The sequence below is a fragment of the Nereida sp. genome, assembly GCF_965655635.1.
Taxonomy (GTDB): domain Bacteria; phylum Pseudomonadota; class Alphaproteobacteria; order Rhodobacterales; family Rhodobacteraceae; genus Nereida.
This window is the reverse complement of the sequence record NZ_CBFHHE010000006.1, coordinates 56,444-100,891: the sequence shown is the minus strand read 5'-3', so window position 1 is coordinate 100,891 and position 44,448 is coordinate 56,444. Positions and strand designations below refer to the sequence as shown.

At 52.8% G+C, this 44,448-nt stretch carries 45 protein-coding genes (1 of these 45 running past the window's edge); 22 read left to right on the top strand and 23 right to left on the bottom strand.

All coding sequences use genetic code 11. The annotated features are described in order from the left end of the window. Window positions 1-108 precede the first annotated feature (108 nt). The 6 genes from trkA to dusB all read right to left on the bottom strand — a co-directional run bounded on the left by trkA (window position 109) and on the right by dusB (window position 8,763). A complete protein-coding gene (gene trkA, locus ACTF5M_RS03560; RefSeq protein WP_438959709.1) occupies window positions 109-1,485 on the bottom strand; it encodes a Trk system potassium transporter TrkA in 1,377 nt (458 codons plus the stop codon). Window positions 1,486-1,542: 57 nt separating this feature from the next. Then, window positions 1,543-2,958 (bottom strand): nitrogen assimilation response regulator NtrX, encoded by a 1,416-nt coding sequence (gene ntrX / locus ACTF5M_RS03555; protein ID WP_438959708.1) that lies wholly within the window; start codon window positions 2,956-2,958, stop codon window positions 1,543-1,545. Window positions 2,959-2,989: 31 nt separating this feature from the next. Next, complete coding sequence (locus ACTF5M_RS03550; RefSeq protein WP_438959707.1) at window positions 2,990-5,212, bottom strand: ATP-binding protein; 2,223 nt, start codon at window positions 5,210-5,212, stop codon at window positions 2,990-2,992. Window positions 5,213-5,284: 72 nt separating this feature from the next. Further along, window positions 5,285-6,649, bottom strand: a complete 1,365-nt coding sequence (locus ACTF5M_RS03545) for a response regulator (RefSeq protein WP_438959706.1) — start codon at window positions 6,647-6,649, stop codon at window positions 5,285-5,287. A 36-nt stretch (window positions 6,650-6,685) separates the two neighbouring features. Next, on the bottom strand, window positions 6,686-7,759 hold the full coding sequence (locus tag ACTF5M_RS03540) for a two-component system sensor histidine kinase NtrB (RefSeq protein WP_438959705.1): 1,074 nt from the start codon (window positions 7,757-7,759) through the stop codon (window positions 6,686-6,688). 2 nt (window positions 7,760-7,761) lie between these two features. Then, window positions 7,762-8,763 (bottom strand): tRNA dihydrouridine synthase DusB, encoded by a 1,002-nt coding sequence (gene dusB / locus ACTF5M_RS03535; protein ID WP_438959704.1) that lies wholly within the window; start codon window positions 8,761-8,763, stop codon window positions 7,762-7,764. A gap of 155 nt (window positions 8,764-8,918) precedes the next feature. On the opposite strand from dusB, the gene ACTF5M_RS03530 reads away from it, so the two are divergent. The 4 genes from ACTF5M_RS03530 (at window position 8,919) to ACTF5M_RS03515 (ending at window position 12,396) form a co-directional block, all read left to right on the top strand. After that, window positions 8,919-10,088, top strand: a complete 1,170-nt coding sequence (locus tag ACTF5M_RS03530) for a bifunctional 2-C-methyl-D-erythritol 4-phosphate cytidylyltransferase/2-C-methyl-D-erythritol 2,4-cyclodiphosphate synthase (RefSeq protein ID WP_438959703.1) — start codon at window positions 8,919-8,921, stop codon at window positions 10,086-10,088. Beyond that, window positions 10,085-10,576, top strand: a complete 492-nt coding sequence (locus ACTF5M_RS03525; RefSeq protein WP_438959702.1) for a phosphatidylglycerophosphatase A family protein — start codon at window positions 10,085-10,087, stop codon at window positions 10,574-10,576. The genes ACTF5M_RS03530 and ACTF5M_RS03525 overlap by 4 nt, the downstream gene beginning before the upstream one ends. After that, window positions 10,566-11,051 carry a CinA family protein gene (locus ACTF5M_RS03520; RefSeq protein ID WP_438959701.1) on the top strand — a complete coding sequence of 162 codons (486 nt, stop codon included), beginning with the start codon at window positions 10,566-10,568 and terminating at the stop codon, window positions 11,049-11,051. Before ACTF5M_RS03525 ends, ACTF5M_RS03520 begins: the two co-directional genes overlap by 11 nt. A gap of 163 nt (window positions 11,052-11,214) precedes the next feature. After that, a complete protein-coding gene (locus tag ACTF5M_RS03515; protein WP_438959700.1) occupies window positions 11,215-12,396 on the top strand; it encodes an ammonium transporter in 1,182 nt (393 codons plus the stop codon). Between the two features lie 59 nt (window positions 12,397-12,455). Here the strand turns inward: ACTF5M_RS03515 and ACTF5M_RS03510 are convergent, their stop codons facing one another. Further along, window positions 12,456-12,908, bottom strand: a complete 453-nt coding sequence (locus ACTF5M_RS03510; protein ID WP_438959699.1) for a type II toxin-antitoxin system RatA family toxin — start codon at window positions 12,906-12,908, stop codon at window positions 12,456-12,458. A 73-nt stretch (window positions 12,909-12,981) separates the two neighbouring features. On the opposite strand from ACTF5M_RS03510, the gene hpt reads away from it, so the two are divergent. After that, the gene (gene hpt / locus ACTF5M_RS03505) at window positions 12,982-13,518 is read left to right on the top strand and encodes a hypoxanthine phosphoribosyltransferase (RefSeq protein WP_438959698.1); all 537 of its coding nucleotides are present in this window, start codon (window positions 12,982-12,984) and stop codon (window positions 13,516-13,518) included. Between the two features lie 15 nt (window positions 13,519-13,533). Here the strand turns inward: hpt and lipA are convergent, their stop codons facing one another. Together lipA and ACTF5M_RS03495 are read right to left on the bottom strand one after the other, a co-directional pair. Continuing rightward, window positions 13,534-14,496 carry a lipoyl synthase gene (gene lipA, locus ACTF5M_RS03500; protein WP_438959697.1) on the bottom strand — a complete coding sequence of 321 codons (963 nt, stop codon included), beginning with the start codon at window positions 14,494-14,496 and terminating at the stop codon, window positions 13,534-13,536. Between the two features lie 102 nt (window positions 14,497-14,598). After that, window positions 14,599-15,678 (bottom strand): DUF6456 domain-containing protein, encoded by a 1,080-nt coding sequence (locus tag ACTF5M_RS03495; RefSeq protein ID WP_438959696.1) that lies wholly within the window; start codon window positions 15,676-15,678, stop codon window positions 14,599-14,601. Window positions 15,679-15,911: 233 nt separating this feature from the next. On the opposite strand from ACTF5M_RS03495, the gene ACTF5M_RS03490 reads away from it, so the two are divergent. Next, the gene (locus tag ACTF5M_RS03490; RefSeq protein ID WP_438959695.1) at window positions 15,912-16,280 is read left to right on the top strand and encodes a DUF6477 family protein; all 369 of its coding nucleotides are present in this window, start codon (window positions 15,912-15,914) and stop codon (window positions 16,278-16,280) included. Here the strand turns inward: ACTF5M_RS03490 and ACTF5M_RS03485 are convergent. Continuing rightward, window positions 16,235-17,782: a trimethylamine methyltransferase family protein gene (locus tag ACTF5M_RS03485; protein WP_438959694.1), complete on the bottom strand. Its 1,548-nt coding sequence runs from the start codon at window positions 17,780-17,782 to the stop codon at window positions 16,235-16,237. The genes ACTF5M_RS03490 and ACTF5M_RS03485 overlap by 46 nt on opposite strands. Before the next feature lie 136 nt (window positions 17,783-17,918). Between ACTF5M_RS03485 and guaA the strand changes: the two genes are divergently transcribed. The 10 genes from guaA (at window position 17,919) to ppk2 (ending at window position 25,422) form a co-directional block, all read left to right on the top strand. Further along, window positions 17,919-19,484, top strand: coding sequence for a glutamine-hydrolyzing GMP synthase (guaA, locus tag ACTF5M_RS03480; protein WP_438959693.1), 1,566 nt, complete (start codon window positions 17,919-17,921; stop codon window positions 19,482-19,484). Continuing rightward, window positions 19,481-19,759: a DUF6552 family protein gene (locus ACTF5M_RS03475; RefSeq protein ID WP_438959692.1), complete on the top strand. Its 279-nt coding sequence runs from the start codon at window positions 19,481-19,483 to the stop codon at window positions 19,757-19,759. The genes guaA and ACTF5M_RS03475 overlap by 4 nt, the downstream gene beginning before the upstream one ends. 78 nt (window positions 19,760-19,837) lie before the next feature. Beyond that, entirely contained in the window at window positions 19,838-20,062 is a 225-nt protein-coding gene (locus ACTF5M_RS03470; RefSeq protein ID WP_048597573.1) for a hypothetical protein, read from the top strand. 22 nt (window positions 20,063-20,084) lie between these two features. Continuing rightward, the gene (locus ACTF5M_RS03465; RefSeq protein ID WP_438959691.1) at window positions 20,085-20,951 is read left to right on the top strand and encodes a DMT family transporter; all 867 of its coding nucleotides are present in this window, start codon (window positions 20,085-20,087) and stop codon (window positions 20,949-20,951) included. 131 nt (window positions 20,952-21,082) lie between these two features. After that, a complete protein-coding gene (locus tag ACTF5M_RS03460; protein WP_438959690.1) occupies window positions 21,083-21,217 on the top strand; it encodes a hypothetical protein in 135 nt (44 codons plus the stop codon). A gap of 241 nt (window positions 21,218-21,458) precedes the next feature. Then, entirely contained in the window at window positions 21,459-21,605 is a 147-nt protein-coding gene (locus ACTF5M_RS03455) for a hypothetical protein (RefSeq protein WP_438959689.1), read from the top strand. Window positions 21,606-21,751: 146 nt separating this feature from the next. Continuing rightward, window positions 21,752-22,603 (top strand): ATPase, encoded by an 852-nt coding sequence (locus ACTF5M_RS03450; RefSeq protein WP_438959688.1) that lies wholly within the window; start codon window positions 21,752-21,754, stop codon window positions 22,601-22,603. A gap of 16 nt (window positions 22,604-22,619) precedes the next feature. Further along, window positions 22,620-23,534, top strand: coding sequence for a homoserine O-acetyltransferase MetA (metA, locus tag ACTF5M_RS03445; protein ID WP_438959687.1), 915 nt, complete (start codon window positions 22,620-22,622; stop codon window positions 23,532-23,534). Continuing rightward, on the top strand, window positions 23,485-24,489 hold the full coding sequence (locus tag ACTF5M_RS03440) for an alpha/beta fold hydrolase (protein WP_438959686.1): 1,005 nt from the start codon (window positions 23,485-23,487) through the stop codon (window positions 24,487-24,489). The genes metA and ACTF5M_RS03440 overlap by 50 nt, the downstream gene beginning before the upstream one ends. Before the next feature lie 57 nt (window positions 24,490-24,546). Next, window positions 24,547-25,422 (top strand): polyphosphate kinase 2, encoded by an 876-nt coding sequence (ppk2, locus tag ACTF5M_RS03435; RefSeq protein WP_438959685.1) that lies wholly within the window; start codon window positions 24,547-24,549, stop codon window positions 25,420-25,422. A gap of 3 nt (window positions 25,423-25,425) precedes the next feature. Here ppk2 and ACTF5M_RS03430 read toward each other — a convergent pair whose 3' ends face one another. The 7 genes from ACTF5M_RS03430 to ACTF5M_RS03400 form a co-directional block, all read right to left on the bottom strand. Continuing rightward, window positions 25,426-26,469 carry an ABC transporter ATP-binding protein gene (locus tag ACTF5M_RS03430; protein ID WP_438959712.1) on the bottom strand — a complete coding sequence of 348 codons (1,044 nt, stop codon included), beginning with the start codon at window positions 26,467-26,469 and terminating at the stop codon, window positions 25,426-25,428. A gap of 2 nt (window positions 26,470-26,471) precedes the next feature. Next, window positions 26,472-27,263, bottom strand: a complete 792-nt coding sequence (locus ACTF5M_RS03425) for an ABC transporter permease (RefSeq protein ID WP_438959684.1) — start codon at window positions 27,261-27,263, stop codon at window positions 26,472-26,474. Further along, entirely contained in the window at window positions 27,260-28,129 is an 870-nt protein-coding gene (locus tag ACTF5M_RS03420) for an ABC transporter permease (RefSeq protein WP_438959683.1), read from the bottom strand. Before ACTF5M_RS03420 ends, ACTF5M_RS03425 begins: the two co-directional genes overlap by 4 nt. A 415-nt stretch (window positions 28,130-28,544) precedes the next feature. Continuing rightward, entirely contained in the window at window positions 28,545-28,955 is a 411-nt protein-coding gene (locus tag ACTF5M_RS03415) for a hypothetical protein (protein ID WP_438959682.1), read from the bottom strand. 153 nt (window positions 28,956-29,108) lie between these two features. After that, window positions 29,109-29,600, bottom strand: a complete 492-nt coding sequence (gene rpsI, locus ACTF5M_RS03410) for a 30S ribosomal protein S9 (RefSeq protein ID WP_438959681.1) — start codon at window positions 29,598-29,600, stop codon at window positions 29,109-29,111. A gap of 3 nt (window positions 29,601-29,603) precedes the next feature. After that, window positions 29,604-30,062, bottom strand: a complete 459-nt coding sequence (gene rplM, locus ACTF5M_RS03405; protein WP_048597585.1) for a 50S ribosomal protein L13 — start codon at window positions 30,060-30,062, stop codon at window positions 29,604-29,606. A 152-nt stretch (window positions 30,063-30,214) separates the two neighbouring features. Then, the gene (locus ACTF5M_RS03400; protein WP_438959680.1) at window positions 30,215-30,640 is read right to left on the bottom strand and encodes a PaaI family thioesterase; all 426 of its coding nucleotides are present in this window, start codon (window positions 30,638-30,640) and stop codon (window positions 30,215-30,217) included. 54 nt (window positions 30,641-30,694) lie between these two features. On the opposite strand from ACTF5M_RS03400, the gene ACTF5M_RS03395 reads away from it, so the two are divergent. The 4 genes from ACTF5M_RS03395 to gluQRS all read left to right on the top strand — a co-directional run bounded on the left by ACTF5M_RS03395 (window position 30,695) and on the right by gluQRS (window position 36,857). Further along, the gene (locus ACTF5M_RS03395) at window positions 30,695-31,504 is read left to right on the top strand and encodes an enoyl-CoA hydratase (protein WP_438959679.1); all 810 of its coding nucleotides are present in this window, start codon (window positions 30,695-30,697) and stop codon (window positions 31,502-31,504) included. Window positions 31,505-31,622: 118 nt separating this feature from the next. After that, the gene (gyrA, locus tag ACTF5M_RS03390) at window positions 31,623-34,400 is read left to right on the top strand and encodes a DNA gyrase subunit A (RefSeq protein WP_438959678.1); all 2,778 of its coding nucleotides are present in this window, start codon (window positions 31,623-31,625) and stop codon (window positions 34,398-34,400) included. Between the two features lie 244 nt (window positions 34,401-34,644). Continuing rightward, the gene (gene trmFO, locus ACTF5M_RS03385) at window positions 34,645-36,000 is read left to right on the top strand and encodes a methylenetetrahydrofolate--tRNA-(uracil(54)-C(5))-methyltransferase (FADH(2)-oxidizing) TrmFO (protein WP_438959677.1); all 1,356 of its coding nucleotides are present in this window, start codon (window positions 34,645-34,647) and stop codon (window positions 35,998-36,000) included. Beyond that, complete coding sequence (gene gluQRS / locus ACTF5M_RS03380) at window positions 36,000-36,857, top strand: tRNA glutamyl-Q(34) synthetase GluQRS (RefSeq protein WP_438959676.1); 858 nt, start codon at window positions 36,000-36,002, stop codon at window positions 36,855-36,857. Before trmFO ends, gluQRS begins: the two co-directional genes overlap by 1 nt. Here the strand turns inward: gluQRS and hisI are convergent. Then, on the bottom strand, window positions 36,854-37,198 hold the full coding sequence (gene hisI / locus ACTF5M_RS03375; RefSeq protein ID WP_438959675.1) for a phosphoribosyl-AMP cyclohydrolase: 345 nt from the start codon (window positions 37,196-37,198) through the stop codon (window positions 36,854-36,856). The genes gluQRS and hisI overlap by 4 nt on opposite strands. A gap of 69 nt (window positions 37,199-37,267) precedes the next feature. On the opposite strand from hisI, the gene ACTF5M_RS03370 reads away from it, so the two are divergent. Next, on the top strand, window positions 37,268-37,720 hold the full coding sequence (locus ACTF5M_RS03370; protein WP_438959711.1) for an iron-sulfur cluster assembly scaffold protein: 453 nt from the start codon (window positions 37,268-37,270) through the stop codon (window positions 37,718-37,720). A 172-nt stretch (window positions 37,721-37,892) separates the two neighbouring features. Here the strand turns inward: ACTF5M_RS03370 and ACTF5M_RS03365 are convergent, their stop codons facing one another. From ACTF5M_RS03365 to sciP, 5 genes are all read right to left on the bottom strand, one after another. Continuing rightward, window positions 37,893-38,015, bottom strand: coding sequence for a hypothetical protein (locus tag ACTF5M_RS03365; protein ID WP_267884451.1), 123 nt, complete (start codon window positions 38,013-38,015; stop codon window positions 37,893-37,895). Between the two features lie 108 nt (window positions 38,016-38,123). Next, complete coding sequence (gene recG, locus ACTF5M_RS03360) at window positions 38,124-40,214, bottom strand: ATP-dependent DNA helicase RecG (RefSeq protein WP_438959674.1); 2,091 nt, start codon at window positions 40,212-40,214, stop codon at window positions 38,124-38,126. A gap of 4 nt (window positions 40,215-40,218) precedes the next feature. After that, window positions 40,219-42,354 (bottom strand): NAD-dependent DNA ligase LigA, encoded by a 2,136-nt coding sequence (gene ligA, locus ACTF5M_RS03355; RefSeq protein ID WP_438959673.1) that lies wholly within the window; start codon window positions 42,352-42,354, stop codon window positions 40,219-40,221. Between the two features lie 167 nt (window positions 42,355-42,521). Next, the gene (gene ctrA / locus ACTF5M_RS03350) at window positions 42,522-43,238 is read right to left on the bottom strand and encodes a response regulator transcription factor CtrA (RefSeq protein ID WP_438959672.1); all 717 of its coding nucleotides are present in this window, start codon (window positions 43,236-43,238) and stop codon (window positions 42,522-42,524) included. Between the two features lie 117 nt (window positions 43,239-43,355). After that, a complete protein-coding gene (gene sciP, locus ACTF5M_RS03345) occupies window positions 43,356-43,628 on the bottom strand; it encodes a CtrA inhibitor SciP (protein ID WP_438959671.1) in 273 nt (90 codons plus the stop codon). Between the two features lie 152 nt (window positions 43,629-43,780). Here sciP and mnmA point away from each other — a divergent pair, with 152 nt between their 5' ends. Then, a protein-coding gene (gene mnmA, locus ACTF5M_RS03340; RefSeq protein ID WP_438959670.1) for a tRNA 2-thiouridine(34) synthase MnmA crosses the window boundary here: on the top strand, window positions 43,781-44,448 show its 5' portion. It continues 478 nt past the right edge of the window; the window shows 668 of its 1,146 coding nt (coding positions 1-668); the start codon lies at window positions 43,781-43,783; the stop codon falls past the right edge of the window.

Here is a 44,448-nt window from a genome sequence, read left to right as displayed (position 1 = left end):
CATATAAATCGCGGCTTAGATAACCTGCGACGGCCGGAACGATCATAGCCATCCCACTGATCGCCAGCAAAACGACAAACAGTGGATATTGTTCAATCTGTGCGCGCATCAGAAAAAGTCGATGGAAACCTGCAAGAGCCGCTCCACCTCGGCCACATCAGCAGACATGGCAAACAGCGCAACGACATCGCCCTCATCGATCCGCGTCGCACCTACCGGTTTGATCAGCTTCCCGCCTTTCAACAGCCCCGCAACCATCACACCTTCGGGCAGGTCAATCTCGCTAATCTTGCGACCAGCAAGCTGACTGGTTGAAAGTACCTGTGCCTCGATCACTTCCGCCTCAGCATCGCCAACCGAGTAAACGTGACGCACGCGACCTTGCCGCACGTGCCGTAAAATAGAGCTGACCGTAGTGGCGCGCGGGTTGATATAGGCATCAATCTGCAGAGGGGCCAAAAGTGGGACCAGCGTGGGATCATTGATCAGACAGATCGCCATCGGACAGCCGTTATTTTTGGCGCGCACGGCCGCCAAGATATTGGTCTTATCATCGTCGGTCACGGCCAAAACGGCATCGGCGCTGTCGATATTGGCCTCCCGCAGCAAATTGCGATCCAAACCATCACCGTGTAGCACAATGGTTTTTTCCAGCGCATCCGCAGCCCGTTCGGCGCAGGCACGGTTTTTCTCAATTACTTTTGCACGGATACGGTGGCGTTGCTCTTCAAGGGCTTTGGCAACCGCCAACCCAACATTACCACCACCAATCAGAACAACCCGCTCTTGTTTACGGGCCTTTTTGCCAAAAATCTCAAGGGTCCGAGACACGTCAGCGACGTCCGCGAAAATATAGCACTCGTCACCCGCGAAAATCTGATCACCAGCTTCGGGCTTAAACAACACACCCTCGCGGCGAATGCCCACAACAAGGGCGCGCAGCGTTGAAAACAGGTCCGTCAACTGACGCAGTGGCGTGTTGATAACAGGACAATCGTCACCAATCGTTAACCCCAAAAGCTGTCCTTTATTGTCGAGGAAAAACTCTGTGTCAAAAGCAGTCGGGCTTGAAAGGCGCAGCAAGGCGGCTTGTGCAACTTCGCGCTCGGGACTGATTACCACGTCAATCGGCAGGTGATCACGGCGGTAGAGGTCAGAGTAAATTGCATCAAGATAAGACTGCGCCCGCAGGCGCGCGATTTTGCGTGGGACCTCAAACACCGAATGCGCCACCTGACACGTCACCATATTGACCTCATCCGAATGGGTCGCGGCGATCACCATATCAGCGTCCCGCGCACCCGCACGTTCAAGCACATCTGGGTAGCTTGCAAAGCCAGCAACGCCTTGAACATCAAGGGTTTCTGTCGCCCGGCGAACGAGTTCGGCATTGTTGTCGACAACTGTCACATCGTTGTTTTCAGATGCCAAATGGCGCGCAATCTGCCAGCCAACCTGTCCTGCGCCGCAAATAATGACCTTCATGGGGCTTCCCTAACAATCATCGTAGTTCTGTGTGGGTGACACGCGGCGCGCTTTACGTCAATTGTTCTGCGCGTCGGCAGTATCATCAAACACTTCAGCAACGCGCGCGCCCCCCTTTGAGCTTGTCACCACACCCAGCGTCTTCAGTTTGCGGTGCAAAGCGGACCTTTCCATACCCACAAACGTGGCTGTACGGCTAATGTTGCCACCAAAGCGGTTAATTTGTGCCAGCAAATACTCGCGCTCAAAGAGTTCACGAGCCTCACGGAGCGGCAAAGCAGCCAACGCACTTGGCACAACAACCGTATCATCGCCCCCCGCGCCTGCATCATCGTTTGGTAAATCCGCCACATCTATGGGACCGGTGTCGTCGCCCAAAATCAAAACCCGCTCAATCACGTTTTTCAACTGACGGACATTGCCACGCCAATTCATGGTTTGAAGGCGCGTCTCTACCTCTTCAGTTAACTCGCGCAGCGGCAACCCTTGGCTCTGATGCAATTGTTCGATGAAATGTGCTGCCAGCACAGGGATGTCTTCGCGGCGTTCATCAAGGCCAGGCACCGTTACGGGTACAACATTCAGACGGTGATACAGCTCTTCGCGGAACGCACCATCTGCAATTGCTTTCTCTAAATCGCGGTTTGAACTGGAAATCACACGAAGATCGACTTTCACTTTCTCCGCGCCGCCAACCCGTACGAATTGTTGATCAACCAAAACCCGCAAAATTTTAGACTGCGTGCCAAGAGGCATATCAACGACTTCGTCAAAATAAATGACGCCGCTGCTTGCTTGCTCCAAAAGTCCGGGCTCGGGACCTTTACTGGTTTCACGGCCAAACAAGATTTCTTCCATATGCTCGGGATCAACCCCCGCCGAATTAACTGTCACAAAAGGAGCATCTGACCTCGGCGATTGTGCGTGAATATAGCGTGCCGCGACGTCTTTCCCCGCGCCGGCGGGACCAGTCAGCATCACGCGACCGTTAGAATTAGTCACTTTATCTAACTGGCTTCGAAGTGTCTTGAACGCCGCAGAATGACCAATCATTGGCGCCGATTGACTTCCCGTCCGCTTCAAAGCCACATTCTCGCGACGAAGCCGCGACGTTTCCATGGCGCGCGTGATCACGACCATCAATTGATCAATGTTGAACGGTTTTTCAATGAAATCATAAGCGCCTTGCTTAATGGCCGCGACTGCAATCTCAATGTTTCCGTGCCCGGAAATGATGACAACGGGCACTTCGGGGTGCTCTCGCTTGACAGTTTTCAGAATATCAATTCCGTCCATGTCACTGTCTTTAAGCCAAATATCGAGGATCATCAGCGCGGGCACTTCGTCTTTGATAGAGGCAATGCACTCGGTTGAGGTGCCTGCGAGCTTTACGTCAAATCCCTCGTCTTTCAAAATATCCCCAACCAATTCGCGGATATCTCGCTCGTCATCTGTGATCAAAATATGGCTCATGCCAACCTAGCTCCGTGCTGTCTTTTGTGCATCATTTTATCTGGTTTTTCATTGGTAATACAGGCAGGGTCACAATTGCAGAGGCCCCGCTGTGGGTATTGCCGCCCATCGGCTCTGCGTCTTCTAATGATAGAGAGCCGCCGTGTTCTTCGATGATCTTTTTGACGATCGGTAGCCCCAAGCCAGTACCTTTGTCTCGGGTCGTCACATAGGGCTCAAACAGCTTGCTGCGATCTACTGGCAACCCAATACCATTATCCGAAATCATAATTTGCACCGCATGGTCAACGGTTGTTAGGCTGACCGATACTTCTGGATTTCGCGGCCGCACGCCATATTTTCCCTCATAGCTTTCAATAGCCTCTGAGGCGTTCTTAATAAGATTTGTGAGCGCCTGACCTACCATTGTCGCATCGATATCAGCCCAAATCGGACCTTGCGCAATATCCGCAGTGATCTTCAAACCACCCGCAGATTGAAGCGTCACCGCATCGCGTAGAATTTGTGACAAATCCTCCTCGCGGCGCTGTGGTTCTGGCATACGGGCAAATTTCGAGAACTCATCAACGATCCGCCTCAAGTCGCCAGTCTGCCTCACAATAACACCGGTCATTTGCTCCAACGCTTCTGCGTCTTCAACTTCGCGGCCAAACTTACGCTTAATCCGTTCAGCACTTAGCTGAATCGGGGTCAGCGGGTTCTTGATTTCATGCGCAATCCTGCGCGCGACGTCCCCCCAAGCAGCCATCCGTTGTGCGCTGACCAAATCGGTCACATCGTCGAACGATATTACATATCCTTCGGTGCCATCGCTTCCGATGCGTGGGGCAATTCGCACAAGAAGGTTTTCCATCACACCATTACGTGTAACCTTAACTTCTGCCTGTACTACTTTGTTATTGTTCAATCTTACATCTTCAAAAAGTTGCTCAAACTCAGGCACAGCTTCTGAAATGACCCGTGCCTCCAGATCAGGATCAAGCCTAAGCAATCGTTCTGCCGATCTATTCACAAATGAAACGTGGCCAGCAGCATCAAGCCCAACCACACCAGACGTAACAGACGATAGTACACTATCAAACAAACGACGGCGGCGCTCAATCTGGCGGGTACTGTCGAGGAGCGTGTCTCGTTGTTGCTTTAGCTGCCGCGTCATCTGGTTGAAATACCGGCTCAGCATAGAAATCTCATCGTCACCGCGTTCTTCGCGCACAACAACATCAAGATCCCCCATCCCTACTCGACGCGCCGCACCGGCCAGCCTACCAACGGGTCGTGCTAGGCGCTCTGCAAACCAAAGGCCCAACCAGATCGCTGCAAGGATCAAGATGACAGCAAACCCAAGATAGAGAAGGCCAAATTCAAACAAAAGACGCCCACGGTCTTGTTCTAATTGTTGGTACAATTTGGCACTTTGCTGGGTGTCATCCAGCAACTGCAAAATAGCGCCGTCAACTTCGCGGCTGATATAAACAAACCGATCCAGTGAATTTGCAAGAGGGACAAGCGCACGAAACTCGTCACGCCCCCAATCCTCAATCACTGCAACGCCGTTATCACGTGCTTCACTGAAATACCGTTCAGCAGGTTCTTCATAATTGAACAAATAACTGCCCGCACCGCGCGCGCGGATTTCAGCGTTGCCATCGATAATAAACGCCTCGGCCAGCGGGTTTTGGATTGTTGGCTGCACTTGACCCAACACAAGCCGCAGTTCTGCATCACTCAATACCCCGTCCCGCTGTGACACATTCAAAAAGCGCGCGAGTATCTGTGCGTCCCGAATTAGGTCTTCGCGCTGTTCGGTTTCATAGGCTTGCGCTGCCGTTAAAGAGGCGCCAACCACACCGCGCACCCGGTCCGAGAACCAGCCCTCAAGCCCCACGTTCACTGTAAGACCCGCAAAAATCGCAACTAGAATGGTTGGAAGGAGGGCAACAAGGGCGAAAACACCCGTTAACCTTAAATGCAGCCGTGATCCTGCAGATTTCGCACGTCGTGCTGCAATCATTTGCGCAACACGACTGGCAACCATGGTCGCCACAACAAGCGCGTAGACGAGGTCCGCCAACAGCACGAGCCGAAGACTGTTCCCAACTGCTTGATCTTGCAGCGGACCAAGAACGGTAAACGTTGCAATTGCGAGTATGGGACCGAGTGCTACGACAAAAACAGAAAACGCGCTGCGGGTACTACGGCGCCGGTAAAATCGGCTCAGCCGATCCCAAAACCTGCGGTCCGCACGTAGCCTCATCTCGCCTCATCCTAGCCTTGCGCACCCTTAGCAGGCGCTATGCGACCATTTGGCCACGCTTATGTGATGTATTTACATCAATTTGCGGCGGCGTGTCACCTCAATATCGAGACCAGTAATCTTTTTTCGCAAGGTATTGCGATTGATGCCAAGAAGTTCGGCACATTTAGCTTGGTTACCACCAGTCGCATCGAGCGCAATCTCAATCATCGGCATTTCAATTTCGCGTAGAATTCGACCATAAAGCCCATCGGGCGGCAGCTCTCCGCCGTGCAGATCAAAGTATCGTCTTAAATGTTTAAAGACCGATGCTGACAGTTTTTCCCCCTCACGCGCGCGCAGTGTTGTGCTAGCGGCTGGCTGGTTGCGAAGCATGATTTCCACTTGTGCTTCGGTGATTTGCGCTTCTGCGACAGTGACGACCAAACGCTTGATCGCGTGTTCAAATTGGCGCACGTTTCCGGGCCAGCTATAGTTGCGAAGCAGGTCCATCGCTTCATCAGAGAAAAACTTTGCAGGCCCCCCGCTTCGATCAGAACGGCTCAAAAAATGACCGGCAAGAAGTTCAATATCTTCCACGCGTTCACGCAAAGGCGGTACAGAAAGTGTGACGCCAGACAGCCGGTAGAATAAATCTTCGCGGAACAAACCCTGCTCTGTACGCTCAGACAGCCCTGACTGATTAGCGGCCATAACCCGCGGCGCAGGTTCCGGCATGCTATCCAACATCCGCACCACCCGCGCTTGCGCTTCAAGACTGAGATCAGCAATTTCGTCAAAAACAAGCGATCCACCACGTACCCGCGACAACACATTCGCCGGACCATCAACACCTTCTAAATCGCGCTCGCCAACAACAACAAAAGGAAGGCTTCGGCGGTCAGAAAAGTCATGAATTGCCCGTGCTACAAGCGATTTTCCCGTCCCACTTTCGCCCAGAATAAGCACTGATAGATCCGTGTTCATCACCCGCGCAATTAACCTATAAAGCGCTTGCATTGCGACAGTCCGCCCCACCAGAGGCAACTCATCCTCGTCCTTCACAGGCGGCGGTGAAACCGCAGGGCTTTTCCGCTTTGTCTCAAGCGCCTTGGCACAGCGCTTCATCAGATCGGGCAAATCAAACGGCTTGGGGAGATAATCGTAGGCGTCTTTCTCAGTGGCCTGAATTGCAGTCATAATTGTATTTTGCGCCGAGATAATGATCACCGGCAAATTAGGCCGCACTTTGGTAATATGCGGTAGCGCATCAAGGCCGTTACCGTCGGGCATAACCACGTCCGAAACGACCAAATCCCCCTTCCCTTCTTCGACCCATCGAAGCAACGTCACCATGCTTGCGGTCGCGTGCACTTTACATCCTGCGCGGGTCAGTGCTTGGGTCAAAACAGTTCGAATTGTGCGATCGTCATCAGCAACAAGAACAGTGCCATCCATATTAATAGGTCCTCAAAACAATAAGTTGGCGGTCATTCATTCCGTATGTTCTTTCATATGTTTTGGCGCACGCGGCAGACTAATCCGGAACATCGTCTTGCCGGGTTCACTCTCAACCCGCAGCCAGCCATGGTGGTCAGCCACGATCTTCGCAACCAGCGCCAGCCCAAGTCCCGTCCCATTTTCTTTACCCGATACAAAGGGTTCAAAAATGTCATTTTCCAACTCGGGCGGAAGGCCAGGCCCGTCGTCGATAATCTCAATCTGAAGCGGCAACGGGGCATGTTCACCGTCGGCGCGCCGCACTCTCAGCGAATGCTCATAATAAGTCCGAACTTCGATATGCCCCCCACGGCGGTCCGCCGCCTCCGAGGCATTCTTCAACAAATTTTGAACGACCTGCAGCAATTGATCCGCGTCACCAAGTGTCGATGGCAGCGATGGGTCATAGTGCTCTGCGATGGTCATATGCGCACCAAAACCGACCAGCGCCGACCGCCGAGCACGGTTCAGAACGTCGTGAATATTAACCACTTTCTGCTCTGGTGGTTGGAGGTTCCCAAACATCTCAACTTGATCAAGCAACTTCACAATCCGGCGGGTTTCCTCAACAATGAGGTCCGTCATTTCCCTGTCCCCGCTTGACAGGTTCATAGATAAAAGTTGCGCAGCACCCGTTATGCCAGCGAGCGGGTTCTTAATCTCATGGGCAAGCATTTCGGACATGCCAATCGCAGATCGCGCCGCAGAATGGGACGTCCGCGATGTATCGATGCGCGTGGTCAATTCACGCGGCGACATTAGTATAATCATGCCGCCTTCCGTACCTTGAAGCGGCGCCACCTGAATATTGTACGCCGTGCCACCTTTTCCAGCGTCCCCCACAATGACGTCGTTGATATAAAGGGTTGAATGGCTACTGCGCGCTTTTTGCATCGCGCCTTCCATCGATGCCGCGCGTAGAACCGTATCCCAAAGCGACTTCCCGATCAGCGACTTGCACGATACATTCAGAAAGCTTTCGCCTGCCGGATTCATATCAATAACGCAATCATCAGCCCCGATAAGAACGACAGGCGACGGCAGTGAAATCCAAAGTGAGCGGTCCATTGTTACGCAGCCTCCTGATAGTGTTGCAAGGCGAGCGGCAAAAGGCTCAATACGACACTTGGATCCGCAGTCAGAACTTCGCGCCGAAGTGCTGCTGGCGTTTGTGCAAAATCCATGTACCAGCCTAAATGCTTACGTGCCACGCGCCCCCCAAGAGAGCTTCCGTAGAACGCCAGCATGTCTTCAAAATGGCCTGAAACCAGATCACATAGATCAGCCCCGCGCGGAACATCCGGCGCACAAATGGCAGATTGATCGCCGTAAACCGCATGGGCAACTTCGGTCAGAACCCACGGACGGCCCTGCGCACCACGGCCTATCATCACCCCGTCGGCCCCTGATTGATCAAGTGCGCTGCGTGCTGTTTGTGCATCCGTAATATCACCGTTCGCAATGACGGGAATAGTCACCGCATCTTTAACCAGCCCGATCGCCACCCAATCCGCGGCACCTTTGTAAAACTGACAGCGGGTGCGACCATGAATGACGATCTGTTGCACGCCCGCTTGCTCAGAACGCACCGCCAACTCGGGCGCGTTAAGCAAATTATCATCCCAACCAAGGCGCGTTTTTAGGGTCACCGGTAACTTCACGGCCTCAACCACTGCATCAATTAGTTTAAGCGCATGGTCTAAATCACGCATCAAGGCACTGCCTGAATACCCGCTGGTGACCTTTTTTGCGGGACATCCCATGTTGATATCGATAATCCTTGCGCCCATATCGGCAACCTGACGCGCGGCCTCAGCCATCCATTCAGGATCACGGCCCGCGAGCTGAACTGCGGTATTTTCAACCTCGGCACCAAGCTCTGCTTTTTCGCGCGTTCCAGGGCGACTGCTCAGCAACTCTTGTGACGCAACCATTTCACTGACCACGCGACCGGCCCCGAATTTGCTCACCAGCTTGCGGAACGGCAAATCCGTAATGCCTGCGAGCGGAGCAAGCATAACCGGCGGGTTCGGAAGACTGAGTGTTGTTGATCGGTCGGCAGAAGAGTTCATTCTTGTATGCCTAGCGATCTACAGAGCGCACACAACGCTAAACTGCACATAAATTAGACAAAAAATGTCTTCTGCCTATATTTTAATCAATCCCGCAATTTTAATGCACGCCATTTCAGTTGTATCGCCCGTAAAGATTGATACACCGTATCTTCATGACCTCTGCGCACGACATCAAACCAAAGACCGCTGCCATTATCGTCGCAGCTGGCCGTGGGACCCGTGCTGGTGGCGACATTCCAAAGCAATGGCAGTATGTTGCAGGGCGTCCTATTGCAGCATGGACGCTTGACCGCTTTCGCGCCTGCAGACACGTGTCCACTATCATTCTGGTGCTTCATCAAGATGATATGGAGCGTGACATCGGGGGTTTCTCATTCGATGGGGTCACGCGTGTTGTTGGCGGTAAAACGCGGAATACATCAGTTCTATGCGGACTAAAAGAAGCGCAAAAGCAAGGCTTTGATCAGGTTCTAATCCACGATGTGGCGCGCCCGTGTGTCTCAGATACTGTGATGGATAACGTGATTGCGGCGCTTAATACCGGCACCGGTGCTGCACCGGGTCTTCAGGTGTCCGACGCGCTTTGGACACATGACCGCGAACACGTGTCAGGCACACAAGATCGCAGCAAATTGATGCGCGCGCAAACACCCCAAGGGTTTCACCTTGCCCCCCTTTTAGAGGCCCATCTTGCCCATAGAGGCGATGCGGCTGACGATGTGGAGATTGCCCGCGCGGCAAATATACCGGTTCAGATTGTGCCCGGCTCAGAAGACAATATCAAAGTGACGACGCCCGAAGATTTTGCCCGCGCCGCACGTATTTTGAAAGGACAGGCTGCCATGGATATTCGCGTTGGCAATGGCTATGACGTGCACCGTTTTGGTGACGGTGATCATGTAATTCTATGCGGTGTGAAAGTGCCTTTTGATCGCGCCCTGCAAGGTCATTCTGATGCGGACGTCGGCATGCATGCGGTAACGGACGCGATTTACGGCGCCCTTGCGGATGGGGATATCGGACAGCATTTCCCGCCAAGTGAAGCGCAATGGAAAGGTGCCGCCTCAGACATCTTTTTGCGCCACGCCGTTAGCCGCGCGACGGAGCGCGGGTATACCATCTCAAACGTTGACTGCACATTGGTCTGTGAATTTCCAAAGATCGGGCCGGTTGCGATGCAAATGCGCGAAAAAATGGCCGAGATCATGGGGCTCGACCTTGCGCGGGTCAGTGTAAAGGCGACCACGTCCGAAAAACTCGGATTTACAGGGCGTGGCGAAGGCATCGCTTCACTGGCAACCGCCACGTTGATCAAACTATGAAACAACTCGCTCATTTAATTGGTACCGTGGGGTATGCCGGCCACATGCGCCCTGCCCCAGGCACGTGGGGATCGCTTGCTGCCCTTCCGCTTGGGTGGGCGCTCGCCACACTCGGCGGGCCCATTCTTTTTGGCGTCGCTTTGATTGTGGGTTTTGCGAAGGGCGTTTGGGCCACAAAAATCATGACCGCGGGAAGTGACGATCACGACCCGTCGATTATTGTGATCGACGAGGTCATTGGTCAATGGATCGCACTTTTGCCCGTTATAATCGGCTCACAGGCTGCGGGTGTTGATCTGCTGGCACTTTGGCCCGGATGGATCGCTGCTTTTGCGCTTTTTCGCCTTTTTGACATTTGGAAACCTTGGTTGGTCGGCATGGCCGACCGCCGACATGACCATTGGGGCGTGATGCTTGATGATGTCATCGCCGGTATTTTTGCAGCAATTGGCGTAATTGTTTTGGCGGGGCTCGCCCATGCACTCTGAATTGGCCCACAAAACCCTTGAGGCTGCACGGCGCGTCAGCCGTACGATCGCAACTGCCGAAAGTTGCACCGGTGGCATGGTCAGTGCAGCGCTCACAGAAATTGCTGGCAGCTCGGATGTGGTCGTTTGTGGGTTCACAACTTACGCTAACAGCGCAAAAGAAATGATGCTTGGCGTCGCCTATGAGACACTTTCCCAACACGGCGCCGTAAGTACAGAAGTGGCCGAGCAAATGGCGCGGGGCGCTGTGGCGCGATCTGATGCGCGGACAAGTGTCTCAATCACTGGGATTGCGGGGCCAGGTGGCTCTGACTTCAAACCCGAGGGGCGCGTTTGTTTTGCCCTTTTTGACGAACCGACGGACACCTGTCTCACAGAAACGATTGAGTTTGGCGCTTTGGGGCGGACACATGTCCGTAGCGCTGCTCGGGACCATGCGCTTGGTATGTTGATACTGTTTTTTGAAAGCCAGTAGATTTGCGTTTCGCCTATTAATTAAGCAAATAGGCTACACTACCGCACAGTATTCGCGCACACTCAGCTTGCTGATAATTTAAGCACACACATAGACACACTGCCTCTTTATCGGGCGCAACCCCCATGCTTATTGCACCTCAAAACCACCTTAGGAGGGTATCATGGTAGGGGCAGATACAGCTTGGATCATCGTCGCAACGGCGTTGGTTCTATTTATGACATTGCCAGGTTTGGCACTATTTTACGGCGGCTTGGTCCGTTCGCGCAACGTTTTGAGCGTGTTTATGCACTGCTACGCAATCGCATGTTTAATGAGCGTATTGTGGCTAGCCTTCGGATATTCCATCGCTTTTGGCAGCGGTACAAGCGGCTATTGGGGCGGTTTGGACAAGATGTTCCTTGCGGGCATCGACGCAGACACTTTGGCAGGTACAATCCCCGAGGTTCTGTTCTTTGCCTTCCAAATGACCTTTGCGGTCATCACACCGGCGCTGATCGTCGGCGCATATGTTGAGCGCGTCGGCTTTGGGTTTGTTCTGCTCTTTTCCGGCCTTTGGATGCTGCTTTGTTACGCACCTGTGGTTCACTGGATCTGGGGTGGCGGCATGTTGGCGGACGGCGGCATGTTTGGTGAGACAGGTGCCCGCGACTTCGCTGGTGGCATCGTAGTCCACGAGACAGCCGGCCTCGCAGCACTTATTATTGCGGTGATGCTTGGCGCGCGCAAAGAGCAAAGCAAGCCCCCCCACAATCCTGGCTACGTCATGATCGGCGCTGCAATGCTGTGGATTGGCTGGTTCGGCTTCAACGGTGGATCCCAACTGGCGGCAGATGGTGGCGCCGCAATGGCTCTGACAGTCACGCATATCTCAGCGGCGGCCGCCTCATTGTCATGGGCATTGTGGGAAAAGATCAAGTTTGGCAAGGCCTCTCTTGTTGGGATCGTGACTGGGACAATCGCAGGGCTGGCCTCAATCACGCCCGCGTCTGGCTTTGTTGATCCTGTAACGGCACTGTGCATCGGCGGCGTTGCTGGCATCTTGTGCCAAGAGGCCGTCGTATTGGTTCGCAACACACTCAAAATTGACGACACGCTCGATGTGTTCGCGGTACACGGTGTGGGCGGCATTTTCGGCACAATCGTAATTGCCTTGGTTGGCCAAGGCACGTGGGTTGCGCAACTTGGATCACTCGCAATCGTAGGCGTTTTCACTACCGTCGTCACAATCGCTTTGGTCTACATCGTGAGGGCAATTACTCCGTTGCGTGTCGATGAAGAAACAGAGCAGACCGGCCTCGATTTGGCAGTACACGGTGAGCGTGCCTACGATACAACGTCGTAACTTAGCGTCCAACTTGATAGACTAAATAGCGGCCATTCTTCGGAATGGCCGTTTGCGTTCTAGCCACCGTAAAGTGCGTCAGCGCGACGCTCAAATGCGCGCACAATCCGCTGCATCGCCTCATTAAACACAACGCCAATGATGCCTTGAAGGATGGCGTTCTTAAATTCAAAATCTACAAAGAAGGTTACTTCAACACCACCTTCTACGTCTTTGAAACTCCAAGTCGATTCCATATATTTGAATGGGCCATCAATGTAGGCTGTCTCAATCTTCTGATCGTTCGGATACAGAACCACTCTGCTACCAAAACGTTCGCGGAACACTTTGAAACTGATGACCAGATCCGCAAGCATAACCTCAGATGCACCTTGGTCTTGCTCCGTCCTACTTCTAATGCGCGCGGCCGCGCACCACGGCAAAAACTTAGGATAGGACGCCACATCCGCGACCAGATCGTACATTTGCTGCGCAGTGTATGGCAGTGTTTTTGTGTCGGTATGTGTCGGCATGATTCAATTTCGTTGATGACAGGCCTGCCAGATGTCGTATGCTCGCGCGCGAAAATCAAGGGGATTGCCCAATATGTCGCGTCCGTATGTCATCGATCCAATGATCACCGCCAAGGCAATTGCTGCCCGCATTGAAGAACTTGCCCGTGAGATTGAGGCAGAGTTTTCTACCGCTGATAAGCTTGTGGTTGTCGGGCTGTTGCGCGGCAGTTTTGTGTTCATTGCCGATCTTGTACGTGAGTTGAATCTTGATGTGGAAGTCGATTTCCTAGAGGCAAGCAGCTACGGCGACGGCATGGAAAGCAGCCGTGAAGTGCGTATTCTCAAGGACTTACGCGGCGCAATTGAAGCGCGTCATGTTCTTGTCGTCGAAGATTTGATTGATACAGGATACACGATGAAGCACGTCATTGGCCTGCTGCAGGCACGCAAACCAGCAAAGATGAAAAGCATCGTTCTGTTGGATAAAGAAAGCCGCCGTGAGGTGGATATTTCAGCGGATTGGGTTGGTTTTGCTATCCCAGACGAGTTTGTTGTTGGGTACGGCATTGATTACGCACAACGAAATCGCAACCTTAACCATATTGGTATAGTACGATTTACTGATTGATAGAAAATGGCCGGATTAAGCGCCGGCCAGCCGCTTGTCTCGGGCTGCTTTCAGGCGCGCAAAATCGTCACCTGCATGATAGCTTGATCGTGTCAGAGGCGTGGATGATACCATCAAAAAGCCCTTGTTATAAGCAGCTCTCTCATACGATGCGAATTCATCAGGCGTGACGAAACGATCAACAGCGTGGTGTTTTGGCGTTGGCTGAAGGTACTGACCAATCGTCAGAAAATCGATGTCAGCCGCACGCATATCTTCCATCACTTGAACGACTGCTTGCTTATCTTCACCCAAGCCAACCATGATGCCCGACTTGGTAAAGATTGTCGGATCAAGCTCTTTTACGCGTTGCAAAAGACGCAGTGAATGGAAGTACCGCGCGCCCGGGCGGACCTCGGGGTAAAGCCCGGGAACAGTCTCTAGATTATGATTGAACACATCAGGCTTAGCATTAACAACAACTTCTAACGCACTGTCATCACAACGAATAAAATCTGGCGTCAGGATTTCGATCGTCGTTTTGGGTGATTGACGCCGGATCGCACGGAGTGTCTGTGCAAAATGTGCTGCCCCGCCATCTTCGATATCATCACGGTCTACAGAGGTTATGACAACGTGGTTAAGCCCAAGCTTTTTCACCGCATCTGCAACACGGCCCGGTTCAAACACATCAAGCGCTTCTGGCGGCTTACCCGTTGCGATGTTGCAGAACGTACAAGCGCGCGTACATACTTGCCCCATGATCATCATCGTGGCGTGACCTTGGTTCCAGCATTCACCAGCATTGGGACAACCAGCTTCTTCGCAAACTGTTACCAACTTGTGCTCACGCATAATTTCATGGGTTTTCTTGTAGCCCTCACCAACAGGCGCCTTAACCCGAATCCAATCTGGTTTTTTCGGCTGCGGAGCGTCTGCACGGCGCTGCTTTTCAGGGTGGCGCTGTGCAGGAATTTTCAAATCGCGGGGCGTGGCCATGAAGCTACCTCAATTATCAAGATATTTGAGATATAGCCCTTCGGTTTGCCAATGCCTAGGGGGTGTGCGGTGTTGTCTGCTATGTGTTTACCGAATGGCTGACTACCCCACAAAACGCCCGTGTGCACCGTAAACATCTGAGTAATGGCGCTTGAGCCGCTCTAAGGCGATGCGTAGTACCACTTTGCCAGAACGCGCAGCCCATCCCATGCGACGCTCGGCCGCTTCTAGGCCTTCAAGGTAGCAGCACGTGCGCAGCACAACATCCCCAAGACCGGGCCCAAGATCATGAAGTGCGGCGAACACACGTTTTTGGGCATCTCTTGTGGCCGTAGGTTCTTCTGGTGCCCTCAATGCCGCTTGCCAGTCAAAATTTGCGCCTACATCGATCTGCGCCAGCTCAAAATCTTCGCGCAAACGCTCGCCTGCGGACACATGTTCATCAGACAAAAATGCCGCACCGTCTTTGCTTTTACGCCGCGACAAAACCACAAGCGGGCTTTCGCGAAGAGAATAGCGCGCCGTCCGAGGGTCAGTTGTCTCAGACGTATGAACCTGCGTTACGGTCCGCGCACTTAGCTTTGCATCATCACCGACCTCAATCAGCGTTTTCAACGCCGCACGGCCAGCACAGGTAATGAAGTAACGCGAAATACGTGAAGGCGTGATGCAAGAAATCCAGTCTTTTAGCGCCATTGCATTCGCAACAGGCCGGTCCACAGTTGCAGTTCTTGTGGTTTGCCCGTCCGCGCCAGTGCGCACCACAACGGCTTTTTCCATGTCGCGGGCCACAGCCAAAACGGCACCCGCCTCAACCAAACGGCGCAAAATGCGGCGCGCCTCGCGGTTCACTGTTGCTTCGTCTGTACAGATGTCAGCCTCCGCGACGCGCACTGCAATGTCGGCAGATTTTTGGCCCGAACGCCCCGTTGGCGTCACACCCTGTCCCGTTGCTCCCAATGTCCGCAGCGCCTCGTCCACCAATATGTCTTCGCGGCGGCGTTCAAGCCGCTTGACCTGACGGCTTACAGTAGACGCATGGCAGCCCAAATCACGGGCAAGCTCTCTGATCGAACACCCTTTTTCCGTGTGTAGAATGTAGTTGCGGGCAGATTGCGGCACCCAATCGGGCAGCGACTGCGATAACGCGCCTGAAACCTTGGAAACGGTAACACTAGACATTTGGCCTCCCCTTATACAAAAACTATCCACTGATTTACCCACAGGACAATGCAACTTAAGCGGGCAAACATTACCGAGGCGTTAACATAATTGCCGCAATTCGATTATTTTTTCCAAATCGATAACAATTGGTAAGAGGTCCGCGCGCTCATAAAATCTCTACGAAACACCCGCATAGGTTGTGTGATGATGGCTTCGTAAAATGAATAGCTTTTACGATTATGGAGACCATTATGACCCAAGCCCTACGTACACTCAGCCACATCAAACGCCCCAAATTGCTTTTGGCCGCGGCAAGAAACCCAAAAAACCTTTGTAATCGCGAAAAACTACTCGCTGAGCTTTTGAAAACCGAACCTGCTGTGACTGGAGAAAAAGCATTGGCCCGCCTCATGGCAGCAGAAGAACAACTCAACGAACAGCGCAAAGCGCATAACGCAAATTACCAACCATCGCGCCATGTCATGATAATGGCCGCGCTCTTGATCGAGGCGGCCATTGTTCAGAATAAAGAAACAGTCTGCGAAGACCGCCTAAAAGTGGTTAACCCCAAAGCCTACATAAACGCGTCAGGCATGGACGCTTTTTTCTCAGCCACATAGGCCTCCAAGGCAGTCTTGATCTCGGGGTTGATCTGAGGCTGCTGGTAGTCGCTCAGCATCTTGGTAACCCGCTGCGATGCAAGATATTGGGTGTCTTTCGCGCCGTCCTCATCCCATGTTTCGAACGGACGGTAGTCAAACACGTCAGACTTCCAAAACGCCGATTTGAAATTCTCTTGCGTATGGTCGCACCCAAGATAGTGACCGCCCGGGCCTACTTCACGGATCGCGCCCATTGCTTGAGCGTTTTCGTCATGGGCGACACCTTCGGCCATTTTGTGCAACGTCCCAAGTTGATCTGCATCCATCACGAATTTCTCGAATGACGCAACAAGGCCACCTTCGAGCCAACCGCATGAGTGGAGCATAAAGTTAACGCCGCCCATCAGCGCTGCGTTCAGCGTGTTTGCAGTCTCATAAGCTGCCTGCGCATCGGGTAGCTTAGACGCACAAAGTCCACCACCCGACCGGAACGGCAGCCCCATGCGGCGGGCAAGTTGGCCTGCACCGTACAAAATCTGGCTCGCTTCCGGGGTGCCAAACGTGGGCGCGCCCGAGTTCATGTCGATCGATGTCACAAATGTGCCGAAAATAACTGGAGCACCAGGGCGGATGATCTGACTGTAGGCAATGCCCGCCATCACTTCGGCCAAAACCTGCGTCAACGTACCCATGACAGACACTGGAGCCATCGCGCCGCCCACGATAAACGGTGAAATGATGCAGGCTTGGTTATTCTTGGCGTAGACTTCAAGCGCCCCCATCATGATCGAATCGAATGTCATGGGGCTGTTAATGTTGATGAGCGACGTCATCACTGTGTTCTCTTGGACGAATTCTTTTCCAAACAGAATTTCACACATCTCAACACTGTCTTGTGCACGGCTTGGTTCTGTCACGGAGCCCATAAACGGCTTATCCGAATACAGCATATGCGTAAGCAGCATATCAAGGTGGCGCTTGTTCACAGGCACATCTGTTGGCTCACAAACCGTGCCACCAGAGTGGTGAAGCCATTTCGACATATAGCCAAGCTTCACGAATTTAACGAAGTCATCCATCGTTGCGTAGCGGCGGCCGCCGTCTTTGTCTCGCACGAACGGAGGACCATAGACAGGTGCCGTCACTAGGGTATCGCCACCAATCTCAACGTTACGCGCAGGGTTACGGGCATGTTGGGTGAACTTCGAGGGCGCAGTACTGCACAATTTACGGGCCAATCCACGCGGTATCCGCACGCGTTCGCCGTCAACAGATGCACCAGCGGCCTTCCAACGCTCGAGGCTTTCGGGAGAATCAACAAAAGCCACCCCTACTTGCTCGAGCAAGGTTTCCGCGTTTTCTTCGATGATGCTAAGCGCTTCGTCGCTCAAAAGTTCAAAATTGGGGATGTTGCGTTCGATATATTTGGCCGTATCAAATGAGACAGCCGTCCGCGCCGCACGTCGCGCAGCGCCTCCGCCACCACGTGCACGGCGTGTAGTTGTTGCTGTATCAGACATTCTGAGCCCCTCTTGTGTTCGTTTGAACGGTAACCTAGTGCGTGGACAGATGTTTGCCGCCACCATATCCGCCCCTTCTGGCGTAAAAACGACATGTTCTCTTGCCACAAGCACAACTCGCGCATAATCAACGCCCATGACACAGAAAACGCCCCACGAACGCCTTCTCATCATTGATTTTGGCAGCCAAGTTACGCAACTGATCGCCCGCCGCCTGCGCGAGCTAAGTGTGTATTGCGAAATTCACCCCTATCAGAACGTGACCGACAGCTTTTTGGCGGAATTCGCGCCTAAAGCGGTCATTTTGTCAGGGGGACCAGACAGTGTGACCCGCGAAGGCTCGCCACGTCCGCCAGCGTCTGTGTTTGACATGGGTGTGCCGATCCTTGGCATCTGCTACGGTCAACAAGTCATGATGCACATGTTGGGTGGCCGCGTAGACACAGGTCACGGAACTGCCGAATTTGGTCGCGCCTTTGTGACCCCCGCAGATACCCGTCTCACGCTGCTTGAGGGTTGGTTTGCAGAGGGCAAAGAACAAGTCTGGATGAGCCACGGTGATCACGTGTCTGCCATTGCGCCGGGCTTTGACGTTTACGGCACGTCACCCAACGCGCCTTTCGCGATTACGGCAGATTTGTCGCGTAATTTCTACGCGGTTCAATTCCACCCTGAGGTTCACCACACACCCAACGGGGCGGCTCTCTACAAAAATTTCGTTGAAATGGCGGGCTTCACCGGCGACTGGACAATGGGCGCGTACCGCGAACAAGCCATCGCCGCGATCCGAAAGCAAGTTGGCAATAAGTATGTAATCTGCGGTTTGTCAGGCGGCGTGGACAGTTCTGTCGCGGCCGTTTTGCTGCATGAAGCCATCGGGGATCAGCTGACATGTGTCTTCGTTGATCACGGGCTCTTGCGCAAAGGAGAGGCCGAAGAAGTCGTGACCATGTTCCGCGACAACTACAACATGAAACTCATCCACGCAGATGAGCAAGAGCTGTTTCTGGGTGAACTTGACGGTGTAAGTGATCCTGAAACCAAAAGAAAAATTATTGGAAAGCTGTTTATTGATGTGTTTCAGAAACACGCAGACAGCATTGAGGGCGCAGAATTTCTGGCGCAGGGAACGCTCTATCCGGATGTGATTGAAAGCGTCTCATTTAGTGGCGGGCCGAGTGTGACGATCAAATCGCACCACAATGTTGGCGGCCTGCCCGAAAAGATGGGCCTCAAGCTGGTCGAGCCACTTCGTGAACTGTTCAAAGACGAAGTACGCGCGCTTGGCGCCGAACTTGGTTTGCCCAAAAGCTTTATTGGTCGTCATCCCTTTCCGGGGCCAGGCCTTGCAATCCGTTGTCCCGGCGAAATCACCCGTGAAAAGCTTGAAATCTTGCGTGAAGCCGATGCTGTCTACATCGATCAGATCCGCAGACACGGTCTTTACGACGAGATATGGCAAGCGTTTGTCGCGATCCTGCCCGTTCGAACAGTCGGCGTCATGGGCGACGGGCGGACCTACGACTTCGCCTGCGCATTGCGAGCAGTTACCTCCGTCGACGGCATGACCGCCGACTACTATCCGTTCAGTCATGAATTCCTAGGCGAGACAGCGACGCGCATTATCAACGAAATCAAAGGCATCAACCGCGTGACCTACGATATTACCTCTAAGCCTCCGGGAACAATTGAGTGGGAATGACTCCTGATGCGCCGTCAGTTGAGCCGTTGATAGACCTGCCAGTTGCTGAGAAAACCCAAGGCCCCTATGTGGACACGCTCAAGTGGATTGCGACAATCATCCAGTTGATTGGCTACGGCTTAACAGGCCTCAATATGGTACCCTATAACATCTTCTTTTTCTTCGCCGGTATTTTCCTGTGGTTCGCAGTCGGAGTGATGTGGAAAGACCGCGCCATCATGGTTGTTCATGTTGGGGCATTCATTTCGCTCGCCGCAGGGTATTTGAACGCTTAGCTTTCGGCTGTGCGAACAAAGCTACCTTTTTGCAGGCGTCGGCGTTAGGAGTGGCTAAGATTTTCATTGGACAACCAAATGACAAAAGAAAAAGCACTTGAATGGTTTGGCGTAGGAACTGCCATTGCATACTCATTGTTGGTGGCGTCAAATTCTGGCTATGAATTTTGGGGGTTTTGTTTGCTGCTGATCTCGTCATTCTCGATCGGCTTGTGGGCCTTTTTGTGTAATCACAGAGCCATGTTGCTACTGCAATTTTTCTACGCGAGCGCTGGTATCATCGGGATGTTCCGGTGGGCATAATGTCTGATTGGCGGTGGTTCGGATGACATCGCAACTCAAAGCCTGCATTTGGATGCTTGGCGCTGTCGTCAGCTTTTCAGCCATGGCGTTGGCTGGCCGGGTTGTATCTGTGGATTTGGATACGTTTGAGATCATGACGTATCGCAGCCTCATCGGCGTTGTTGTCATGGCGACGATCATTTTTGCATCTGGAGGGGTGCGGCGCATTCAAACAGATCGGTTCGGCCTCCATCTTATCCTCAACATTTGTCATTTTACGGGACAGAACCTTTGGTTTTATGCCTTAACGCTGATCTCCCTCGCCCAGCTTTTTGCGCTAGAATTCACAACACCGCTATGGGTGCTCATCCTGTCGCCTCTACTTTTAAGTGAACGCCTAACGCGGGTACGCATCCTCGTAGCGCTCATTGGTTTTTTGGGTGTTCTAATCGTAACACGGCCCACGATGGGCAGCATCTCGGTGGGTACGCTGACTGCGGCGAATTCGGCAATTTTCTTCGCAGGCTCTATCCTATTCACGCGAAAGCTGACAGCAGATCAATCGACGCTGACAATCCTGACGTGGTTGGTCGGTCTACAAGCAGTGTTTGGCATAATCTGCGCAGGAATCGATGGTGATATCGCAGCCCCTTCCCTTGCTATGGCACCGTTCATAATCATCATCGGTTTTGCGGGATTGCTGGCGCATGCATGTTTGGTTCAGGCGCTGTCATTAGCACCCGCAATGCTTGTGGTACCGATTGATTTTCTGCGTCTGCCTCTTATTGCAGTCTTGGCGATGATCTTATTCGGCGAGCATTTGGACCCTTGGGTGTTTGTTGGCGCTGCGATCATCTTCGGAGCAAATTACACAAATATTTGGGCTGAGACGCGGAATTCACGCACCTAAAAATCTATTCACGTTACTCGCGTCAATCTATTGGACCCCCTGATTAACGCCGCGTGACAATCGCGCGGAAAACCGCTTGCCTGCTAACAAATTAAGCAGGTTTAAACCAACGTTCATTCAGGGAAGAGATAGTGAATAAACGAACAACAGCAGGCGCAGTACTTCTCGTCACGACCTCACTTGCAGCTGCGGGTGGCATTGACTGCTCCAACCAATTTATCGGCCCGCTATTTGAAGCCGGTGGTGAAACAGGCAGCTATGTTTAGCACTGTGAGACACGCAACGTATGACAGCTTTAATCTAACCGCTGGGAGGGGGGCAATTCGTTGATTTCGATAATGATAAGACAGACTATTCTATCGACCTGACCCGCGAATATCCGATAAATGGTTAGTTGCGGCGACATACTCTAAAGCCCAAGCGGGCGCGTGCCCAAGTGATAGATTACTGGCACCAACAAACAGATCAGATGTTTTCGGCCTCGCAGCTACTTACACCGAAGGTCCGATGAAAATTACCGCGGGCGTATCTTACGGCAAACTTGGCGATCAAGACGTACCGGCACCAGCGGGACCGCCGCTAGACGGCACAGATATTACCTTCTGCGATGCAAGCGTCGTGGGCTTCGGCGTTCGCCTTGGCTATAACTTTTAAATCTACTTACTCACACTATCCCCGCCCCGCCCTTCATCCGAAGTGGCGGGGTTTTCTTTATCTACCTTGCAAAGCGCCGCCTTGCACCGGTGCCTTTGTAGGGCTATCTCAAGTCTCCAAGTAGATTTTGCGAAGGGGCGCTGCCCATGCTCTATAATTCAGCACAAGAATGGCGCGACGCCCCACACAAGCGGATCGTTTTGTTTGCGATGTCTGGCTTGGGCAAAACCTATGTCTCGGAGATGCTTCAACAGACCGGCACATGGTTTCACTACTCTATCGATTACCGTATCGGCACGCATTACATGGCCGAGCCGATTGCGGACAATTGCAAGCGCGAAGCGATGAAAGTCCCGTTCTTGCGGGAAATGCTTCTGGCTGATGCCATCCATATTGCTCCAAATATTCACGATCACGACCTTACTGCCGTTGCGGCATACACCGGAAAACCCGGAAACGAGGAGCAGGGTGGCCTAAACTTTGATGCCTACATGAAGCGTCAAAAACAGTTTGAGGCCGCTGAAATGCAAGCCCTTCTCGACACGAGTGAGTTTATGGAGCGCGCCGAGGACATCTACGGCTACGATAATTTTGTTTGCGACACTGGCGGCTCTATTTGTGAGTGGGTTGATGCCGAGGATCCCAATGATCCTATCTTGAACGCTTTGGCCAACAACGCACTTCTTGTCTGGATCAAAGGCAGCGATGCGCATAGACAATCATTGGTCGGACGCTTTGACAAGTCACCCAAGCCGATGTGCTATGATACAGAATTTACCACCGGTTGTTGGGAAACTTATTTACTTGAAAGCAAGATAGTAGAGAGCGAAGTTAATCCAGACGACTTTATCCGCTGGATGTATGCGCGGGCGATGAAGCACCGCCAACCCCGCTATGAATCGATGGCGAAATGGGGCGTTACGCTTGATGCAAATGATGTCATGAAAGTCCGTTCTGCGGACGAGTTCTGCGAACTAATCGCGGCTGCGCTGCCTTAGGTAAGGACACCCGAAAATGCCTATTAAACTACCCGCGGATCTTCCCGCCTACGATATTTTGACCCGCGAGGGTGTGAGCGTTTTGGACGAGACAGTCGCCGCGCGCCAAGATATCCGCCCGCTGAAAATTGCTTTGCTCAACCTGATGCCAAAGAAAATTCAGACCGAGACACAATTCGCGCGGTTGATTGGTGCAACGCCATTGCAGATTGAGCTGACACTTGTCCGCATGTCCGAGCACCAGACCAAAAATACCGCCGCCGAGCATATGGAGACGTTTTACCGCCCCTTCCACGACATCAAAGGCGAAAAGTTTGACGGCCTCATCATTACTGGCGCGCCGATTGAGCACCTGCAATTCGACGAGGTGACTTATTGGGATGAGTTGCGTGAGGTTTTTGAATGGACCCAAACGAACGTGCATTCCACATTTGGCGTATGCTGGGGCGGAATGGCGATGATTAACTATTTCCATGGCGTCACAAAGCACCTGCTCGATGCCAAGGCATTTGGGTGTTTCCGTCACAAAAACCTTGATGAGGCATCACCCTATTTGCGTGGGTTTTCAGACGATTGCGTGATCCCTGTGAGCCGCTGGACCGAAATGGACGCAGGAGAAATTAACCAAGCTGGCCTCAAAACGCTGTTGGGCAGCGATGCGGTAGGACCGTGTCTTGTCGAGGATAATGCACGCCGTGCGCTCTATATTTTTAACCATTTTGAGTATGATACCGGCACCCTAAAACAAGAATATGATCGCGATGTTTCTGAGGGAACCGCGGTCAATGTACCCGTTAACTATTATCCCGAAGATGATCCTGCTGCGGCACCTCAAAACCGGTGGCGCAGTCACGCACATCTTCTCTATGGGAATTGGATAAATGAAATCTACCAAACGACGCCCTACGAGATTGAAAACATTGGGACTTAGCCTGCTTGCCATTGGGATTTGCGTCCTTCTGATCTCTGCCTTCGTTGGGATCATGGCGCGCAAAAACGAGCGGGCAGCTGAGGCTAATTTTCCACCCATTGGCCAATTCGTTAACGTGGGTGGCCGCCAAGTGCATGCGTTGGTTACGGGAACGGGGCCTGATTTGATCCTGATCCATGGGGCATCTGGCAACATTCGCGATTGGACGTTCGATTTTGTTGACCAACTCAAGTATCGCTACCGCGTTATCGTGATGGATCGCCCGGGTTTGGGCTACACAGATCGGGCGGACCCTACCCTTTCCGGCGCGTGGAGTACCGACGCGGAGACCCCGCACGAACAAGCGCGAATGCTGAAGGCCGCAGCGGATCAACTGGGCGTGAAAAATCCAATTGTGCTTGGCTACAGCTTTGGTGGTGCCGTCGCGATGGCTTGGGCGTTGGAGTTTCCGGATCATCCAAGCGGCATGGTCATTCTCAGCGGCGCGACGGAACCATGGCCGGGACCGCTTGATCTATTTTACCGCGTAAATGGCAGTCTTATCGGGGGCTTGATCACAACGCCTTTGATTGCAGCTTTTGCCGGTGAGGCGCGGATCAATGCCTCAATCAATTCGATATTTGAGCCAGCCGAGCCGCCTGAGGGGTACAACGATTATATTGGTGGCGCTTTGGTCACGCGGCGTGCCTCGATGCGCGCAAATGCAAGGCAAGTCCTTGGGCTACGCCCGCATGTGGTGGAAATGTCCAAGCAGTATCCTCGCATGACACTGCCAACTGAAATCCTTCATGGCGATGCAGATACGATCGTGCCGGCCAGTATTCACGCGCGCGTTCTTGATGCTCAATTACCGAACAGCCGTCTCACGATCCTGAGTAGCGTCGGGCACATGCCTCACCACACAAATCCTGCGGATGTGATCTCTGCAATTGATCGCCTGAGCCAGACCCCCTAGCGCGATTAGCTTTGCTTTGTAATAGTGTGGGTGAAAGTTGGCGGTGAAGGTGTTGATATGTCGAGTTTTTCCAAAGATGCGGTGCATCAGTTCTTCAGCGTACATGCGCCGAAGGATATACGCCAAGCCATCAAGAACAGTGCTAAGGGGGCAATTCTTGATGCGGGCTACCCATATGATGACCGCCTAAAGCGGAAAGCCTATGAGGCGCATATGGCTAAGCTGCAAATTGAGCTGGTCAAAATGCAGTCGTGGGTCAAGAAAAGCGGCGCGCGGGTTGCTGTTGTCTTTGAGGGGCGCGATGCAGCCGGCAAAGGCGGCACCATTAAACGGCTGCGCGAAAACTTGAACCCCCGTCAAGCACGTGTCGTCGCCCTCGCAAAGCCAACCGAAAAGGAGGCCGACGAGTGGTATTTTCAGCGCCATGTGAAACATATGCCAACCGCGGGAGGCATGACGTTTTTTGATCGTAGTTGGTATAATCGAGGCGTTGTCGAGCATGTCTTTGAATTTTGCACCCCTACGCAACGACAGCTTTGGTTCGATCAAACGCCCTACTTCGAAGATATGATGGTGAGCGATGGGATACAGCTGATCAAAATTTGGCTGAACGTTGGGCAAGCCGAACAGCTACACCGTTTTTTGCGCCGCGAGGCCGATCCCTTGAAGCAATGGAAACTCTCTTGGATCGATGTAGAGGGTCTTGGCAAATGGGACAGCTATTCACACGCAATTGGTGAGACACTGTCTCGGACGCATACGGACACGTGTCCGTGGACAGTTGTTCGTAGCGATGACAAACGACACGCAAGGATCGCAGCAATCCAAACCATCCTAACGCGCGTGACTTATGAGGGCCGTAATGACGAAGCGATTGGCCCAATTGACCAAGGGATTATTGGCGCGCCTTCATCGCTGACAAACCTAGCGTAAAGCTCACTGATCAAAAAACACCAATGCGTCTTCGCGCCAACTGATGCGGACAGGTGTCCCAATCTCTAAAATTTCACGCCCCATAAGGTTTTTCATCGAAATCGTAAGGGTCTTATCCAAGCCATCAAGCTCGACTTCATAGTAGGTCATATCACCATAGTAAGCCCTGTCAGCAATAGTAGCGACTGTAACACGGTCGCGATCAGGCTCGCCAGGAAACAGAATAGACATGGTCTCGGGCCGGATACCAGCGTGCAAGACAGTGTCTTGCGCAAGGGCGGACACCTGTCCAAGCCCTGCAATCGTTAAACTACCCGCATTTTGTGCAACTGGCATGACGTTCATAGTGCCAATGAATTCACCAACTTTGCGGGAGGCAGGCGCACGGTACAGTGTCTGCGGGTCAGCCAATTGCGCAATCTGACCTTCGAACATGACAGCGATCCGATCACTCATGATCAGCGCTTCTTCCTGATCATGGGTCACCAAGATGAATGTAATGCCGACTTGTCGCTGAAGACGACGCAGTTCAAGCTGCATCTGCTCGCGCAGTTTTTTGTCCAGCGCGGAAAGCGGCTCGTCCAAAAGAAGAACTTTAGGCTTGAGAACAAGCGCACGGGCTAAGGCAACACGTTGACGTTGCCCACCAGACAAAGCATTGGCCGCACGCGCGCCAAACCCGCCTAACCCGACCATTTCAAGGGCTTCACCAACGACACGAGTTTGTTCTGGCTTACTTAGGTCAGATTTCCGTAGGCCAAAGGCCACGTTTTGAGCGACGTTTAAATGCGGGAAAATCGCATAACTTTGAAACACCATATTAGTAGGTCGGCGGTTTGGCGGCACCTGCGCCATATCGGTACCAGCAATCTTAAGCGTCCCGCGTTCAATATCTTCAAACCCCGCAATCGTGCGCAGCAGCGTGGTTTTTCCGCAGCCAGATGGGCCTAACAGAGAGAAGAACTCCCCTGCTTCAATGTCTAAATCTATGTTCCTAAGCGCGTGGTAACTGTCATAATGCTTGTTAACGCCGGATAACGAAATCATGATCATAGAAACCTCCCTTCGGTGCTTTGCCCCTCCTTTCGCAACCCACGGCGACGAAGTGTTTCAGCCAGTGCAAGCAGCAGGATTGAGAGACATACGAGCAGCGTTCCCAAGGCCATAACGACTGGCAGCTTGGTTGGAAAGCGTAACTGTGACCACAAATAAACAGGTAGTGTTGGCTCTGTACTGCTTAGGAAAAAAGCGATGATGAACTCATCCAAACTGATCGTGAACGAGATAAGCAGTGACGCAATTAGTCCGGGCCAGATCAGCGGCAGTGTCAAACGGCAAAACGTGCTGAACCGGGTTTCACCTAAATCAAGTGATGCCTCTTCAAGGGCGGGATCAATGTTTTGGAAACTAGAATTTAGAATAGAGATCGCAAATGGCATGCAGATCAACGTGTGACCTGCGATCACTGACCATGACCCTATGCTGAGCCCCAACTGCAAGAACACCACCAAGAGTGAAACAGCAACTATAATCTCAGGGAGGACGAGCGGTAGCATGATCAGGCCCATAATGGGTCGCTTGCCAGTGAAGTGATAGCGCACTGCGGCGCGTGCGGCGCAAACACCTAGAATTGTTGATAAAACTGCTGTTACAGAGGCGATTTTTACGGAGGTCCAAACACTGCTTGTCAGGGCGGGAATGGTTGGCAATTGCGCAAACCACTTGGCGGTGAACCCCTGCAAGGGGAAGGCAATTGTTGTACTATCATTGAATGCGAAAAGTGGAAGCAACACGATCGGCGCGTAGAGAAAAGTCAGATATGCCCATATATATACCCTCATGACCGTACCTTCAGAAAACGCCGGTTTAGCCAGACAAAAAGCGCCGCAATTACGGTCACGGAAATCATTGAAATGACCGCGAGCGTCGCTCCCATTGGGGCGTTGTTGAGTTTCAAAAACTGTGTCTGGATCATGTTTGCAATCATCATCCCGCCGGGTCCCCCAACAAGGCGCGGTGTAATATAGTCACCGATTACAGGTATGAACACGATGAGTGTTGCGGCGACTACGCCCGGCATCGCAAGCGGAAGCGTGACGCGGAAAAAAGTCGCCACACGGGTTTCCCCCAAGTCGCGCGAGGCCTCCAGAAGCGAGCGGTCAATCTTTTCCAAGGCCACGAAAATAGGTAAAATCGCAAAGGGTGCAAACGCGTGGGCGAGCGTGATAATTACAGCGTTTAGGTTGTATAAAATGAATGTGATTGGTGCATCAATGATACCTAGCTCAATCAAGCCTGAATTAATGACGCCGTTGAACCCCAGAACGACTTTCCACAGGAAAACGCGGATCAGGTAGCTTGTCCAAAACGGGATCGTAATCAAAAAGAGCCACAGCGATTTGCGTGGCGGCTTTACGTGAAAGCTTATGAAGTATGCCACCGGAAAAGCTGTGACGACGGTTAGCAGTGTCACCGCCCCCGCAACCAAAAGCGAGCGGCCCAGTAGCAATCCATAAATCGGGTCTTGGGCTGCCTCAACGTAATTTATAATTGTGAAATCAGTATTCAAAGTCAGGTAATCTTGCGTCCAAAAGCTGAACAAAATGATTGCCCCGAGCGGTCCCGCAAGCAGGACCAAAGTGGTGAAAAACGGCGGGCTAACCAGTAAAAGCCCCCGACGAGAATTATGAGAAACATCATTTGCCACGGGCTATATTTGCAAGGGAATTGCGCCCTGTGCAAACGGGTTTATCGCCAGCAGGAAGGTAATTTGATATCAGGCATCTCTTTAACGTTGGGTCGATCAAGAGAATGCGGAAAGCTGAGCTGTTGATGCGTTAGAACACAGCGATCTTTGCGATGAAGCGTAACCTCAAGAAGCGGCGGAACCGAGATGCTATTTCGAGTTACCACAGGTGTGCAATTGTTGGGATGCAGATGCACGACTTGGTGAAACTTGGTTAATTTGCGGAAGAAACTTGTCAGCAGCGGCAAAGCACACCGTGAGCATAGATTGTGCAAATGATGCAGTTCGATAACGATGGTTCGGAACCGCATTAAAGTAGTGTCAGACATATGCGCAAATATATCGAATACTGCCCCTTCGACATCCATCTGCAGCACTAAATCACCTGTCTCTGAGCGATCCAGTCTTCAAGACCTATGAAGTTTTCAGAAGGGTCACTCCCAATGAATTTTGGCTCAATGGTAATCAGCGGGAGCTCACTTGGGGCTTTGTCGACGCTCGCATCAGCTAGAAAACAAGGGATTTGATGATCGCGCGCCAACTGTGTTTCAAACGTCGCAACATCATCAACACCTGGTGAGAAACACGCATCAATGCCATCCAAATGATCTGGTAACAAATACCCACCGTCACCCTGCCCGCCCATCCGGATCAAAGGGGTCTGGATCGCGACAGGCCGCAAAAGTAAAATCGCCGCAGACACATCCGCCTTCGGGGCAAGGCCTCCAACAAAGACCTCATTCCGAGCCGCTAGTCGTTGAATGCCCGTCCGAATAAAATGCTTCACTTAGTACTCACCACTGTGACGATCTAAGCCAAAAAAACACTACCAACTTAAAGTTACATGAACGCTGCCAGAGCACTTGCGCTGCTTACGTGACGCCAGATACAAAAAAGCCCCACCAATTGGCAGGGCTTTTTCGAACAATGAACGTAAAACTTAGCGTTTAGAGAACTGGAAGCTCTTACGCGCTTTTGCTTTACCGTATTTCTTACGCTCAACAACACGGCTGTCGCGTGTGAGGAAGCCAGCGGCTTTCAACGCGCCACGCAGGCTGGGATCGTAGAGTTGCAGTGCTTTGGAAATGCCGTGCTTAACCGCACCAGCTTGACCAGAAAGACCGCCACCTTTGACAGTCGCCATCACGTCGAACTGGTCTTCTGTACCAGAAACGGTGAAAGGCTGACGCAAGATCATTTGCAGAACGGGGCGTGCAAAATAGACCTTCATCTCTTTACCGTTCACAACAACTTTGCCGGAGCCTGGCTTGATCCAAACGCGTGCAACCGCGTCTTTACGTTTACCAGTTGCATAAGAACGGCCAAGATCGTCACGGACGGGCTCGCGCGGGGTGATCTCAACTTCTGCTGCTGCAACAGTGCCTTCGGCAACTGCGTTCAGCTCATCGAGGCTTTTGATTTCTTCAGCCATCTATCAGACCCTCGTGTTCTTTGAGTTCATGGATTTGACGTCCAGCACTTCGGGGCTTTGCGCCTCATGGGGGTGCTCGGCGCCTGCATATACACGCAGGTTCGTCATTTGCTGGCGTGACAGGCGATTACCTGGCAACATACGTTTGATCGCAAGTGTTACAACGCGCTCAGGGTGATCACCTTCCAAGATTTGCTCTTTGGTACGGTATTTGATGCCACCTGGGTAGCCAGTGTGCCAGTAGTAACGCTCTTCGCGTTTCTTACCAGTCAACTGAACTTTGTCAGCGTTGATGATGATGACGTTGTCACCCATGTCCATGTGGGGCGTGAACGACGGCTTGTGCTTGCCGCGAAGACGCATCGCAACAATCGACGCGAGACGGCCCAGCACCACGCCTTCAGCGTCGATGATGATCCACTTCTTGTCGATGTCTGCGGGTGTCGCAGTGAAGGTTTTCATGTTTCTATCCTTGGAATGTCAGCGGAATGGCTCCGCGGGTATTCGATTGCGCTCTTATATCGGCGCAGAAATAGCAGTCAACAATGCAAGACATGGAAAAACGGTTTTTAATCAATGGCTTGCAAAATAGGTATTAATATACCCCACAAAAATTACTGCTTTGGCGGGATAGAGTAGGTCAATGACGCAAGTGCAACCGGCCGATTATCTCCATCACTGAATACAAGTGCATCACAAACGGCCAGCCGCCGTCCCAGCTTCAAAAGCCGCACGTCACAAATAACATCTGTACCTGCGATGGGTTTGCGCATGAAATCAATGCTGCAGTTCGTGGTCACCGTTAGCGCCTCAAGACCGATCCGCGACAAAATCGCCAAATACGCCGCCACATCTGCCAATCCAAACATCGCGGGTCCGGATACAGTGCCACCTGGGCGCAGGTGCCGCTCAGCTACGTTAAGGCGCAGCCTTATCCCTTGCGTCGTGATTTCATCAACAGTGAAGTCGTCCTTCACTTGCTCAAAATCCCGCGCCAAAAATGCGGTCAGCTCTGCGGCAGTAAGAAGTGGGTCAGTCATTGCAACTCTCAGCAGTTTCGGCCCTACTGTAACCACAAGATTGGGAGGAACAAGATGACCGATACGCAAACATCTCTTTATACCCGTTGTGATGCGAACGGCGTCGCGTACATTGAATTAGCAACGCCGCAAACGCTTAACGCTCTTTCAAGTCAAATGATCGGGGCACTGACCTCGCTCTTTGTGGACATAGCTGCGGATCAAAGCATCCGATGCGTTGTTCTCAGCGGTGCCGGAAAAGCCTTTTGTGCGGGTCACAATCTCAAAGAAATGCAGGCGATGCGCGAAAGTCTGGATGCTGGTGCCGGTGAGCTGACAGCGCTTTTCGATGCATGCGCGCAGATGATGACTGCTATTCGCACCCTGCCCCAACCCGTCATTGCGCAAGTTCACGGTGTCGCTGCTGCCGCAGGATGTCAGCTTGTTGCCGCATGCGATATGGCTGTCGCGGCTGAAGGAACACGGTTTGCAGTTAATGGTGTGAACATCGGGCTGTTTTGCTCAACCCCAATGGTAGCCTTGTCGCGCAATCTGCCCCGCAAGCAGGCCTTTGAAATGCTTGTGACCGGTGACTTCATTGACACCGATCGCGCGCTTGAACTTGGGCTGATTAACCGTGTCGCCGAACCCAGCAAACTGGCGTCCGTGACACGCGATTTGGCAGAAACTGTTGCCGCTAAACTGGGGACTGCTGTGCGTCTTGGTAAGGGCGCGTTTTACGATCAACTCGAAATGCCCATGGCAGATGCGTATGCTTTTACCCGTGACGTGATGGTTCAAAATATGGCTGATAAAGACACCGCTGAAGGCATTACGGCCTTCAACGAAAAGCGTAAACCAAACTGGGATATCACCAAAAGCTAAGTGCCGCTTGAAATTCGACCTGAACGCCCCATTGCACCCCATATGCAGGAAGTGCTATTGTTTCGGTAACAATATATAGCGCGCGAGCCATAGCGCGCATGGAAAGTTAAGGTATCACATGAGCGACACGCCCGAAACACCTGAAAACGAACAAGAAAACATCGTTCAGGGGTATGTTTACGACGGACCGCAAGTCGACATCGTCGATGAGATGAAAACGGCCTATCTTGATTACGCGATGTCGGTCATCGTTAGCCGTGCGATCCCTGACCTGCGTGATGGTCTGAAACCTGTTCACCGCCGCATTCTTTATGCCATGCATGAAACAGGTAATACCGCTGAAAAGTCGTATCGTAAGTCTGCCCGCCCTGTTGGCGATGTAATGGGTAAATATCACCCCCACGGCGACAGCGCGATTTACGACGCACTGGTGCGGATGGCCCAAGATTTCTCAATGTCGCTTCCGCTTCTGGATGGTCAGGGCAACTTCGGCTCCATGGACGGCGATAACGCGGCCGCAATGCGCTATACCGAAGTCCGCATGGACAAACCGGCGGGTGCGTTGCTTGCAGATATCGAAAAAGAGACCGTTGATTTTCAAGATAACTACGACGGCAAAGATACTGAGCCGACTGTTCTGCCTGCCCGTTTTCCGAATATGCTGGTCAACGGTGCTGGCGGTATTGCTGTTGGTATGGCCACGAATATCCCACCTCACAATTTGGGCGAAGTAATCGATGCAACTTTGGCGCTTATCGAACAACCTGATCTGACGTCAGAGCAGTTGATCGACTATATTCCAGGGCCTGATTTCCCAACAGGCGGCATCATGTTGGGCCGCTCTGGCGCGCGCAAAGCCTACCTTGAAGGACGTGGCAGCGTTGTGATCCGGTCGAAAACCCGCGTTGAGGAAATCCGCAAGGATCGTTGGGCAATTGTAATCGACGAAATCCCCTATCAGGTTAACAAAGCATCAATGATCGACAAAATCGCGGAACAAGTTCGCGAGAAAAAGATCGAAGGCATCAGCCACGTTCAAGACGAATCTGACCGTAACGGTGTCCGTGTGGTGATTGAGTTGAAACGCGATGCGACAGCGGAAGTCGTTCTCAACCAGTTGTTCCGCTTTACGCCAATGCAAACAAGCTTTGGTGCTAACATGTTGGCTCTGAATGGCGGTAAGCCCGAACAACTTACACTCCGTAAGTTCCTGACATCATTTATTGCTTTCCGCGAAGAAGTGGTGGCGCGCCGCACCGCCTTTGATTTGCGCAAAGCACGCGAACGTAGTCACGTACTCTGTGGTTTGGCCGTGGCCGTATCAAATGTGGATGAAATTGTTGCAACGATCCGGTCCTCTGCGGATGCTGCTGAGGCCCGTGAAAAACTGATGACGCGCCGCTGGCCCGCCCAAGATATTTTGGCCTACATCAAGTTGATTGATGATCCGACCCATAAGGCCAATGAAGACGGCACATATAATCTATCTGAAACCCAGGCCCGCGCCATTCTGGAATTGCGCCTGCAACGCCTGACACAGCTTGGCGTGTCCGAAGTAACGGATGAGCTGGAAGCGCTTGCGGCCAAAATCACCGAATACCTTGATATCTTGCGCTCCCGCGAGCGTATCATGGGCATCATCACCGATGAGCTGACCGAAGTTCGTGACGCTTATGCGGTACCGCGTCGTACAGAAATCGTCGACTGGTCCGGCGACATGGAAGATGAGGACCTGATCGAACGCGAAGACATGGTCGTCACAATTACCCAAGGTGGCTATATCAAACGGACGCCGCTTGCCGACTTCCGCGCCCAACGTCGCGGTGGCAAGGGCTTGTCCGGCATGGCGACCAAAGACGAAGACGTAGTCACATCGCTCTTTGTGGCCAATACCCACACGCAACTGCTGTTCTTCACGACAGATGGCATGGTTTACAAGCTCAAGACGTGGCGCCTGCCCCAAGGCTCACGCACCTCAAAGGGCAAAGCAATCATCAATATCCTGCCCATCCCACAGGGTGTGTCGATCGCAGCGATCATGCCTGTGGACCGTGATGAGAAAGAATGGGACGATCTTCAAGTTGTCTTCGCAACCTCTGCAGGCACCGTGCGCCGCAACAAACTTTCTGATTTCACGAACGTCATGCGCAACGGCAAAATCGCAATGAAGTTTGAGGGTGAGCACGAAAACACCACGCTTATCAACGCACGCATCGCCTCAAACGACGATGATGTCATGTTGGTGACTAACTCTGGTCGTGCAATCCGATTTAAGGCCACAGACGTCCGTATCTTCAACTCACGTGCCTCGGTCGGTGTGCGCGGTGTTAAGCTTGCAGGCGATGATACAGTTGTATCAATGTCGATCATCCGCCACTTCGAGGCATCATCGGAAGAACGTGCCGCGTATTTGAAAATGCGTAGACTTGTCGCGGGCTTAACGGACGAAGTTGATGTAGCAGATGAAGACGCCGTAGCGGATATTAACCTGCCCCAAGAGCGTTACGTCGAAATGTCAGCTTCCGAAAACCTGATACTGACCATCACGGAAAACGGTGCGGGCAAAATGTCATCCAGCCATGACTATCCGCTGCGTGGACGCGGTGGCATGGGTGTGCAGGCAATGGACAAAGCCATGCGCGGCGGTCAGATCGTGGCCTCCTTCCCAATTGAGCTGGAAGATCAGATCATGTTGGTCACCAGCAAAGGTCAATCCATTCGCGTCCCTGTTGAAGGCATCAGCTTTAGATCGCGTAGCGCCGGTGGTGTGAAAGTATTCGACACAACCAAGGGTGAAAAAGTCGTGAGCGTGGCTTGGATCGCCGATCAGACAGCCGAAGATGCTGACGTAGAAGACGGTGGCAACGCTGCCCCCGACGCTCCGACCGACGCCTAGAGAAGAACTGTTTCCGCATTAATTTCGATTGTTGGCAAAATAATTGTGGCGCAATTGAGGCTTTGTTTGGTAACAATAGGGCAAGTTAATGCGGGTCCTCCAACCCGATCACTTAATGACCCCCGGCGCTTCCAACGCCGGGGGTCATTGCGTTTAGGCTTCTGCTGTAATCCAGTTCAAAGATGATGCAAGTTGCGACATCGTTTTCATTGATTTGCGCGGCAGGCTGGATTACCTGCTGCGTATGACAAAAACACTCAATATCATCGGCGGCGGAATGGCCGGATCAGAAGCCGCGTGGCAGGCCGCAAATCAGGGCATCTCTGTGGTGATCCACGAAATGCGGCCCAAAGTTGGCACCTTCGCACACCAAACGGGCAACCTTGGTGAAATGGTATGCTCAAATTCATTCCGTTCGGACGATAATGAGCAAAACGCTGTCGGTTTGCTGCATTGGGAAATGCGTCAAGCCAACGGCTTGATCATGAGCATCGCTGAAAAGCACCGCATACCCGCTGGTGGCGCACTGGCTGTTGATCGTGAGCCCTTCGCGGAATCCGTCACGGCCGCCTTGAAGGCACACCCAAACATCTCTGTGAGCTATGATGAAATCACAGAGCTTCCGGGCGACGGCCATTGGATTGTGGCAACAGGTCCACTGACCTCAGACGCGCTGTCAGTATCTATTGCCAAAGCGACGGGTGCCGAGGCCTTGGCCTTTTTCGACGCAATCGCCCCTATCATCTATTTTGACACGATCGATATGTCCCAAGCGTGGATGCAGTCACGCTATGATAAGGGCGAAACAGAAGAAGAGCGCACCGCGTACCTCAACTGCCCGATGGACAAAGCCCAGTACGAAGCCTTTATCGATGCGTTGATGGCAGCGGACAAAACCCAGTTTAAAGACGGTGAAACCGCCAAATATTTCGATGGATGCCTGCCCGTTGAGGTGATGGTCGAACGCGGTCGCGAGACGTTGCGTTTCGGTCCGATGAAACCCGTTGGCCTGACAAACCCGCACGCGCCCGAAGACAAACCTTATGCGGTTGTGCAATTGCGTCGCGACAATGCCTTGGGCACGCTTTACAACATCGTCGGCTTTCAAACTAAGATGACCTACGGGGCGCAAAAAGAAGTGCTCCGCATGATCCCCGGTCTCGAAAATGCAGAATTCGCGCGTCTTGGTGGCATTCACCGCAATACGTTTCTGAACTCTCCCACATTGCTCACGCATGATATGAAGTTGAAAACCCACCCTAATCTGCGCTTTGCGGGTCAGATTACTGGTGTTGAAGGATACGTTGAATCAGCGGCGATGGGTTTGCTTGCTGGCCGCATGGCTGCTGCAGAAATCAACGGTGACGACCTACCTGCGGTGCCCCAAGTCACTGCAATGGGCGCATTGGTCAGCCACATTACAGGCGGTGCGGATGCAAAAACCTTCCAGCCTATGAATGTCAACTTCGGGCTTTTCCCCCCAGTTGATGGGCTCAAAGGGGGCCGCAAAGGCCGCAAGGACCGCTACAAAGCCTATACGGATCGCGCCAAAGCAGAATGGCTAGGCTGGTTAGGTCAGGAAAAACTCGCAGCCGAGTGATGATCACGCGTTTTGCACCGTCCCCAACAGGGCCGCTTCATCTTGGTCACGCGTACTCCGCGATTGTTGCCCATGACCTAGCCCGCGCGCAGGGCGGCACTTTCTTGCTGCGGATCGAAGATATTGACCGCTCACGTGCACGGGACAAGTGGGAACAGCAAATTTACCATGATCTTTCCTGGTTGGGGCTTAACTGGGACGCCCCGCCCATCCGACAATCGGATCACCTTGCGCGCTACCGCTCTGCCCTAAATGAATTGTGGTGCTCTGGATATTTATACCCATGTAACTGCCGCCGCGCAGATATTGCAGCGGCGGTTACTGCTCCCCAAGAAGGCGCTCCATTATTGGGACCTGATGGCGTGATTTATCCGCGGCTGTGCTACGTGCCAAAAACCCATCACACCCGCCTGGCGGACGACATTCCGTCTGATACGGTGCTGCGTCTTGATATGAGAGCGGCCGTTGCGGCACTTAAAGTTGATAAGACGCCAATTACATACACCAACAACGGAGCATCCGTTCAAATCACCGCGAACCAGCTTGTTCACACTGTCGGTGATGTCGTCTTGGCGCGGCGGGATATGGGAACATCCTATCATCTTTCCGTGGTGGTCGATGACGCCGCGCAAAGCGTTACGGATGTTGTCCGCGGCGAGGATCTTGACAGCGCCACAGCCATCCATGTGGTCTTGCAACGTTTGCTTAACCTTCCAACACCGCAGTATCATCACCACCGTTTGATCCGCGATGACGCAGGTAAACGGCTGGCAAAACGCGATGACGCCCGCGCACTTTCAACCTATCGTGCGCAGGGCTTAAGCAGCGAAGACATTCGAAGACTTGTTGGGCTTTAGCTCGTCACCTCAGTGCGGCCCGTTAAGTCTGTGAAAAAGCACGTTCGCGCGCCTGTGTGACAGGCCGGACCGGTTTGGCGAACGCTCACCAAGATACAATCGCGGTCGCAATCAATCTGCATTTGAACCAATTCTTGTGTGTGCCCCGATGTGGCGCCCTTTACCCAAAACTCGGCGCGCGAGCGAGACCAATACGTCACCTGCCCCGTTTTCAACGTGCGACTGACGGCTTCAGCGTTCATCCACGCCAGCATCAAAACCTCATGACTGTCCACATCCTGTGCAATCACCGGCAACAAGCCCGCATCGTTGAACTTTAGGGAATTCGGATCAAACTTCATCACAGTGCCTTTCCAACTGTCCTCCACCGTCCTATCTGTCGGATGAGTGAAACAAAAGGCCTCGCGCATATGTCAAACGAAGCAGACCTGATAAAGATTTATTCTGCGCAGATTTTGCAGCTTACAACAGAGTTATCGCGTGTTGGCCGCCTGGATGCACCAAGCCACAGCGCCAAACGCCGCGCCCCGCTGTGTGGTTCAAGCGTTACGGTTGATCTGCTGGTCGAAGACGGTGTCATCCATGATTATGCACATGACGTGAAAGCCTGTGCCTTGGGCCAAGCCGCCGCCTCTGTTGTGGCAAAAAACATTATTGGACGTAGCACGGCGCAAGTTGTTGCGACGCGTGACGCTTTGGCAAGGTTGCTGGCAGAGGATGGCCCAGTTCCGCAGGCCCCTTTTGAAGGTTTTGAAGTTCTGCGCGCGGCCAAAGATTACAAAAACCGCCATGCCTCAATTATGCTCTCTCTTGATGCGGCATGTGATGCACTTAGCGGCGATTCAGATGCTCAGGACGCATAAAAAACCGCTACCTTCGTGGGAGAAGATAGCGGTCAGTAACGATCAGGCACATGTGGTGCAGGCTGGTTTATCGAAGAGGCGATCCGATAAATACGTTAGGCAGTAACGCGATATCACCTGTTTGGGGGGACAAATATCGTACCCGCACCAAGATAGATCGTAGGCAGTGTCTTTACATAAACGCCGGCAAAGTAAGTGCCGCCACAGTCATTGCTACAATGGCAGACACTGTGAACATGTCTTGAACCAACGTCGTTTGTGAGCGGCGAATAATGTTTTTCACATCAGCAATCATGGGTATCTCCTTTGCATCTCAGCGTTTGTTGCACCTTTGTTCTCATTTGAGTTAACCAAAGTAAAGAACTTTTTAAGAACAAAAGTGGACAAAATGTTCTGGCCGAACCTAACCCACTGAAATCAAACGAATTACTTTATCTTGTTCCATGAGCCACAAAAGAACACGGGCAGCTTTTCCACGCTCAGAGGTTAACGCAGGATCGTCCGACAACAGTTTACGCGCATCTTTTTGTGCGATCTCCATAAGATCGCTGTGCCTGTCCGGATCTGCGATCCGAAAACGTGGCAAGCCCGACTGTGCAGAGCCAATCATGTCCCCCGCACCGCGCATTGCAAGGTCTTCCTCAGCAATGACAAACCCGTCTTCTGTTTCGCGCAATATCTCGAGACGGCGGCGCCCCGTTTCACCAAGGGGTGCCTGATACAAAAGCAGACACGTCGACGCGCCCGAACCACGACCGACACGTCCGCGTAATTGGTGCAACTGGGCAAGCCCGAAATTCTCGGCGCGCTCAATCATCATGATGGTCGCGTTAGGCACATTAACGCCCACTTCGATAACGGTCGTCGCCACCAAAACCTGCGTTTTACCTGCAATGAAATCCGCCATTGCCGCGTCTTTCTCAGAAGGCGGCATTTGACCATGCACTAGACCAACAGCGCCCTCTCCCAACTCTGCACGTAGGCGTTTAAACCGTTCTTCGGCGGCGGTCATATCGCTTTGCTCGCTCTCTTCCACCAACGGGCAGACCCAATAGGCTTGCTGGCCTTTGGCGACCGCACTGCGCAGGTGGCTGACCACTTCCTCCATCCGTGATGTTTGTACCAAAGCGGTTTTGATCGGTTGGCGACCGGGGGGTTTTTCATCAAGCACGGAGATATCGAGATCACCGTAGTGGGCCAACGACAAGGTGCGCGGGATCGGCGTTGCGGTCATCACCAGCATATCGACCGCCTGCCCCTTTGCGCCAAGCTCCATGCGTTGACGCACACCAAACCGGTGCTGCTCGTCCACAACCGCCAGACGCAGATCGCAAAACTCAACGTCTTTTTGGAACACTGCATGAGTGCCGACCAAGATTTTGATCTCACCGCTGGCCAGTGCTGCCAGTTTGCGCGCGCGCTCTTTGCCTTTGTCACGGCCAGTAAGCAATTCCAAATTCACACCGGCACTCTGGGCCAGAGGTTGCAACCCCTCAAGATGTTGTCGCGCCAGAATTTCTGTCGGCGCCATCATCACACCCTGCCCGCCTGCTTCGACAGCCATCAGCAAAGCCTGCATCGCCACAAGCGTTTTCCCAGCACCTACATCCCCTTGCAAAAGTCGGTTCATGCGGTGCGGCGCAGCCAAATCTTGCTTAATCTCAACGATTGCTCGGCTTTGGGCACCAGTCGGCACATAGGGCAGATTATTCAACACACGGCTTTGCAGCTGTCCCGTTCCGACACTGCTTCGGCCTTTTGCCGCGCGCGCGGTCGAGCGGGCTAATGCAAGGGTCAGTTGATGGGCAAACACTTCATCATAAGCCAAGCGCAAGCGCGCTGGATCAGACATGCTATCAACTAACGGCGCCGCAGGCCGATGAGCCGCCAAAAGAGCGGCGTCCCAATCAGGCCATTTTTCACGCTGCTTCAGGTTTGGATCAATCCACTCAGCCACTTTTGGTGCACGAGACAACGCAGATCCGCTGGCTTTCAACATGACTTTTGGGGTGATCCCCGCTGTTAGCGGATAAACTGGTTCAAACGGCGGGATATCGTGCACATCCGCCTCTGCGAGCATGTGATCTGGATGCACAATCTGCGCAAGTCCATCAAAATACTCAATTTTTCCTGAAATAATTCGACGCGCGCCAATTGGTAGCTGTGCCTCAATATAGCGAATATGGGCATGAAAAAACACCAATGCGAACGTTACATGACCGTCAGTCACAAAAACGCGTGTCGCGCCGCCTTTGCGTGCAGCGGGTCTGTGTTGTTCAACCTGAACCGCGACAGTGACCACATCCCCCATCAGCGCACCGTCAATACTGGGCCGCAGACGCCGGTCAACAATGGCGTGAGGCAGCGTAAAGAGCAGATCCTTTGGCGTGCTAACGTGTAGGTTCTCAAATAGTTTGGACGTCTTTGGCCCGATCCCTTGCAAAGTTTCCAGCCCTGCAAACAAAGGGAAAAGGATTTCGGGACGGCCCGCCAATTCCCTAGCCTCGACCAATCAAGGAAAGCCAAGCGTCTTCATCAATAACCTCTACGCCCAGTTTTTCCGCCTTAGCGACCTTTGAACCTGCTGCCGCGCCTGCAACAAGTAAATCCGTTTTTGCAGACACAGAACCCGACACTTTGGCGCCCAGGTCTTCGGCCTGCGCTTTGGCCTCTGCGCGGCTCATCCGCGTCAGGGTGCCGGTGAACACAACGATTTTAGCAGCAACAGGGCTATCTGAGGCCGCAATCTGGGCCATGTCCTCAATGTTCAGCTCTGCCACAAGACGTTCAATTGCGGCGCGCTCAACAGGGTTAGCAAAAGTAGAAACAACCGACTGAGCCATCACCTCGCCCACACCATCGATGCTCAAAAGGTCCGCCAAAGCCGTACTTTGTGGGTCGGACGCCGCACACATCGCGCTCTCGAACGCATTCCAACTGAGATATGTTTGGGCAAGAAGTTTAGCGCCAGCCTCACCAACGTGGCGAATGCCAAGGCCAAAAATCACACGGTTAAGCGGCACAGAGCGGCGCAGGTCGATGGCGTCAAACAACCCGTTGGCAGATTTCTCGCCCCACCCTTCACGGTTTTTCAACTGCTGCAAACCGCTGCCAAACCGCGCGCACAACGTGAAAATTTCCGCCGGCTCACGGACCCAACCGTCATTGTAGAATTGCTCAACTTGTTTCGATCCGAGACCATCAATGTCAAAAGCCGCGCGGCTGACAAAGTGCTTAAGCTTTTCAACGGCTTGGGCCGGGCATACGATGCCACCGGTACAACGGCGAACTGCGTCGCCTTCTTCGCGCACTGCAGCCGATCCACATTCGGGGCAAGATGTTGGAAACTCAAACGAGGCAGCAGTGTCACCGCGTTTGCTCACATCAACGTCGCGAATTTTTGGGATTACGTCACCCGCACGGTAGACTTCAACGAAATCACCGACGCGAATATCGCGGCCCCCTCGGATTTCAGCGCCTTTACTGTCTTTGCCTGCGATATAATCTTCGTTGTGCAGGGTCGCGTTAGATACCACAACACCGCCAACCGTTACGGGCGTCAGTCGCGCCACGGGAGACAGCGCGCCAGTCCGCCCCACTTGGATGTCGATCGCCTCAAGAGTGGTAAACGCTAGCTCTGCAGAAAACTTATGGGCAATTGCCCAACGCGGCGTGGTAGAACGAAACCCTAACCGCGCTTGCAAAGCCAGATCATCAACTTTGTAAACGACACCGTCAATGTCATAGCCCAGTTGCGCGCGCGCTTCGGCGATTGCGTTGTAATTGGCAATCATTCCCTCAACAGTTTTATGCCGCTTTGTCAGCGGGTTGGTCTGAAACCCCAGTTCAGACAGCGATTCGATTGCCGCAAATTGAGTGGCAGCAAGCGGGGCAGACACCTCACCCCATGCATATGCGAAAAACCTTAACGGGCGATTTTTAGTAATATTTGGGTCCAACTGGCGCAGCGATCCTGCCGCTGCATTACGCGGGTTCGCAAATACTTTGCCGCCGCGGGCAGACTGCCTTTCATTCAGGGCCGCGAAGTCTTCGTGGCTCATGTAGACTTCGCCGCGCACCTCCAAGGTCTCTGGCGCACCTGTCAGATGTTGCGGAATGTCTGCAATAGTACGGGCGTTGGCGGTTACATTTTCACCAGTCGTCCCGTCACCGCGCGTCGCGGCATAAACAAGTTTGCCATCTTCGTAGCGCAGAGAGAGCGAAAGCCCGTCGATCTTTGGCTCGGACGTGAAAGCAAGCGGGGCTCCGCCTTCAAGCCCAAGATATTTGCGAACGCTTTGATCAAATCCTGCAACATCTTCGTCGTTGAACGCATTTGATAAAGACAGCATTGCGACCGCATGGGTGATTTTGCCAAACCCATCCGCAGGGGCTGCACCAACTTGCTGCGTGGGGCTACTGTTTTTCAGCAACTCTGGAAAAGCTGCCTCAATTTCTGTTAGGCGCGCCTTCAACCGGTCAAACTCAGCATCTGTCAGTTGCGGCGCATCTTCTTGATAATACTGCTGATTTGCCTGCGCCAACGCCTGAGAAAGCGTTTCGGCTTCCTGTGCGGCCCTTGTGGCGTCCAAGCTTTCAACTGGCGTGTCAAAATCGGGAAGTGGCTGGGACATGGGGGGCGCTCATCACTGTGGATTGGACGCTATAGGTAGAATGGCAGGGTGGCGGCGTCTAGTCTTAGTGCCGATTTTCATCCAACCTGCACATACGAAAAGAGAGGCCGCGATTGCGAACCTCTCTTACCGAAAAACTAAACTCTTTACGCAGTGACCGGATACGGTCAGCCGTTTACGGCGATTTTCTCCAAGTCCCCCAGACCTGTTTGCGGATCGCGCAAAACATAGCCACGCCCCCAGACAGTCTCGATATAATTGTCACCGTCTGTTGCCTGAGCCAATTTTTTACGCAGCTTACAGATGAAAACATCAATAATTTTGAGTTCAGGTTCATCCATTCCGCCATAAAGGTAGTTCAGGAACATTTCCTTGGTCAGTGTTGTACCTTTGCGCAGGCTCAACAGCTCAAGCATTTGGTACTCTTTGCTTATCAAATGGATCGCACGACCGCCAGCAGACACAGTTTTTGCATCCAAGTTCACTTCAATCTGGCCCGTACCGATGACTGCCTGTGAGTGCCCTTTGGAACGACGAATCACCGCGTGAATGCGCGCAACAAGCTCTTCGCGCAGGAATGGTTTGACCATGTAGTCATCGGCGCCAAAGCCAAAGCCCTTGATTTTGTCGTCTACCTCAGCAGAACCAGGCAGGATCAGAATCGGCGTCTCAATTTTACTAACGCGCAATTGGCGTAGCACTTCGTGACCATTCATGTCAGGCAGGCCAAGATCGAGAACGATCAGGTCGTAATCATATAGCTTTGCCAGATCGATCCCTTCTTCACCCAAATCCGTCGTGTAGACGTTCAGATTGGCACGGTTAAGCATCATTTCGATACTTTTGGCGGTCGTAGGATCGTCCTCGACTAGCAGAACTCGCATAATTTTATCTCCGGTGGATCGTTTGCGTAAAGTGTTTCGACCTCACTGTGCAGGCAATTAGTTAACACAAGGTTAGCGTGAGCCACAACTCTTCACACTACCTTAGGTTGCATAAAGCTAACGGTAACTTTGCAGATGTGTCGCGCGTAACGCCTTAAGCCTGTGACTGCTGACCGCATCGCACCAACTTTCGAATTCTTCTTCGGACAAACTATAGCGCGACAACGCATCACATTGGCTCAACAGGCCGTACGCCACGCCCCGCACCACAGCCGCTTTACGCGATGCAACCCAAAGCCGCGTTGATGCGGGTGGCAGATCAGCATGGGTCATGATCGAACCATCCGGCAGGGTCACTGATCGGGGGCCGTCAACCTTTTTCAAAAACATTCTTCGTCCTCGTCTTGTATCAAAGTCCTGTTCGGTTTGAGCCAAGTGTCTTAAGGAGCGGTGAAACGTCACCTTGTTAGTACGCGCAATTTTATTATATCTGTGCGTAAACCTGTTACTTGCGATTAACCTCATCATCCGGAGAACCGCTTATGGCACTCGATCACACCGCTGGTCTTAACTCACTTGGCTTTGCTAAACCGCCATCTGAGACACGTGTCGTTGTGGCCATGTCCGGCGGTGTCGATAGCTCTGTTGTGGCGGCACAGCTGGCCAAAGAAGGCTATGATGTGGTGGGTGTTACGCTACAACTTTATGACCACGGGGCAGCTCTTGCCAAAAAGGGTGCTTGCTGTGCGGGCCGCGATATCCACGATGCACGTCGCGTTGCCGAAGAGATGAACTTCCCCCACTATGTCCTTGATTACGAGAATATTTTCAAAGACGCCGTGATAGATGAATTCGCGGAAAGCTACCTTGGCGGTGCAACGCCTGTACCGTGCATTCGGTGTAACGAGCGGGTGAAATTCAAAGACCTGCTGGAAACTGCCAAAGACCTTGAGGCGGATTGCATGGCAACCGGCCACTACATTCAGCGCAAGATGGGTGCGCACGGTCCCGAGCTGCATTCAGCCGAAGATAGCAACCGCGATCAGTCATACTTTTTGTTTTCAACAACACCCGAGCAATTGTCCTATCTGCGCTTCCCCCTTGGTCATTTGCCAAGCAAGGAAGCGACACGCGCGCTTGCCCAAAAATACGGCTTACCGGTGGCGGATAAACCTGACAGCCAAGACATTTGTTTCGTGCCCAACGGTGA

Excerpts from the sequence above, each read along its gene's own strand:
- ACTF5M_RS03515 (WP_438959700.1), top strand. The coding sequence starts at position 11,215 with ATGGTAGGGGCAGATACAGCTTGGATCATCGTCGCAACGGCGTTGGTT.
- dusB (WP_438959704.1), bottom strand. The coding sequence starts at position 8,763 with ATGAACTCTTCTGCCGACCGATCAACAACACTCAGTCTTCCGAACCCG.
- ACTF5M_RS03455 (WP_438959689.1), top strand. The coding sequence starts at position 21,459 with ATGAAAATTACCGCGGGCGTATCTTACGGCAAACTTGGCGATCAAGAC.
- rpsI (WP_438959681.1), bottom strand. The coding sequence starts at position 29,600 with ATGGCTGAAGAAATCAAAAGCCTCGATGAGCTGAACGCAGTTGCCGAA.
- ACTF5M_RS03370 (WP_438959711.1), top strand. The coding sequence starts at position 37,268 with ATGTCAAACGAAGCAGACCTGATAAAGATTTATTCTGCGCAGATTTTG.
- lipA (WP_438959697.1), bottom strand. The coding sequence starts at position 14,496 with ATGGCCACGCCCCGCGATTTGAAAATTCCTGCACAGCGCCACCCTGAA.
- sciP (WP_438959671.1), bottom strand. The coding sequence starts at position 43,628 with ATGTTTTTGAAAAAGGTTGACGGCCCCCGATCAGTGACCCTGCCGGAT.
- ACTF5M_RS03430 (WP_438959712.1), bottom strand. The coding sequence starts at position 26,469 with ATGATTTCGTTATCCGGCGTTAACAAGCATTATGACAGTTACCACGCG.
- ACTF5M_RS03540 (WP_438959705.1), bottom strand. The coding sequence starts at position 7,759 with ATGGACCGCTCACTTTGGATTTCACTGCCGTCGCCTGTCGTTCTTATC.
- ACTF5M_RS03510 (WP_438959699.1), bottom strand. The coding sequence starts at position 12,908 with ATGCCGACACATACCGACACAAAAACACTGCCATACACTGCGCAGCAA.
- ACTF5M_RS03425 (WP_438959684.1), bottom strand. The coding sequence starts at position 27,263 with ATGAGGGTATATATATGGGCATATCTGACTTTTCTCTACGCGCCGATC.
- hisI (WP_438959675.1), bottom strand. The coding sequence starts at position 37,198 with ATGAAGTTTGATCCGAATTCCCTAAAGTTCAACGATGCGGGCTTGTTG.
- ntrX (WP_438959708.1), bottom strand. The coding sequence starts at position 2,958 with ATGAGCCATATTTTGATCACAGATGACGAGCGAGATATCCGCGAATTG.
- gluQRS (WP_438959676.1), top strand. The coding sequence starts at position 36,000 with ATGATCACGCGTTTTGCACCGTCCCCAACAGGGCCGCTTCATCTTGGT.
- guaA (WP_438959693.1), top strand. The coding sequence starts at position 17,919 with ATGACACAGAAAACGCCCCACGAACGCCTTCTCATCATTGATTTTGGC.
- ctrA (WP_438959672.1), bottom strand. The coding sequence starts at position 43,238 with ATGCGAGTTCTGCTAGTCGAGGACGATCCTACGACCGCCAAAAGTATC.
- gyrA (WP_438959678.1), top strand. The coding sequence starts at position 31,623 with ATGAGCGACACGCCCGAAACACCTGAAAACGAACAAGAAAACATCGTT.
- ACTF5M_RS03475 (WP_438959692.1), top strand. The coding sequence starts at position 19,481 with ATGACTCCTGATGCGCCGTCAGTTGAGCCGTTGATAGACCTGCCAGTT.
- trmFO (WP_438959677.1), top strand. The coding sequence starts at position 34,645 with ATGACAAAAACACTCAATATCATCGGCGGCGGAATGGCCGGATCAGAA.
- ACTF5M_RS03495 (WP_438959696.1), bottom strand. The coding sequence starts at position 15,678 with ATGTCTAGTGTTACCGTTTCCAAGGTTTCAGGCGCGTTATCGCAGTCG.
- ppk2 (WP_438959685.1), top strand. The coding sequence starts at position 24,547 with ATGTCGAGTTTTTCCAAAGATGCGGTGCATCAGTTCTTCAGCGTACAT.
- ACTF5M_RS03395 (WP_438959679.1), top strand. The coding sequence starts at position 30,695 with ATGACCGATACGCAAACATCTCTTTATACCCGTTGTGATGCGAACGGC.
- ligA (WP_438959673.1), bottom strand. The coding sequence starts at position 42,354 with ATGTCCCAGCCACTTCCCGATTTTGACACGCCAGTTGAAAGCTTGGAC.
- trkA (WP_438959709.1), bottom strand. The coding sequence starts at position 1,485 with ATGAAGGTCATTATTTGCGGCGCAGGACAGGTTGGCTGGCAGATTGCG.
- hpt (WP_438959698.1), top strand. The coding sequence starts at position 12,982 with ATGTCGCGTCCGTATGTCATCGATCCAATGATCACCGCCAAGGCAATT.
- rplM (WP_048597585.1), bottom strand. The coding sequence starts at position 30,062 with ATGAAAACCTTCACTGCGACACCCGCAGACATCGACAAGAAGTGGATC.
- ACTF5M_RS03365 (WP_267884451.1), bottom strand. The coding sequence starts at position 38,015 with ATGATTGCTGATGTGAAAAACATTATTCGCCGCTCACAAACGACGTTG.
- ACTF5M_RS03550 (WP_438959707.1), bottom strand. The coding sequence starts at position 5,212 with ATGAGGCTACGTGCGGACCGCAGGTTTTGGGATCGGCTGAGCCGATTT.
- ACTF5M_RS03520 (WP_438959701.1), top strand. The coding sequence starts at position 10,566 with ATGCACTCTGAATTGGCCCACAAAACCCTTGAGGCTGCACGGCGCGTC.
- ACTF5M_RS03545 (WP_438959706.1), bottom strand. The coding sequence starts at position 6,649 with ATGGATGGCACTGTTCTTGTTGCTGATGACGATCGCACAATTCGAACT.
- ACTF5M_RS03470 (WP_048597573.1), top strand. The coding sequence starts at position 19,838 with ATGACAAAAGAAAAAGCACTTGAATGGTTTGGCGTAGGAACTGCCATT.
- ACTF5M_RS03490 (WP_438959695.1), top strand. The coding sequence starts at position 15,912 with ATGACCCAAGCCCTACGTACACTCAGCCACATCAAACGCCCCAAATTG.
- ACTF5M_RS03465 (WP_438959691.1), top strand. The coding sequence starts at position 20,085 with ATGACATCGCAACTCAAAGCCTGCATTTGGATGCTTGGCGCTGTCGTC.
- ACTF5M_RS03450 (WP_438959688.1), top strand. The coding sequence starts at position 21,752 with ATGCTCTATAATTCAGCACAAGAATGGCGCGACGCCCCACACAAGCGG.
- ACTF5M_RS03440 (WP_438959686.1), top strand. The coding sequence starts at position 23,485 with ATGAAATCTACCAAACGACGCCCTACGAGATTGAAAACATTGGGACTT.
- ACTF5M_RS03485 (WP_438959694.1), bottom strand. The coding sequence starts at position 17,782 with ATGTCTGATACAGCAACAACTACACGCCGTGCACGTGGTGGCGGAGGC.
- ACTF5M_RS03400 (WP_438959680.1), bottom strand. The coding sequence starts at position 30,640 with ATGACTGACCCACTTCTTACTGCCGCAGAGCTGACCGCATTTTTGGCG.
- ACTF5M_RS03530 (WP_438959703.1), top strand. The coding sequence starts at position 8,919 with ATGACCTCTGCGCACGACATCAAACCAAAGACCGCTGCCATTATCGTC.
- ACTF5M_RS03525 (WP_438959702.1), top strand. The coding sequence starts at position 10,085 with ATGAAACAACTCGCTCATTTAATTGGTACCGTGGGGTATGCCGGCCAC.
- metA (WP_438959687.1), top strand. The coding sequence starts at position 22,620 with ATGCCTATTAAACTACCCGCGGATCTTCCCGCCTACGATATTTTGACC.